This is a genomic window from Streptomyces sp. 4N124, from assembly GCF_052245395.1.
Taxonomy (GTDB): domain Bacteria; phylum Actinomycetota; class Actinomycetes; order Streptomycetales; family Streptomycetaceae; genus Streptomyces.
On the sequence record NZ_JBQQBS010000074.1, the window covers coordinates 1 to 43,405 of the forward strand.

The 43,405-nt window shown below is 70.0% G+C and carries 36 protein-coding genes; 14 read left to right on the forward strand and 22 right to left on the reverse strand.

The genetic code is table 11. From position 1 onward, the window contains the following. From ACTWQO_RS42800 to ACTWQO_RS42855, 12 genes are all read right to left on the reverse strand, one after another. Window positions 1-737: alpha/beta hydrolase (locus ACTWQO_RS42800; protein WP_443242788.1), on the reverse strand; the 737-nt coding region annotated here is incomplete at its 3' end. A gap of 209 nt (window positions 738-946) precedes the next feature. Beyond that, a complete protein-coding gene (locus tag ACTWQO_RS42805) occupies window positions 947-1,909 on the reverse strand; it encodes an alpha/beta hydrolase (protein WP_443242789.1) in 963 nt (320 codons plus the stop codon). 236 nt (window positions 1,910-2,145) lie between these two features. Then, on the reverse strand, window positions 2,146-3,363 hold the full coding sequence (gene kynU, locus ACTWQO_RS42810) for a kynureninase (RefSeq protein ID WP_443242790.1): 1,218 nt from the start codon (window positions 3,361-3,363) through the stop codon (window positions 2,146-2,148). After that, complete coding sequence (locus ACTWQO_RS42815; protein WP_443242791.1) at window positions 3,356-4,195, reverse strand: tryptophan 2,3-dioxygenase family protein; 840 nt, start codon at window positions 4,193-4,195, stop codon at window positions 3,356-3,358. Before ACTWQO_RS42815 ends, kynU begins: the two co-directional genes overlap by 8 nt. A gap of 147 nt (window positions 4,196-4,342) precedes the next feature. Further along, window positions 4,343-4,756: a DUF3151 domain-containing protein gene (locus tag ACTWQO_RS42820; protein ID WP_301982806.1), complete on the reverse strand. Its 414-nt coding sequence runs from the start codon at window positions 4,754-4,756 to the stop codon at window positions 4,343-4,345. Window positions 4,757-4,867: 111 nt separating this feature from the next. Continuing rightward, window positions 4,868-6,334, reverse strand: coding sequence for an MFS transporter (locus ACTWQO_RS42825; RefSeq protein WP_443242792.1), 1,467 nt, complete (start codon window positions 6,332-6,334; stop codon window positions 4,868-4,870). Window positions 6,335-6,398: 64 nt separating this feature from the next. Next, window positions 6,399-7,430, reverse strand: coding sequence for a class II fructose-bisphosphate aldolase (gene fbaA / locus ACTWQO_RS42830; protein WP_443242793.1), 1,032 nt, complete (start codon window positions 7,428-7,430; stop codon window positions 6,399-6,401). Between the two features lie 116 nt (window positions 7,431-7,546). Beyond that, a complete protein-coding gene (pyrE, locus tag ACTWQO_RS42835) occupies window positions 7,547-8,098 on the reverse strand; it encodes an orotate phosphoribosyltransferase (protein WP_443242794.1) in 552 nt (183 codons plus the stop codon). A 10-nt stretch (window positions 8,099-8,108) separates the two neighbouring features. Continuing rightward, window positions 8,109-8,909 (reverse strand): aldose epimerase family protein, encoded by an 801-nt coding sequence (locus tag ACTWQO_RS42840; RefSeq protein ID WP_443242795.1) that lies wholly within the window; start codon window positions 8,907-8,909, stop codon window positions 8,109-8,111. A gap of 148 nt (window positions 8,910-9,057) precedes the next feature. Beyond that, window positions 9,058-9,831, reverse strand: a complete 774-nt coding sequence (locus ACTWQO_RS42845; RefSeq protein WP_443242796.1) for an SRPBCC family protein — start codon at window positions 9,829-9,831, stop codon at window positions 9,058-9,060. Between the two features lie 86 nt (window positions 9,832-9,917). Then, a complete protein-coding gene (locus ACTWQO_RS42850) occupies window positions 9,918-11,555 on the reverse strand; it encodes a polyamine aminopropyltransferase (RefSeq protein WP_443242797.1) in 1,638 nt (545 codons plus the stop codon). Window positions 11,556-11,613: 58 nt separating this feature from the next. After that, window positions 11,614-12,204: a DUF2617 family protein gene (locus ACTWQO_RS42855; protein ID WP_443242798.1), complete on the reverse strand. Its 591-nt coding sequence runs from the start codon at window positions 12,202-12,204 to the stop codon at window positions 11,614-11,616. Between the two features lie 773 nt (window positions 12,205-12,977). Here ACTWQO_RS42855 and ACTWQO_RS42860 point away from each other — a divergent pair. After that, window positions 12,978-14,168 carry a pyridoxal phosphate-dependent aminotransferase gene (locus tag ACTWQO_RS42860; RefSeq protein ID WP_443242799.1) on the forward strand — a complete coding sequence of 397 codons (1,191 nt, stop codon included), beginning with the start codon at window positions 12,978-12,980 and terminating at the stop codon, window positions 14,166-14,168. Window positions 14,169-14,275: 107 nt separating this feature from the next. On the opposite strand, the gene ACTWQO_RS42865 is transcribed toward ACTWQO_RS42860, so the two are convergent. Next, complete coding sequence (locus ACTWQO_RS42865; RefSeq protein WP_210579884.1) at window positions 14,276-14,803, reverse strand: YbjN domain-containing protein; 528 nt, start codon at window positions 14,801-14,803, stop codon at window positions 14,276-14,278. Between the two features lie 137 nt (window positions 14,804-14,940). Between ACTWQO_RS42865 and ACTWQO_RS42870 the strand changes: the two genes are divergently transcribed. Beyond that, window positions 14,941-15,072, forward strand: coding sequence for a hypothetical protein (locus ACTWQO_RS42870; protein WP_443242800.1), 132 nt, complete (start codon window positions 14,941-14,943; stop codon window positions 15,070-15,072). 37 nt (window positions 15,073-15,109) lie between these two features. Here the strand turns inward: ACTWQO_RS42870 and clpB are convergent, their stop codons facing one another. Both clpB and ACTWQO_RS42880 read right to left on the reverse strand, forming a co-directional pair. Next, entirely contained in the window at window positions 15,110-17,707 is a 2,598-nt protein-coding gene (gene clpB / locus ACTWQO_RS42875; RefSeq protein WP_443242801.1) for an ATP-dependent chaperone ClpB, read from the reverse strand. 308 nt (window positions 17,708-18,015) lie between these two features. Then, entirely contained in the window at window positions 18,016-18,354 is a 339-nt protein-coding gene (locus ACTWQO_RS42880) for a hypothetical protein (RefSeq protein WP_443242802.1), read from the reverse strand. Window positions 18,355-18,620: 266 nt separating this feature from the next. On the opposite strand from ACTWQO_RS42880, the gene ACTWQO_RS42885 reads away from it, so the two are divergent. Both ACTWQO_RS42885 and ACTWQO_RS42890 read left to right on the forward strand, forming a co-directional pair. After that, on the forward strand, window positions 18,621-19,658 hold the full coding sequence (locus tag ACTWQO_RS42885) for a helix-turn-helix transcriptional regulator (RefSeq protein WP_443242803.1): 1,038 nt from the start codon (window positions 18,621-18,623) through the stop codon (window positions 19,656-19,658). After that, window positions 19,655-20,635: a helix-turn-helix transcriptional regulator gene (locus ACTWQO_RS42890; RefSeq protein WP_443242804.1), complete on the forward strand. Its 981-nt coding sequence runs from the start codon at window positions 19,655-19,657 to the stop codon at window positions 20,633-20,635. Before ACTWQO_RS42885 ends, ACTWQO_RS42890 begins: the two co-directional genes overlap by 4 nt. On the opposite strand, the gene ACTWQO_RS42895 is transcribed toward ACTWQO_RS42890, so the two are convergent. Further along, window positions 20,598-21,620 (reverse strand): LuxR C-terminal-related transcriptional regulator, encoded by a 1,023-nt coding sequence (locus ACTWQO_RS42895; protein ID WP_443242805.1) that lies wholly within the window; start codon window positions 21,618-21,620, stop codon window positions 20,598-20,600. The two genes, ACTWQO_RS42890 and ACTWQO_RS42895, sit on opposite strands and share 38 nt — an antisense overlap. A gap of 268 nt (window positions 21,621-21,888) precedes the next feature. Here ACTWQO_RS42895 and ACTWQO_RS42900 point away from each other — a divergent pair, with 268 nt between their 5' ends. Genes ACTWQO_RS42900 through ACTWQO_RS42910 form a run of 3 tightly spaced genes read left to right on the forward strand, consistent with a single transcriptional unit; the run spans window position 21,889 to window position 25,204 of the window. Continuing rightward, window positions 21,889-23,430 (forward strand): circularly permuted type 2 ATP-grasp protein, encoded by a 1,542-nt coding sequence (locus tag ACTWQO_RS42900; RefSeq protein WP_443242806.1) that lies wholly within the window; start codon window positions 21,889-21,891, stop codon window positions 23,428-23,430. Then, window positions 23,427-24,359, forward strand: coding sequence for an alpha-E domain-containing protein (locus ACTWQO_RS42905; protein WP_328439489.1), 933 nt, complete (start codon window positions 23,427-23,429; stop codon window positions 24,357-24,359). The genes ACTWQO_RS42900 and ACTWQO_RS42905 overlap by 4 nt, the downstream gene beginning before the upstream one ends. 2 nt (window positions 24,360-24,361) lie before the next feature. After that, on the forward strand, window positions 24,362-25,204 hold the full coding sequence (locus ACTWQO_RS42910; RefSeq protein ID WP_443242807.1) for a transglutaminase family protein: 843 nt from the start codon (window positions 24,362-24,364) through the stop codon (window positions 25,202-25,204). A 40-nt stretch (window positions 25,205-25,244) separates the two neighbouring features. Here the strand turns inward: ACTWQO_RS42910 and ACTWQO_RS42915 are convergent, their stop codons facing one another. After that, window positions 25,245-26,351 (reverse strand): sugar ABC transporter substrate-binding protein, encoded by a 1,107-nt coding sequence (locus tag ACTWQO_RS42915; RefSeq protein ID WP_443242808.1) that lies wholly within the window; start codon window positions 26,349-26,351, stop codon window positions 25,245-25,247. A 295-nt stretch (window positions 26,352-26,646) separates the two neighbouring features. On the opposite strand from ACTWQO_RS42915, the gene ACTWQO_RS42920 reads away from it, so the two are divergent. The 3 genes from ACTWQO_RS42920 to ACTWQO_RS42930 are packed head-to-tail and all read left to right on the forward strand — an operon-like array spanning window position 26,647 to window position 32,814. Then, the gene (locus ACTWQO_RS42920; RefSeq protein ID WP_443242809.1) at window positions 26,647-28,617 is read left to right on the forward strand and encodes a PA14 domain-containing protein; all 1,971 of its coding nucleotides are present in this window, start codon (window positions 26,647-26,649) and stop codon (window positions 28,615-28,617) included. Window positions 28,618-28,638: 21 nt separating this feature from the next. Next, window positions 28,639-30,360 carry a PA14 domain-containing protein gene (locus ACTWQO_RS42925; RefSeq protein WP_443242810.1) on the forward strand — a complete coding sequence of 574 codons (1,722 nt, stop codon included), beginning with the start codon at window positions 28,639-28,641 and terminating at the stop codon, window positions 30,358-30,360. 36 nt (window positions 30,361-30,396) lie between these two features. Beyond that, complete coding sequence (locus ACTWQO_RS42930; protein ID WP_443242811.1) at window positions 30,397-32,814, forward strand: PA14 domain-containing protein; 2,418 nt, start codon at window positions 30,397-30,399, stop codon at window positions 32,812-32,814. 80 nt (window positions 32,815-32,894) lie between these two features. Here ACTWQO_RS42930 and ACTWQO_RS42935 read toward each other — a convergent pair whose 3' ends face one another. The 5 genes from ACTWQO_RS42935 to ACTWQO_RS42955 all read right to left on the reverse strand — a co-directional run bounded on the left by ACTWQO_RS42935 (window position 32,895) and on the right by ACTWQO_RS42955 (window position 38,158). Continuing rightward, window positions 32,895-33,341: a heat shock protein transcriptional repressor HspR gene (locus tag ACTWQO_RS42935; protein WP_443242812.1), complete on the reverse strand. Its 447-nt coding sequence runs from the start codon at window positions 33,339-33,341 to the stop codon at window positions 32,895-32,897. Between the two features lie 5 nt (window positions 33,342-33,346). After that, window positions 33,347-34,519, reverse strand: coding sequence for a molecular chaperone DnaJ (dnaJ, locus tag ACTWQO_RS42940; RefSeq protein ID WP_443242813.1), 1,173 nt, complete (start codon window positions 34,517-34,519; stop codon window positions 33,347-33,349). 36 nt (window positions 34,520-34,555) lie between these two features. Further along, entirely contained in the window at window positions 34,556-35,200 is a 645-nt protein-coding gene (gene grpE, locus ACTWQO_RS42945; RefSeq protein WP_443242814.1) for a nucleotide exchange factor GrpE, read from the reverse strand. Then, entirely contained in the window at window positions 35,197-37,044 is a 1,848-nt protein-coding gene (gene dnaK / locus ACTWQO_RS42950) for a molecular chaperone DnaK (RefSeq protein ID WP_443242815.1), read from the reverse strand. The genes grpE and dnaK overlap by 4 nt, the downstream gene beginning before the upstream one ends. A gap of 94 nt (window positions 37,045-37,138) precedes the next feature. Continuing rightward, window positions 37,139-38,158, reverse strand: a complete 1,020-nt coding sequence (locus ACTWQO_RS42955; protein ID WP_443242816.1) for an MraY family glycosyltransferase — start codon at window positions 38,156-38,158, stop codon at window positions 37,139-37,141. Window positions 38,159-38,363: 205 nt separating this feature from the next. On the opposite strand from ACTWQO_RS42955, the gene ACTWQO_RS42960 reads away from it, so the two are divergent. From ACTWQO_RS42960 to ACTWQO_RS42975, 4 genes are all read left to right on the forward strand, one after another. Further along, window positions 38,364-40,646 (forward strand): (Fe-S)-binding protein, encoded by a 2,283-nt coding sequence (locus ACTWQO_RS42960; protein ID WP_443242817.1) that lies wholly within the window; start codon window positions 38,364-38,366, stop codon window positions 40,644-40,646. Between the two features lie 49 nt (window positions 40,647-40,695). Then, window positions 40,696-42,054, forward strand: a complete 1,359-nt coding sequence (locus ACTWQO_RS42965) for a HEAT repeat domain-containing protein (protein ID WP_443242818.1) — start codon at window positions 40,696-40,698, stop codon at window positions 42,052-42,054. Window positions 42,055-42,103: 49 nt separating this feature from the next. After that, window positions 42,104-42,388: a zinc-ribbon domain-containing protein gene (locus tag ACTWQO_RS42970; protein WP_443242819.1), complete on the forward strand. Its 285-nt coding sequence runs from the start codon at window positions 42,104-42,106 to the stop codon at window positions 42,386-42,388. A 97-nt stretch (window positions 42,389-42,485) separates the two neighbouring features. Further along, window positions 42,486-43,405, forward strand: a 920-nt coding sequence (locus ACTWQO_RS42975) for an FG-GAP repeat domain-containing protein (RefSeq protein ID WP_443242820.1), incomplete at its 3' end; no start/stop codon positions are given.

The following is a 43,405-nucleotide window of genomic DNA, read 5'->3' on the forward strand; positions in this document are numbered from 1 at the left end:
ATTTCATCGATGTCCGGTCCGGCGGCGTCCCGGCCGCAGACCACGGAGCCGTACGAGTGGCAGAGCAGGGAGACCTGTGCGTCGCTGCCGACGACGCCGCGCAGCTGCCGTATGAACTCCCGTAGTTCCGGGGCCGCCTCCTCGGCTCGGCCGGTTGTGGTGACCGTCGTGCTCACCGTGCCGGGCGTCTTGTAGCCGAGCCAGGCCACGACCGCCGTGCGGGGGCCGGTCGGGGCGTCCCGGGTGAGTTGGTGCCGTAGCGCGAGGGCCGTCGCGCGGAAGCGGTCGTAGGTGTCGAGGGAGGTGTCCGAGCCCGGGACCAGGACCGCTATGCGGTCGGCGTGGGCCAGGTCGCCGAAGACCTCCGTCGCCCGGCCCGCTCCACGGCCGTCGAAGGCGAGGAGGTGGCGGGAGGGGTTGGCGAGGGAGCGGTCGGCCGCGGCGCGACCGGTGTCCCCGTGGGCACCTGCCATCCGGGACGCCTCCATCGCGTTCGCCCGGTTGGCCTCGTACGCCTCGACCAGCGTGGCCGCGGTCACCGGAGCGACGGCCGCGGGCCGCGGCGCGGGGATCTCGGGTTGCGCGGCGGCGGAGAGGGGGAACACCACGGCGGCGGTGATGAGAGCGGCCAGCACGGTACGGCGCCATCTGAGGGCGAGGTGCCGCCGAGTGCGCAGCCGCCGGTCCCCCGGACCGCCACGACCGCTCTCCGTCGCCGCCCTCTCGTCCAGCCCCATGGTCGTCTCCCCTTCCAGTGCCGCCCGGCCATCGGGCCTGTCTGGATGGGAAGTTACGGATCAGCGGTTGTCGTCCGCGTCACGCCAGGGAGCTCACCTGCGACGTAGCTCTCAGGTATTACGGGTATGAAGGGGCCGCCGGCCACGCGTCGGCCACGCGACGAAGGACAGCGACACGCTCACTGCGCCGCTGCCCCGAAAGCCCGGCCTCACCAGGCCAGTTGCGCGATCTCCTCCGCCACCACCGCGCACGCGTCCGCCGCCGGGTCGATCAGGGGGAAGTGGCCGACGTCCTCCAGGAGCGTCAGGCCCACCACCTCGCCCGCCTTCGCCGCCGCGTCCGCGTCCGCGTAGGACTCGGCGACCGCCTGCGGGACGTCGATGTCGGTACGCCCCTGGACGAGGGTGGTGGCGATGCCGGTCGGGAGCAGGAGCGCCGGATCGGCGTACGGCTGGCGGGCCGCGAACTCATCCTCACCGCCCAGGAGTTGACGTACCGCGCCACCGCAGACGTCCAGCTTCTCGGCGACCGCGAAGTCGGCGATCGGGGCGAGGGCGACCACACCGCGCAGGGGCGCGGGGCGGGCCGTGTACCAGGGGGCGTCGGCCGGCAGGAGGTGACGGGCAGCCACCCACAGGGCCAGGTGACCGCCCGCGGAATGGCCCGTGACGACCATGCGGCGCGCGTCGGCCTGCGGCAGGATCTCCCGTACGAGCGCGGGGAGCGCGTCCACCGCGGCCGCCACGTCGTCGAAGGTGTCCGGCCAGCGGCCCGCGACGCGTACGTCCCTCTCCCCCGCGACCGGTACGCGCCTCTCCCCCGCGACCGAATCGCCCTGCACCCCCGCGCCCGGATGGGCGGCCCCCTCCGCGTCCCGCCCTCCGCGCCGGTACTCGACATTGGCCACGGCGAAGCCGCGACGGGCCAGGAAGTCCGCGAACGGGGTCATGTGACGGCGGTCGTACGGTGCCCGCCAGGCGCCGCCGTGCAGGACGACGATCAGCGGCGCGAGGGCGCCCGGAGTGGCCGGTTCGGGCGTGCGCGGGGCGTAGAAGTCGATCACCTGGTCGGGGTGGTCGCCGTAGGCCGCGGTGGCGTCGGGGTCGACGGGCGGGTGCGAGAAGGCCGACTCCTCTTCGGCGGCGGCTCGTGCTGCGACGTCGTCCGGCATGCTCCAACCTCTCAGCGACGGAACGGAATTTGGCGGACCAGGAGAGAATTCGGCCGTTGGCGGGGACGGTATCAGCCCGGTGACGTGCGCCGACACGGGGATGTCACGCTCGGTGAGGGTGAACGGTTCTGCAGCGCCGCCAAGCCCTCGGACCACAGCGTCCACGCCCCATGACGGCGCCCGCCGGACCCACCGACAACCGACCCGACCCGGCCCGCCCCGACCCGCCCGCCTCGTCACGCAGCCCCGGCCACCGTCTCCCCCAGCACCCGAGCCGCCCGCTCCACATCCCCGAACCCGACATACAGCGGCGTGAACCCGAACCGCAGCACGTCAGGCGCGCGGAAGTCGCCGACGACGCCCCACTCGACGAGCCGCTTCATGACATCCCCGGCGTCGTCACAACGCAGCGCCACCTGGCTGCCCCGCTCCGCATGCGCGCCCGGCGTCAGGGACTCGACCCTGCCCTCGGGGACGTACGACGTCACGCACTCCAGGAAGAAGTCCGTCAGAGCGAGGGACTTGGCGCGAACGGACTCGACCGAGACGCCTTCCCACACCTCCAGCGCCGCCTCCAGCGCCAGCATCGAGAGGATGTCCGGCGTCCCGACCCGCCCACGCAGCGCGCCCGCCGCCGGTTCGTACGCCGCCCGCATGCCGAAGGGCTCGGCATGGGAGTTCCAGCCGGGCAGCGGAGAGTCGAAACGGTCCTGCAGCTCCCGGCGCACATAGAAGTACGCCGGTGAACCAGGGCCTCCGTTCAGGTACTTGTACGTGCAGCCGACCGCCAGGTCCACCCCGTGCTCGTCGAGCCCGACCGGCAGGGCGCCCGCGCTGTGGCACAGGTCCCAGACGGAGACGGCGCCGGCCGCGTGGATCGCGGACGTCAGGGACGGCAGGTCGTGCAGTCGGCCCGTGCGGTAGTCGACGTGGTTCAGCAGCACCGCGGCCGTACGGTCACCCAGGACCGCCGGTACGTCCGCCGGCGCCACCGGCCGCAGCGCGCAGCCCGTCAGCCGGGCGGCGGACTCGGCGATATAGCCGTCCGTGGGGAACGTCGTGGCGTCGACGACGATCTCGTCCCGACGGCCACCCGCACCCGCCATCCGTACCGCCGCCACAAGTGCCTTGAAAACATTGACACTTGTCGAGTCGCCCACCACGATCTGCCCCGCCGCCGCCCCGACCAGCGGAGCGATCCGGTCGCCGATCCGCTCGGGCGCGGTCCACCAGCCGCTCTCCTCCCAGGAACGGATGCGCAGCTCACCCCACTGCCTGCGGACGACGTCCTCGACCCGGCCGGGGACATGCGCGGGCAGCGCGCCCAGCGAGTTGCCGTCCAGGTACACCACGTCGTCGAGCACGAACCGCGAACGCACTCCGGCCAGCTCGTCGGCGGCGTCCAGCTTCCCGGCCCTCACCACCTGCTCAGACCGCTCAGACCGCTCAGACATGAGACCTCGCCGTCCACAGCTCGGGAAACACGTTCTTCTGCGCGCGCTTCTCCAGCCAGGCGACCCCGGCGGAGCCGCCCGTCCCGGACTTGGCGCCCATCGCCCGGCGCGTGGCGACCAAGTGATCATTCCGCCAGCGCCACACCAGCTCGGCGACATCGGTCAACGCCTCGCCCAGCCGGGCCACTTCATCACCCGGATCGCCCGCGTAGACGGCGGTCCAGACGGCCTCCACCTCCGGCGACGGCTCATACCGCAGTGCTATGTCACGTTCCACAACGGACGACGGAATCGCGTGCCCGCGCCGCGCGAGGAACCGCAGGACCTCGTCGTACAGGCTCGGCTCGTGCAGTGCCTTCTCCAGCTCGGCGTGGACTCGGGGCGCGCCGCGGTGCGGGACCAGCATGGACGCGGACTTCTCGCCGAGCAGGAACTCCATACGGCGGTACATGGCCGACTGGAAGCCGGAGCCCTCGCCGAGAGCGCTTCGATACGAGTTGAACTGGGCCGGGGTGAGCTGTCCGAGCGGCTTCCAGGAGGCGTTCAGCGCCTCCAGTTCCCGTACCGAACGCTTCAGCGCGTCGATCGCCACGGGCACGCGGTCCTCGCGCAGGGCGTGCGCGGCGGTCTCCCACTCATGGACGATGACGGTGAACCACAGCTCCATCACCTGGGTCGTGACCAGGAAGACCATCTCTCCGGGATCGTCGGAGAGGGTGTGCTGGAGGTGGGTGAGCACGTCCGCCTTGACGTAGTCCTCGTACGGCGTCGTGCCTGCGAAGTCGAGATGCGGGGTCTCGGGCTCGTTCGTGTCGTGAGCCTCTTGGGACATCGCTGTCTCCTGTTGTAACTCCGGGTAGCGGTCCGCCCCTGCCGTTATCGACACGGGGGCCCCGGTCCCCACCCGAATCCTCACGGGTGTCCCCCGGAAAGTGCAAGGCCCGACTGGATCACAGCCGGACCCGCACTCGAGGTTCGCCTAGCCCAGCGTCTGGGCCGCCGTGGGCGAGGAGTCCTTCAGGAACTGCGAGCAGCGCTCGTACTCCTCCTGCTCGCCGATCGACCCGGCGGCGCGGGCGAGGGCGTGCAGGGCGCGCAGGAAGCCGCGGTTCGGCTCGTGCTCCCAGGGCACCGGGCCGTGCCCCTTCCAGCCGTTGCGGCGCAGGGAGTCCAGGCCGCGGTGGTAGCCCGTACGGGCATAGGCGTACGACTCCACGACGCTGCCCCGCTCGAACGCGTCGTCCGCGAGCTGGGCCCAGGCGAGGGAGGAGGTGGGGTACTGCGCGGCGACATCCGCGGGTGCCGTGCCGTTCGCGAGCAGCTCGCGCGGCTCGGGGTCATCGGGGAGGTGCGTCGGGGGTGGACCCCCGAGGAGGTTTTCGTGAATCGTCATGGGTTCCAGTCTGGGGCATGGCGCTCCGCTGGGGGGTGCCGCGCCGGGTTGTCTGTCGTCTGCGGCTGCGTCGTGGCTGGTCGCGCAGTTCCCCGCGCCCCTTACGGGGCGCTATGCGATCCGTTTCTTTACCGGCTCCCCCTCCAGCGGCGGCGCGGTGATCGCCCCATATGTACGGCATTCCGGGCGGCGGCAGTCCGGGGGTGGGCGGCGTACCGTCGTGAAGGCCAGGATCGAGCCCGCGATCAGGACGACGGCGCAGATGATCATCGCGCGGCCGAAGGCGTCGTCGAAGGCGCTCGGGGAGCGGTAGGCGTCCTCCCCCATTCCGGCGAGCAGGGGGAGTGCCGCGACCGCGATCAGGCCGGCCGCCCTCGCCGCCGCGTTGTTGATGCCGCTGGCCAGGCCTGCGCGGGAGGCGTCCACGGAGCCGAGGACGGTGGCTGTCAGGGGGGCGACCAGGGTGACCAGGCCGACGCCGAAGACAAGGACGCCGGGCAGGACGTCGGCGACGTAGGAGGCGTCCGGGCCGATGCGCAGCATCAGCAGCAGGCCGGCGGCGCACACCACGGGGCCGACGGTGAGGGGGATGCGGGGGCCGATGCGTTCGCCGAGTTCGCCGGAGCGGGCGGAGAGCAGCAGCATCAGGACGGTCGTCGGCAGCAGAGCCGTACCGGCGGCGAGGGCGGAGTAGCCGGCGACGACCTGGAGCTGGAGGACGGCCAGGAAGAAGAAGCCGCCGAGCGCCGCGTACACGCACACGGTGACCAGGTTGACCGCGGTGAACTGGCGGGAGGCGAAGATCCCGGGCGGCATCATCGGGTCGGGCCGCCGTTTCTCGACGTACACGAAGGCGATCCCGGCGGCGACGCCCGCGATCGCGGTGACGGTGACGGCGAGGGAACCGCTCCGGGCCTCGATCAGCGCGTACGTCACCAGGGCCAGGGACAGCGCGCCGAGCGTCGCGCCGAGGACGTCGAAGCGGCCGTGCTTGCGGCCGTCCCCGGACTCGGGGACGTGGCGCAGGGCGATGGGGACGCACAGCAGCGCCAGCGGGACGTTGAGCAGGAAGACCCAGCGCCAGCCGGGGCCGTCCACGAGCCAGCCGCCGAGGAAGGGGCCGATGGCCGCGCCGATGCCGCCGAAGCCGGACCACAGGCCCACCGCCCGGCCCCGGTCGTCGGGGTGGAAGGAGGCCTGGATGAGGGCGAGGGAGCCGGGTGTGAGGAGCGCGCCGCCGACGCCCTGGAGGGCCCGCGCGGCGATGAGGAAGCCGGCGTTCGGGGCGAGCCCGCACAGCAGTGAGGCCACGGCGAACCAGATGACGCCGATGACGAAGATCTTGCGGCGGCCGTACGTATCACCCAGGGAGCCGCCGAGGAGGATCAGCCCGGCGAGCGTGAGCATGTACGCGTTGACCGTCCACTGGAGGGCGGACATGTTCGCGTCGAGGTCTTCGCCGATCCGGGGGAGGGCGACGTTGACGACGGTCGAGTCCAGCAGGGCCATGCTGGAGCCGAGGACGGTGGTGAGCAGGATCCACTTGCCCTGCGGGGAGGCGATCCGGACGTCGGGCATGCCCACAGGTATACAGCGAGCCCGGCGCCGTAGCACCGGGCTCGCTGCAAACGTACGGTTACGGCTACTTGATCTTCGTGCCGGTGGAACGCAGGTTCCCGCAGGCCTCGAGGACGCGCTTGGCCATGCTCGCCTCGGCCAGCTTGCCCCAGGTGCGCGGGTCGTAGGTCTTCTTGGAGCCGACCTCGCCGTCGACCTTCAGGACGCCGTCGTAGTTCTTGAACATGTGGTCGGCGACGGGACGCGTGAAGGCGTACTGCGTGTCCGTGTCGATGTTCATCTTGACGACGCCGTTCTCCAGCGCGGTCGCGATCTCCTCGGCGGTGGAGCCGGAGCCGCCGTGGAAGACGAAGTCGAAGGGCTGAGCGCCGGCGGGCTGACCGTACTTCGCGGCGACGCCGTCGTGCAGCTCCTTCAGCAGCTCGGGGCGGAGCACGACGTTGCCCGGCTTGTACACACCGTGGACGTTGCCGAAGGAGGCGGCGAGCAGGTAGCGCCCCTTCTCACCGAGGCCGAGCGCCTCAGCCGTACGCATGGCGTCGTCGACCGTCGTGTACAGCGAGTCGTTGATCTCGTGCGAGACGCCGTCCTCCTCGCCACCGGTCGGGGTGATCTCCACCTCGAGGATGATCTTCGCGGCGCGGGCACGCTCAAGGAGCTCCTGCGCGATGGAGAGGTTGTCGGCGAGGGTCTCTGCGGAACCGTCCCACATGTGCGACTGGAACAGCGGGTTCTCACCGCGCGCGACGCGCTCCTCGGAGACGGCGAGCAGCGGACGTACGTACCCGTCGAGCTTGTCCTTCGGGCAGTGGTCGGTGTGCAGGGCGACGGTGATGTCGTACTTCTTGGCGACGATGTGCGCGAACTCGGCCAGGGCCACCGCACCGGTCACCATGTCCTTGCTGTGCTGACCGCCCAGGAACTCGGCGCCACCCGTCGAGATCTGGATGATGCCGTCGCTTTCCGCCTCCGCGAAACCGCGCAGCGCCGCGTGCAGGGTCTGGGACGAGGTCACGTTGATGGCCGGGTAGGCGAACTTGCCTGCCTTCGCCCGGTCGAGCATCTCGTTGTAGACCTCGGGGGTTGCGATGGGCATCTGTCCGCTCCTTGATTGTGCGGGTGGCGTTCTGCTGGCTTAGGGCCCTGACCTAGGGGGCGACGTCATCGTCGGCCCCATCTTTCCAGACAGGACCGGATGATCGGGACGCCCCGTCAGTCCAGTCCCAGCTCGTCCTTCGCGTACGCGTAGCGGTACGGCACCCCCGCGCCCTCCTGGATCTTCTCGGCGGCACCGGTCGCCCGGTCGACGATGGTGGCGACGGCGACGACCTCGGCACCGGCCTCCCGCACGGCCTCGACGGCGGTGAGCGGGGAGCCGCCGGTGGTGGAGGTGTCCTCGACGACGAGAACGCGGCGGCCGGCGATGTCCGGGCCCTCGACCCGCCGCTGCAGTCCGTGCGCCTTGGCGGCCTTGCGGACGACGAAGGCGTCCAGCTTCCGCCCGTGCGCGGCGGCGGCGTGCAGCATGGCCGCGGCGACCGGGTCGGCGCCCATGGTGAGGCCGCCGACCGCGTCGAAGTCGAGGTCGGAGGTGAGCTCGAGGAGGACCTGCCCGACCAGCGGGGCGGCTTCGCCGTCGAGGGTGATCCGGCGCAGGTCGACGTAGTAGTCGGCCTCGATACCCGAGGAGAGGGTCACCTTGCCGTGCACCACGGCCTTGTCCTTGATCTGCCGCAGCAGCGCGTCGCGTACGTCCGTCGTCATGTCTGCCAGCTTAGACAGCTCTCAGGCTGCGCCAGGTCCAGGTGGTCGAGGCCTCAAGCGGCTCCAGCGGGGTGACGAGGCGGGGCAGGCTGTTGAGCCCGTCCGGCGGCCCGGTCTGCGGCTCGACGCATACGGCCGCCTCCTGCTCGTCGTACACGACGACCCACTCCTCGCCGCTCCTGACGGTCAGCTCCAGCCGCTCCGGCCAGGTGAGGGTGACGTCGACGCCGTCGGGCATGCCGAAGCAGTCGTCCCAGGGGCCGGGCTTGGGGTCGATCCGGTTGCCGGTCGGCAGATGATCGTCGCCGCGCTCTTCCTGCCAGGTGGGGGCGAAATCGAGGACGACGCCCGCACTGTCACCGAGCTTCCGGTTGAACCACGGGTGCCAGCCGATCTGTGCCGGGAAGGACGACTCGTACGTCTCCACGGACATGGTGAGCGTGAGGGAGTCCTCGGCGAGGGCGACGACCTGGGTGACCCGGCCGGGGTAGGGCCAGGGGTCGACGAGGTCGTACGTGATGACGGCCTCGTTCGCCGTCCTGCGGGCGGTGCGCCAGGCGCCGTCGCGGGCGGTGCCGTGAATGGCGTGCGGCGGGGAGTTGAGCGGCATCTGCTGGACCGTGGCCCCGTCCCGGAACCGCCCGTCCCGCATCCGCCCGCACCACGGCACCATGGGGAAGCACCCGAACCGCTCCCCCTGCCGCAGCAGTTGATCCCCACCGACCCGCAACCCACCGACCCGCCCGCCGTTCCCCGGCTGCACGGTCACCTCCGCGTCACCCGCGGTCAGCGTGATGTCTTCACTACTCACGGCACGACCCTACTGGGCGGATCAAGGTATTAGCCCGTCCGGCGTTTGAGGACGAGGCCGTTCAGGCCGAAGCGGGGGTCTGGGGGCGGCAGCCCCCAGGGATGGGACGGGTAGGGGCGGCGGGGGCGAGAAAATCCACGCCCACCACTCAGCGCCGCTTACGCAACACCCTGCCGACCACGATCGCCGACGCCAGCACCAGCGCCGCCGCCGGAGCAGCCCACCGAAGCGTCGAATGCGGGGCCACCGTCTGAGGCGCGGGAACCGGCGCATACCGGCCACGCGGCGGAGCGTGATCCACCTCCTCCGCACTGCGCCCGATCATCGTGCGCCGGGCGTGAGCGGCTTCAGCGGGCGCCGGCTCCTCGGCCTCGGCCTCGGCAAGCGGATCGAGCCCCGGCGCAGGCACCTCCGCGTCGAACACGGAGGACTCCTCCGGCGTCTCGACGACGGCATCCGCAGCGTCCGCGACCTCCGCCCCCCTCGGCTCCTCAGCCCCCTCCTGCTCGGCCCCCAGGTTCTCCGCGAAACGGTTCAGCAGCCGACCCACCGCCGAGGTGACCGCATCCCCCGCCAGTTCCGCCACACGCCCATCCGCCGTGGCCGTGCCCTCGAACGTGAGCGTCGTACCGCCGTCCGTGTCACGGAGGCGGAGAGTAAGCGCGAGCTTGACCGAACCCGTGCCGCGAGCCTCGGTCGCGTCGCCCTCGATGGCGTACGAACCGTCGTCCTGCCCGGAGAGCCGGGCGGAGCCGCGGTAGGTGATGGTGTGGCCGCCGACGCGTACCTTCAGCCTGCCGGTGACGGGCTCGGCGCCGGCGTCCTGCTGGAGCCCGGGGACCGCCCGGGCGATCCGTGCGGGGTCGGCCAGCGCCTCCCTCAGCCGCTCGGCCGGAACCGGAACGAACACCTCATGCTCCATGTTGGCCGAGCGTACCCGCAGGTGCCGTGCGCATGCTCCCGTTGGCCACAACTCGCCCGGCGTATATGTGAACGCCGCCTGGTGGCTCAGTACCGCGGATGCACCAGCGTCGAAGCCTCCACCTCCCTCACCCGCATCCCCTCCAGCACCCTCGCCCCCGCCGTCAACTCCCCCTGCGTCAGCGTCCGGAGCGGCGGTGCCTGTGCGAGGGCCAGCGGCGGATTGCGCCCGGTCGTCGCCAGGACGAAGCCCCAGTCGTGCGGGCCGTGTGTGGTGCCGCCGGTCGAGCGGTCGGGGCCGGCGCGGAAGCCCGCGTCGTGGCCGGTGATGCCGTAGGGGGACGTCGACAGGGACGCGGCGCGCATCGTGGTGTCCACCGTCCAGAACGCCTTCGGGCGGGAGGAGACCGGGCCGGCGTGCACGACGAGGCGGCCGTCCCGCGCCAGCGCCCGCCGGGCCAGGCCGTAGAACTCCTGCGAGTACAGCTTGGTGCTCGCCGTGATCCCGGGGTCCGGCAGGTCGGAGATGACCACGTCGTACGCCGATCTGGGCGCCGACCGCAGCCAGGCGAAGGCGTCCGCCGTGGTCACGTGGACGCGGGGGTCGTCGAAGGCGTGATCGTTCAGCGTGGACAATCCGTGGTCCTCGCGCGCCAGGCGGACCACCCCCGCGTCGAGTTCGACGACGTCGACGCGGTGGACGTCCGGGTGGCGCAGCACTTCGCGGGCGGCCAGCCCGTCGCCGCCGCCGAGGATCACCACGCGCGCGTGCGGGCCGTTCATCGCGGGGTGGACCAGCGCTTCGTGGTAGCGGCGCTCGTCGTGGCCGCCGACGCGGAGCCGGCCGTCGAGGTAGAGTTCGAGCGGGCGTCCGTCGGTGCCGCCGGTAAGGACGACCTCCTGGACTTCGGTCTGCACGGCCACACGTACGTCCCTGCCGTACACGGCGTGCCGGGCCGCCCGCTCGAAGTCGTCGACGTGGACGGCGGCGGTGGCGAGGACGCCGAGGACGGTGAGGTTGGCCAGCACCAGCAACCACCGGCCGCGCAGGGTGAGATCGCTGCGGAACAGGCCCAGCACGAGCGCGCCGCCGACCACCGCGTTGACCGCGCCCGTGATCAGCGCGCCGGTCAACTGGCCCAGCTGCGGCAGGAGTACGAAGGGAAAGGCGAGGCCGCCGACGAGCGCGCCGACGTAGTCCGCCGCGAACAGGTCGGCGACCGCGCCGCCCGCGTCCTGGCGGCGGATGCGCTGGATCAGCTCCATCAGCAGCGGGACTTCGGCGCCGATCAGCAGGCCGATGGCGAGGGAGAAGGTGACGAGCAGGAGCCGGGGGCCGTGCGCCCACAGTCCGCCCCAGTCGCCGGTCCAGGCGAAGACGGCGTACAACGCCATCGCGCTGCAGCCGCCGACCAGCGCGAGCGTCGCCTCGATCGCGCCGAAGCCGGCCGCGGCGAGGCTGCGCAGCCGTTTCGCGGCGAGGGAGCCGATGCCCATCGCGAAGACCATCACGGACAGCACGACGGAGGCCTGGGTGACCGAGTCGCCGATCAAGTACGAGGCGAGGGCGACGAGTTCGAGTTCGTACACGAGTCCGCAGGCAGCGCAGACGAACACACCCGCGAGGACCAGGAACCGGCCGACACCGGGCCGGACGGGCAGCCGCGCGGGGCGGCCCCAGGGCGGCGGTGTGCCGGGTGGGGCGGGCGCGTGCGGTTCGATCACGTTGCGACGTTACGTCACGCCGCAGGCACGCTTCGTCACCCACACGTGTGGAGTCGGTTTACAGTCGGCGGAGACCGGTTTGGGCCGCGAACTCCCCCGCGCCCGGGCGGGAGGAGACCGGCGACGGGCTCGGCCGGCCGGCCGGCACCCGCACCCCGACCCGGGTCCGTGTCGCCACCAACTGCCCGTCCTGCGGGTACGCGTGCCAGGTCCGCCAGTGCACCTGCCCCTCGTGCCGCTGGGCCAGCAGCGCGGTGAAGGCGTGCGGGCTGCCGGGGAAGACTCCGACGAGGCCGTGCGGATGGTCGGAGACGAGGGCCAGCAACTCCTGGGCGCGGCCCGCGAAGGAGCCCGGGGAGAGGATCTCGACGCGGGCCGCGAACTCGTACTCCCAGTCGCCCACCCGCTTGGCGACGCCGAGCGGCAGCGGTGTGCTGCTGCCCGGGATGCATGCCACCGTCTCCGAGCAGACGCCCTGTTCCTCCTCCAGGAGCACCTGGTGGGACGCGCCGAGCAGTCTCAACTGGAGCTTGGTCCCGGTCAGTTCGAGGTCGAGGGTGGCCAGTGCGGGAAGCGGCTCACGCCCCAGGGCCCAGGCGAGGTCGGCCGCGCGCGTGTCGGTGTACGAGGTTTTCAGGGTCGTGAGCATGGGTCGGCTCCGCTAGCACGCAAAGAAAAAGGGAGGGGTGGGTCCGGCACTTCCCGGTCCACGCCGGGAGATCAGCCCGGTCAGCCCGGTCGGGAACAGGTGTCCGCGGGACGTCCGAGGGGCCGCTTTGGTGATGTAGAGGGAATCATGAACTGAGGCGCCTCCACAGCGTTTTTACCCAACTTCGTAGGGTTTCCATCCCTCAGTGGGCTCCACAGCTCAACTGTTCAACTACGGCGTGCGCCTCAGCGCATATGGCGTGCGCCGGAGCGCACGAGCGCCCGCCGGGAGCTGTCCCCGGCGGGCGCGATGCGGGCCCGGCAGCAAGCGCGGACCCCGTGGTCGGATGCGGTTCCCCCTTCAGGGAGCTCAGCTGCCCCGTGTCAGCTGCCTCCACCACCGCATCCGCCACCCCCGCCGCCGCCCCCGCACGACGATCCACCACCACAGGACGACCCGCCGCCGCACGACGAGCCGCCGCCACTGTCTCCCCCACCGGCCCACCAGCTGCCGCTACCGCTACCGGCGCTCCCGCTGTACCGCCCCGCGCGCCGGCGACGCGCCTGGCCGCCCCTGCGCGCATTGGCGATCAGGGCCGCGAAGAACAGGACGATGAAGACCGTCAGGATGATGCCGAAGGTCATGGCGCCACCCTCCTTCCGTTTACCCCGGAGCGGCCCCCCGTGGGCGCTCCGTTGGTTGCGTGACCTGGGCATGCCCGGCCGTCCCGACTGTCAAAGCAGAGTTGAGGAAGTCCAGAGCTTGGGCGCAGGATGGCCGGCATGACCTCCAGCGCACGCCCGCTCCTCAACCGCCGGCTCGCCGAGTTCGGGACGACGATCTTCGCCGAGATGTCCGCGCTCGCTCTGCGCACCGGATCGATCAACCTGGGCCAGGGATTTCCCGACACCGACGGGCCCGACGAAGTCCGGGAAGCAGCGGTGCGCGCCCTGCGCGACGGCCGCGGCAACCAGTACCCGCCGGGTCCCGGCATCCCCGAGCTGCGCGGCGCCGTCGCGGCACATCAGCAGCGGCGCTACGGGCTGTCGTACGACCCGGACCGTGAAGTCCTGGTGACGGCGGGCGCGACCGAGGCGATCGCCGCCTCGCTCCTGGCCCTGCTCGAACCCGGCGACGAGGTGATCGCCTTCGAGCCGTACTACGACTCCTATGCGGCCTGCATCGCGATGGCGGGCGGCACGCGCGTGCCGGTCACTCTCCGCCCGCACGACGGCAGCTTCCGCCTCGACCTGGACGAGCTGCGCGACGCGGTGACCGACCGCACCCGTCTCCTGCTGATCAACACCCCGCACAACCCGACCGGCACCGTCCTCACCCGCGAGGAGCTGACCGCGATCGCCGAGCTGGCCATCGAGCGGGATCTGCTGGTGGTCACGGACGAGGTGTACGAGCACCTGGTCTTCGACGACGCCGAGCATCTGCCGCTGGCCACGTTCCCCGGCATGCGCGAGCGGACCGTCACCATCGGCTCGGCCGGGAAGTCGTTCTCGTTCACCGGCTGGAAGGTCGGCTGGGTGACCTCGACGCCGGAGCTGGTCACGGCGGTGCGGTCGGCGAAGCAGTTCCTGACGTACGTCTCCTCCGGGCCGTTCCAGTACGCGGTCGCCGAGGCGCTGCAGCTCCCGGACACGTACTTCACGGCCTTTCGCGAGGACATGCTGATCAAGCGGGACCTGCTGGCGGCGGGGCTGGTGGAGAGCGGCTTCGAGGTGTTCAAGCCCGCCGGCACCTACTTCATCACCACCGACATCCGCCCCCTCGGAGAGAGTGACGGCTTCGCGTTCTGCCGCGCGCTGCCGGAGCGCGCCGGCGTCGTCGCCATCCCGAACGCCGTCTTCTACGACCACCGGGAGGCGGGCGCACCCTTCGTACGGTTCGCGTTCTGCAAGCAGACCAGCGTGCTGGAGGAGGCGGTGAAGCGGTTGAAGGCGCTGGCCGGCTGAGGCCGGCAGGGTTTTCCACAGGCTGTGGACGGCGAGAGCCCGGCCCCGGCACGCGGCCGCAGTGGCCCGTGCCCTGGCCGGGCTCCGCTGAAGACCAGGACTTGGACTTACTCGTCGTCCTCGGGCTTCTCCGCTTCGTTGACCTCCTGCTCGAGGCCGAGCTGCTCCACGAGCCACTTGTCGAACTCGATAGCGGCCCGCACCCAGCTGACCGTGGACGAGACGAAGTGCTCCAGGCTCACGCCCGTGCCGATCAGCATCTGGGCCTCGCCGATCAGGCGGACGGTGCCGTCGTCATGGGTGTGGCTGTACACCTTGGGCCACAGGGTCCGCCGGTTCCAGTCGTCGATGGACTCCAGCAGCTGCGGCTTCTCGTCGATCTGGTGGGGCCGGTCGTAGAACGTCCGCACCGAGAAGACCTGCTGGTCACCCTCGCCACGGAACATGAAGTACGTACGGAACTGCTCCCACGGTGCGACGAGGTCACCCTCCTCGTCCACGAGGTGCTTCAGCTCCATCTGGTCGAGGAGCTGCTTAACGAGGTCCTGATCCGGGACGACGGGGCCCGCCGGTCCTTGGGGCTGCGGCTCGGGCTGGCCCCCGAAGTTCGGAATCGAGGACGGGTCGATGGTCACCGTGAATTTCCCTTCGTACGGATTCCGCCATCCTCCCTCACCAAGGGACCCGGTTGGCAACCCCGACGGGAAGTGTCAGCCGTCAGCTGACAGGATCTGACCGGTAGGGGACGTCCGCTGTACGAAGGGTGGGGCTCATGGCGATGACACAGAGTGGCGACACGGTGGGACGCACCAGGTGGTGGGTGGTCGCCCTCATCCTGGGGCTGCCGGCGGCGCTCGTGGCCGGCGTCCTCACCCTGCTCGCGGTGTGGGTGGTGGCTGGGTGACACGGAGGGCTCCTTCCGGGAGCCCCCCGCGCCCCCCTCAGAGGGTCTTGCCGGTCGCCGGGCCGACGATCAGCCCGTCCCCGAACGAGTCCACCCGGACCGTGTCCCCGTCCTTGACCTCACCCGCGAGGATCTCCTTGGCGAGCCGGTCCCCGATCGCGGTCTGGACCAGCCGGCGCAGCGGGCGGGCGCCGTAGGCCGGGTCCATGCCCTCGTCCGCCAGCCAGGCCAGGGCCTCGTCGGTCACCTCAAGGGTGAGGCGGCGCTCGGCAAGGCGCTTGGTGAGGCGGTCGATCTGGAGCCTGGCGATGCGCTCCAGCTCGGGCTTGGTCAGGGCCGAGAAGACCACCAGGTCATCGAGACGGTTCAGGAACTCCGGCTTGAAGGAGGCGCGGACCACCTCCAGGACCTGCTCCTTCTTCTCCGCCTCGCTGGTGATCGGGTCGACCAGGAACTGGCTGCCCAGGTTCGAGGTGAGAACCAGGATCGTGTTGCGGAAGTCGACCGTCCGCCCCTGCCCGTCCGTGAGGCGTCCGTCGTCCAGCACCTGGAGCAGGATGTCGAAGACCTCGGGGTGCGCCTTCTCGACCTCGTCGAGCAGGATGACGCTGTACGGCCGCCGCCGCACCGCTTCGGTGAGCTGGCCGCCCTCCTCGTAGCCGACGTATCCGGGCGGCGCTCCGACGAGCCGGGCCACGCTGTGCTTCTCGCTGTACTCCGACATGTCGATCCGGACCATGGCCCGCTCGTCGTCAAAGAGGAAGTCGGCGAGCGCCTTGGCGAGTTCGGTCTTGCCGACACCGGTGGGGCCGAGGAAGAGGAAGGAGCCGGTGGGCCGATCGGGGTCGGCGACGCCGGCGCGGGTGCGCCGCACGGCGTCCGACACCGCCTGCACGGCCTCGCTCTGCCCGATGAGCCTGCGCCCCAACTCCTCCTCCATCCGCAGGAGTTTCTGCGTCTCGCCCTCCAGGAGGCGGCCTGCGGGGATGCCGGTCCAGGAGCCGACGACGTCGGCGATGTCGTCCGGGCCGACCTCCTCCTTCACCATGGTGTCCCTGCCGACCTCCTCCTCGGCTTCGGAGGCGGCCTCCAAGTCCCGTTCCACGGCGGGGATCTCGCCGTACAGCAGCTTGGACGCGGAGTCGAAGTCGCCGTCGCGCTGGGCCCGTTCGGCCTGTCCGCGCAGTTCGTCGAGCTTCTCCTTCAGCTCGCCGACCCGGTTGAGGGACTGCTTCTCCTTCTCCCAGCGGGCGGTCAGGCCGCGCAGTTCCTCCTCCTTGTCGGCGAGGTCGCGGCGCAGCTTCTCCAGGCGCTCGCGGGAGGCCGGGTCGGTCTCCTTGCCGATCGCCAGCTCCTCCATCTTCAGCCGGTCGACGACACGCTGGAGTTCGTCGATCTCGACAGGCGAGGAGTCGATCTCCATACGCAGCCGGGAGGCGGCCTCGTCGACCAGGTCGATGGCCTTGTCGGGCAGGAAGCGGGAGGTGATGTAGCGGTCGGACAGGCTGGCTGCCGCGACGAGCGCGCTGTCCGCGATGACGACCTTGTGGTGGGCCTCGTAGCGCCCCTTGAGCCCGCGCAGGATCGCGATGGTGTCCTCGACGGTCGGCTCGGCGACCAGCACCTGCTGGAAGCGCCGCTCCAGCGCCGCGTCCTTCTCGATGCGCTCGCGGTACTCGTCGAGGGTCGTGGCACCGACCATGCGCAGCTCACCGCGGGCGAGCATGGGCTTGAGCATGTTGCCCGCGTCCATGGCGGAGTCACCGCCGGCCCCGGCGCCCACGACGGTGTGCAGCTCGTCGATGAAGGTGATGATCTGCCCGTCCGAGTCCTTGATCTCGGCGAGCACGGTCTTCAGCCGCTCCTCGAACTCACCGCGGTACTTGGCCCCGGCGACCATGGCGCCCAGGTCCAGCGCGACGAGCCGCTTGTTCTTGAGCGACTCGGGCACATCGCCCTTCACGATCCGCTGGGCGAGCCCCTCGACGACGGCGGTCTTGCCGACGCCGGGCTCACCGATGAGGACGGGATTGTTCTTCGTACGGCGGGACAGCACCTGCACCACCCGCCGGATCTCCTGGTCCCGCCCGATGACCGGGTCGAGCTTGCCTTCCCGGGCCGCCGCGGTGAAGTCGGTGCCGAACTTCTCGAGCGCCTTGTACTGGCCCTCGGGGTCGGGTGTGGTCACCCGTCGCCCTCCCCTGCTCTTCTGGAACGCCTCCAGCAGCTTCTTCGCACTGGCGCCCTGCTGGGAGAGTACGTCGCCGGCCTGACCCCCCTTCGCGGCGATACCGATGAGGAGGTGCTCGGTGGACAGGTACTCGTCCCCCAGCTCCTTGGCCTTGGCCTGCGCGTCCGCGATCACGGCCAGCAGCTCACGGCTGGGCTGCGGCGGCGCGACGGTGGACCCGGTCACGCTGGGCAGCCCGGCGAGGATCTTCTCCGCGCCGGCCCGTACGGCGGCCTGGTCGGCGTCGACGGCGGCGAGCAGGTCGGTGATGTTCTCGTTCTCCTGGCCCGCGAGCAGCGCGAGCAGCAGATGAGCCGGGGTGAGATCGGGGTGTCCCTCTTGCACGGCCCGGTTACTGGCCGCGTTGATGGCGTCCCGGCTCCGGTTGGTCAGCTCGGCGTCCACGTATCCGTTCTCCTCCTAAGCGTCAGCCGTCCACACTGACGTGAGCAACGTACACAAAGTTGAGTCTATTCCACTCAAGTAGGTGTACGGGAGGTTCGGCGGCTATGTTCCGGCGTCATGGACCGTCATGGACATACGTTCCCGGGGCCTGGCCGACTCGGCCCGCAGAGAGTTTTCCAGCCACAGACCGGCTGTGTCGATGTCCCGAAATATCCCGCAAAACTGCAGCGGGGTCACAATGTTCCGGTCCAAGTGAAGACACTGCGGGGGGGAGCACCCTAGCGATCTGTTACGACGGGGGAATCGCGTCAGGCACTGCGGGGGGTGGCTGGGACGGCCTGTGGGGCGGCCGGGGCCTCGGGTTCGGCCAGCTGGTGGTCACGCTGGTCGAGGTTCACAAAGATCATTCCATATCGGATGGCACACCTCACCGGCTGCGGCGCCCCCCGAGGACGCCGCAGACACCGGTACGCCCGGACGTCCTCGTCCTCGTCCCGCGTGACGACGACCGGCTCACCGAAGACGGTCACCATCAGGGAGTCACCGCTGTGGGGGATGGCGGTGGCGAGGTCGATGAAGTGCCAGCCGGAGCGGTAGGCGGTCGCCATTTCACGGCGGAAAGAGCGGTCGTCGGGTGGGGTGGTCACGTCATTTCCCCTCGGTGTCAGGCGCGACGGGAACAGCAATCGCCGGCCAGGCACTGTCCGCCCTTACGTCACCCTTCTCACCGGAGAGGCCACTCAGCGCTCCGAAGGCCACAACGGCGGAGAAGGCGACGACAAGAAACGAGCGAAGCATTCTCTTACGCATAGTCGGCTTCGTCCTCACTTGAAGGTCCCTCTTCCCCCGTCGGGTAAGACGATGGCTCATTCAGGCACGTCATGGCCACACTATCGATGCATCATGTTCCTGCATGTTCAGGACCCTGGGGGGTGGAGATTTGGTGATGAATCGGACTAATGCGACGCATCCCCATACGGTGAGCGAGATGTGCGACGAAGGGGGGCGGCTCTACGCGAACGCGCTGCGCACGGGACGCATCGCCCGCGCCGATGTGGGGCCCGCCCCTTGTCTGATGGAGTTCGCTCTCCTCCAACCCGACCCTGACGATCCGGAGTGGCTGCGCCCCATACCCCCTGCGGTCGCCCTGGCCCAGCGGCTCAATCCCATCGAGCACGAGATCACGGAGCGCAGGCGCCTGTCGATCGAACTGTCCGATGCATTCGAGCCGTTCATGGCCCTCAGTGCCCAGGCGACCACGACCACCGACTCGATCACAGTGCTGGAGGGCGGGGAACGGATCAACGCGGCGCTCAACCTTGCCACGGCCCAGTGCACGTCCGAGATGCTCACGATCCAGCCGAGTGGCAACCGCCCGGAGCGCAGGCTCATGCAGGGACTGGAACGGGACCGGGAGCTGATCGAACGTGGTGTGAGGATTCGCACCCTCTATCAGCACACGGCACGCTACAGCCCGGAGAAGCTGGCCTATACGGCCCAACTGTCCAACGGCAAGGCGGAGTACCGCACGATCGACGAACTGGTCGAGCGGCTGATCATCTGCGATGAGGCAGTGGCCTTCATTCCCGCGCGCGACGACCAGCAGGTGGCGCTGGAGCTCCGGCACCCCGGCCTGGTCCGCTACCTGATCAAGCTCTTCGAGTTCCTGTGGGACCGCGCGGTACCGCTGAGCACGGGCGCCCCGTACGAAACCGCCTCCGACGGCATCACGGACATCCAGCACTCCATCGCCAAGCTCCTCGTCGAGGGGCACGTCGACGAGGCCATAGCGCGCCGCCTGGGCATGAACGTACGCACGTGCCGGGCCCATATAGCCAAGCTGGCCACCGCCCTCGGCAGCGGAAGCCGCGCCCAACTCGGCTTCCTCATAGCGCAGTCCGGGATCCTGAAGCAGGACCAATCGGCACCGGGAGGGGACGGCCACCCGTGACGGCGCACACGCACGCAGCGGAGGAGCTGTGCGACGCGGGCCTGAATCTGTACGCCCATGCCCTGCGCGAGGGGCGGGTGGGTGCCGAAGCCGTGGAGGGGGCTCCGTGCCTGGTCGACCTGGGGCTGCTGCAGCCGGACGCCGAGGATCTGCGGTGGCTGCAACCCGTCGCACCGGCCTTCGCTCTGCACCGGTTGCTGCGTACCGTCGAGGACCGCATCGCCGACGAGCGGCGACTCGAGGAGCGGCTGACCTCCGTGTTCCTGCCGCTGATGCGGATCGACGGCCGGCATACGGCAGCAGCGGACACACCGACGATCACAGTGCTCAACGGCACGGAGCAGATCAACCGCGCCATCACCCAGGCCATGGCCGACGCGCGCCAGGAAGCGCTTTGCGTCCAGCCTCACGCCGGCCTTCTCGGTGAGCGCGGGGAGTCGGCCCGGCTCGTGGCCCTGGCCCGCGACCAGGCGCTGTTGGACCGTGGCGGCCGGTCCCGGACCCTCTACCAGCACACCCTTCGCCATGTGCCCGCCATCGTCGGCTACCACGAGCTCCTGCATGGTGATGCCGAGGCCCGCTCCCTGGACGAGATCACCGACCGCCTCGTCATCCTCGACCGCACGGTGGCTTTCATCCCCGCCAATCCCGACGGCACCCTTGCCCTGGAGATCCGCCAGCCGGCGATCGTCTCCTACCTCGCCACCACCTTCGACCGCCTCTGGCGCCTTGCCACCCCCATGTACCCCGAATCGGTCCAGCGCCCCACCCTCAACGGCATCACCCCCCGTCAACGAGCCATCGCAAGCCTCCTCATCGAAGGCCACACCGACGCCGTCATCGCGGGGCGCCTCGGTATGAACATCCGCACCGCCCGCGTCCACATCGCCAAACTCGCCGCCACACTCGGCAGCGAGAGCCGGGCTCAACTCGGCTATCTCATCGGACAGTCGGGGATTCTTGACCGGGAACAGTGAGCGAGCGGGGCGGGCCGTCGAGCCCCACCTGCGCGATACGGACGCCCAGTTGGGTGCGGCTGGCCGCGCCCAGGGTCTCGGAGAGTCGGGCGATGTGGGCGCGGCAGGTGCGGACGCTGATCCCCAGCCGCTCGGCGATCACCGCGTCCTGATGGCCCTCAGCCAGCAGTGCGGCGATGGACTGCTCGCGGTGCGAGATGCCTTCGATGCCCGTGTCGGGCAGTGCGGCGGTCACGGGGATCGCCAGACGCCAGAGCCGTTCGAAGACCGTCACCAAGTACTGGACCAGCGCCGGATGACGCAGCTCCAGCGCCAGCGTGCGATCCGCGTTCGCCGGGATGAAGGCCACCGTGCGATCGAAGAGGATCAGCCGGTCGATGACCTCGTCCAGGGTCCTGGCCTCCACCGCGTCACCCATCAGCTCCAGGTAGTTGAGCAGGCCCTGGCCGTGCCGGGCGACGTGGGTGTACAGGTCCCTCATGCGTACGCCCCGGCCGCGCAGGGCCAGGGCGCGATGGAGGCCCTCCGTCAGTTCGTGTTCGGGGCGGATGCCGCCCGGCTGCACGGTCAGCACTTCCGACGTACACGCCTCGGTCGCCTCGTCCATGGCGGCCTGAATCCGGGACAGGCCGTCGAGCACACGGATCGACGTGCCTTCCGCCGACACCGACGCCAGCCGCGGCCCGAGTCCGGCGAACCGCTCCACGGCCGCCACAACCGACCCGACCCGCCGCTGGCTCGCGCTGACCTCGTCGTACACCCCGCGCAGCAGCCGGGTCATGACCTCCTGCGGTGAGGTGGGGACCAGCCAGTCCATGTCGTCGGGGTCCGGGTGCAGCAGGGCGAGTTCGAGCAGGCACGGCACCGGCTCCGCGTCCTGACGCCGCACGCGGCCCCGCCGTACGGCCCGGGAATACACGCGATCCCCGGCATCGCACAGTCGGTCAGCACCGTGTGGATGCTCGTCCGTCCCGTGCCCGGCCATCGCCCATCCCACCCCCGGTTCAGCCTCTTTGCAGCGCAACTATGAAGGGACCGGACCTGCTCCGCAACACGCCTCCTCCGCGCGTGGCGGTGATATTCGGCCTCTTTGCCCGGCTATCTCCGCGCCTCCCTCCGTTGAATTGCAACAAGGTGACGGTGGTGTGGCGTACGCCCGGGGCGGCTTGGGCGCAGGGAATCCCGAGCGCCGCGTGAGCTGCCGGAAATCGCTCAGTGATCGCCGTGTTACGTACCGCCCTTAACGTCCAGTCATGGCGGACATATTTGACGCATACGCGTTGGCCGATGCGTGGGACGAGATGTTTGTGCGGCCGGGTGAGGTCAGGACCGCCTATGAGCCGGTGCTGGCGGCTCTGCAGCCGATCGAGCCGAGTGAGCTGCGGTTCCGGGCGGACCAGATGGCCCGGGCGTTCACCGACCGTGGGGTGACCTACGCCTTCGCGGGCGAGGAACGGCCCTGGCCACTGGACCTCGTGCCGAGGATCCTCGACGCCCTGGAATGGGACCTGATCCAGCGCGGGGTGGCCCAGCGCGTGCGCGCCCTGGAGGCCTACCTCTCCGATGCCTACGGGCACTGCCGCGCCTTCGAGGACGGTGTGGTGCCCTGGCGGCTGCTGCTCAACTCCGCCCATTTCCACCGGGCGGCCCACGGGGTCGAACCACCCGGCGGGGTGCGCATCCATGTCGCCGGCATCGACCTCGTACGGGACGAGGCCGGGGACTTCCGGGTCCTTGAGGACAATGTGCGGGTCCCGAGCGGGGTGTCGTACGTCATCGAGAACCGCAGGGCGATGACCAGGATCTTCCCCTCGCTCTTCACGGAGCAGCATGTGCTGCCGGTGGACGGGTACGCGCAACGGCTGCTCGCCGCGCTGCGGGCCGCGGCGCCCGGCGGCACGGTCGACCCCCGGGTCGTCGTCCTCACCCCCGGTCCCAGCAACGCCGCCTACTTCGAGCACGCCCTGCTCGCCCGGCTGATGGGTGTGCAGCTGGTCGAGGGGCACGACCTGGTCTGCCGGAACAACCGGGTCTGGATGCGGACCACGCGTGGCGAGGTGCCCGTCCATGTCGTATACCGGCGGCTCGACGACGACTTCCTCGATCCGCTGCACTTCCGGCCCGATTCGGTGATCGGCTGCCCCGGCATCCTGAGCGCCGCCACGGCGGGCAACGTCACACTTGCGAACGCCGTGGGCAACGGCATCGCGGACGACAAGCTGCTGTACACGTACGTCCCTGATCTGATCCGCTACTACCTCTCCGAAGAACCGATTCTCCCCAATGTCGAGTCCTACCGGCCCGACGAGCCCGGCCAGTTGGAGGCCGTCCTCGACCAGATCGACCAGCTGGTCGTGAAGCCGGTCGACGGGGCCGGCGGGCAGGGCATCGTCATCGGGCCGAAGGCCGGCCCCGAGACCCTGGAGCGGACCCGGAAGGCCGTCGCCGCCGACCCCCGCGGCTGGATCGCCCAGCGGCCGGTCGCCCTGTCCACCTCCCCCACCCTCGCGGGCGAGCGGATGGCGCCGCGCCACATCGACCTCCGGCCCTTCGCCGTCAACGACGGCAACGACGTCTGGGTGCTCCCCGGCGGCCTCACCCGGGTCGCCCTCCAGGAGGGCAACCTGATCGTCAACTCCAGCCAGGGCGGCGGCTCCAAGGACACCTGGGTGCTGGCCGAGGGCCCCGCGGACGGGCCCGCCCCGGCGCCCGCCGCCGGCCTCCCGGACGTCGCACCCCGCCAGCTCGGACCCGACGGCTCCCCCACCGTCGTACAGGAAGGGGCGCAGCAGTGAACGACGTGATCCTGTCCCGGATAGCCGAGGCGCTGACCTGGACCGGCCGCTATGTCGAGCGGGCGGACGCCACCGGGCGCATTCTCGACGCGTATCTGCACCGCATGCTGGAGGACCCCTGGCGCGACGAGGACGCGGCCTGCCGGTCGCTGTACGCGATCCTCGGCGTCGACGCGGGCGACGAGCGCGTCGACATGCAGCAGGTCCTGGACCAGCTGGCGTTCGACGCCCACTCGACCTGCTCCATCGAGGGCGCGCTGGGCGCGGCCCGGCTGAACGCGCGCAGCGCGCGTGAGGCGGTGTCCTCCGAGATGTGGGAGTGCCTCAACGCGACCTGGCACGCGCTCGGCGAACAGCGGCGCGCGGCCCGCCGTACCGGCCCGTACGCCTATCTGGAGCTGGTCCGCAGCCGGGCCGCCCTTTTCTTCGGGCTCGCCGACTCCACGATGAGCCGGGACGACAGCTGGCGTTTCGTCGTGCTGGGCCGGAGCCTGGAGCGGGTGGACATGACCGTACGGTTGCTGTCCGTGCGCGTGCTGGACGCCGCCCATGCCCCGGACTGGACGACGCTGCTGAGCGCGAGCGGCGCGGACGAGGCGTACGCGCGCGTGCACACCGGTTTCGGCGACAGCCCGAGGGTCGCCGAGTTCCTGCTCCTGGACCGGGCCTTCCCGCGCTCGGCGCTGCACGCGCTGACGACCGCCGAGGAGTGCCTGACGGCGCTGGGCCGCCCCCGCCAGGACCCGGCGCGCCGCCCGATCGGGCGGATACGCACCCGCCTGGAGTATCTGGACTCCCATGCCCTGGAAGAGCAACTACCCCTGTTGCTGACCGACTTGCGGCAGTCCTGCATGGCCTCCGCCGAAGCGGTGGCGGAGCGGTTCTTCCCGTACCAGGGGCCCGTCGAGTGGGCCCAGGAAGGAGCGTGAGCATGACCCGCCGCCTCCGCATCAAGCACATCACCAAGGTCTCGTACGCCCAGCCGGCCGCCTCGTCCCACAACGAGGTCCGCATGACCCCGCTGACGCTGCCCGGCCAGACCACCCTGGACGCGCGGGTCAGCATCGCCCCGGCGACGGCGACCTGGTCGTACTGGGACTACTGGGGCACCCAGGTGACCGGCTTCGACCTCATGGACCCGCACGCCGACGTCACGATCACGGCGTCGAGCCTCGTCGAGACGGCCCCGACGGAGCCCCTGCCCGACGCCCCCGACTGGACCGAGATAGCGGCGCGCACAGCCAACTCCCGCCTCCTCGAATTCGCGAACGCAACCAGTCGTACGACGGTCCCGGCGGGGCTGGTGGAGCGGGCAAGGGAGGCTTCCGCCGGCCTGGACCCGCACCAGACGGCGATCGCGGTGTCCGGGCTGGTCGCCGACCGGGTCTCCTACATCCCCGGCGCCACCGGCGTGAACACCTCAGCCGCCGAGGCCTGGGAGCAGGGCGCCGGTGTCTGCCAGGACATCGCGCACGTCACCATCGCCCTCCTGCGCGCCATCGGCCTGCCCACCCGCTACGTCTCCGGCTACCTCCACCCCGAACGCGAGGCCGAACTGCACCGCCCGGTGGCCGGGCAGAGCCACGCCTGGATCGAGTACTGGGCGGGCGACTGGTCCGGCTACGACCCCACGAACCGCACCAGGGCCGACGAGTCCCACGTGGTCGTGGGCCGGGGCCGCGACTACGACGACGTGACCCCGCACAAGGGCATCTACCGGGGCGTGGCGGGCGGCCCGCCGGAGGTGACGGTGGAGTTCACCAGGGTGGGCTGAGCCGACGGGAGGGCCGGGTGTTCCGGCCCTCCTCCCGGGATCAACCCAGGTTGAGCTCCTCGCACGCGCTCTTGAGCTTGCTCGTGCAGATGTCCGACAGCGGGTAGATGTCGTCGGCGATGACCGTGTCCTTGATGTTCTTCTTCGTCAGGGCGACGACAGAGACGAGCTGAGCGGGAATGTCCTTGTTCGTCGGGCTGTCGACCTTGTCACGGGTGAGGGCGTCGAACTGGATGTCCTTGCCCTGGACCTTGGCGACAGCCATCTCCGCCGCGGCCTCGGCCTCCTGCGGGTACGACTTGTAGACGCTCATGTACTGCTCGCCGCTGATGATCCGCTGCACGGCCGCCAGCTCGGCGTCCTGGCCGGTGATCGGCGGCATGTCGGTGACGCCCGCGCCCTTCAGCGCGTCGATGATGCCGCCGGCCATGCCGTCGTTGGCGGAGTAGACACCGGCGATGTTGTCCACGCCGATCTTGTCGATGGCCTGCTTCATGTTGGCCTCGGCGTTCTCCGGCTTCCAGTCCTTGGTGTCGAAGGACTCCTCGATGTCCACCTTGCCGGTCAGCTCGTCGAGCGCGCCCGCCTTGAACTGCTTGGCGTTCGGGTCGGTGGGCGAGCCGTTCATCATGACGATCTTCTTCGAGGCGTCCTCGCCGTTGCCCAGCGCCTCCACGAGGGTGCGGCCCTGGACCTCGCCGACCAGCGAGTTGTCGAAGGAGATGTACGCGTCGATCGGGCCCTCGGCCAGCCGGTCGTAGGCGATGACCGGGATACCGGCGTCCTTGGCCTTCTTCACGCCGTCCGCGACGGCGTGCGAGTCGACCGCGTCCAGCAGGATCACATCGACCCCGTCGTCGATCATCTTCTGCAGCTGGGTCGCCTGCTTGTCGGCGCTCGCGTCGGCGTTGGCGTACTGGACCTTGCCCTGGTTCCGGGTGAGGGACTCGACCTTCTTCTTGATGATCGGGTAGTCGAAGCTGCCGTAACGGGAGTTCGCCGTCTCGGGCAGCAGCAGCCCCACGGTGATGTCGTTGCCCTTGGTCGGGCTCGCGTCACTGGCCTCGCCTGATGCGTTGAGCACGCCGCAGGAGGCGAGCGACAGGGTCATCGTGGACGCGGCCAGAGCTATGGCGGTACGACGCATGAAGGGGCTCACTTCTGGTGTCTTCCGGACGTGGGCGCAGCATTGCGACCCAGGTGACTGAAAAGCCAACGCGTCCGCGCCCGTCTGCGTCAAGCGGAACTACTTAACGAGATGGCAACATCACCCTCCGCTTCACCTGTGAAGGCCTGGGATATTCGCCTCCAAACCCCCTTTACGGACCCTCCATCCGGTGCGCCCCCAGCAGAGGTTGAGATCCGTACAACCAACTCCATTCCTCGCGAGTCGTGATCACGGCAGCTCTTTTCCGTCGTTCCGATCCCGACCCGAGGACCGAATGAACTCAGCCAGACGCACGACGGCGGCCACCGCGACCGCTGTCGTGCTCGCCACCGCCGGCGGCCTGCTCTCCACCGTCACCCCCGCCTCCGCCGCCGTCAGCTGCACCTCCCCCGTCTTCAAGCGCCAGTTCTTCGCGAACACCACCTTTTCGGGCACCCCGAAGAAGACGGACTGCGACACCACGATCGACCAGAACTGGTCCGGCGCCCCCGCCTCGGGTCTGCCGAGCAACAACTTCGGCGTCCGCTGGACGGTGACGAGGGACTTCGGCTCCGGAGGGCCCTTCGCCCTCACTGCCTCCGCACTGGACGGCATCCGCGTGTACGTCGACGGCGTCCGCAAGATCGACCTGTGGAGGAACGTGTCATCGACGGTGACTAAGACCGTCAACCTCACGATCCCCTCCGGCAAGCACAGCATCCGCGTCGACTACGTCAACTGGACCGGCAGCGCGAGCGTCAAGTTCAACTACACGCCCCGCACATCGGCGACCGTCGACAAGGTCAAGCCCCTCACCCCGACGGGGACTTCCCTCTCGTACGACCAGGCAACCGGCAAGGCCAAGCTCACCTGGGCCAAGAACAAGGAGATGGACCTCGCGGGCTACAAGGTCTACCGGCGCCTCAAGGGGACGTCCTTCGGCAGCGCTCCGCTGAAGACGACCACGTCGACGTCGTACACGGACTCGACGATCCCCAAGTCGGGCGAGCAGTACCTCTACGAGGTCCGCGCCTACGACAAGGCGGGCAACGTCTCCGCCGGCACACCCGACAAGGCCGTGACGACCGTCGACGCGACCCCGCCCGCGACGCCCTCGGGGATGACGGTCAGCAGGCTGGACGCCTCGGTGCGTATCGCGTGGCAGCCGGTGGCGGGGGAGGTCACGTACCGCGTCTACCGGTCGACCTCGCCCGAAGGTCCGTTCTCGGAGGTGTCCGACTGGATCCCGGGCACGTCGTTCGAGGACAAGCCGTCGTACGCCCTGTACAAGACCTGGTACTACCGGGTCACCGCGCGTGACACGGTCGGCAACGAGTCCGCGCCGACGGCGATCGGCACCACCGACGACATCGACCTGGACCCGCCCGCCCCGGTGAGCACCGTCCAGGCATCGGGCACCACCGCCGGGAACAACGTGTGGTGGCATGCGAGCACGGATGCCGACACAGTGAAGTACCAGGTGTGGACACGGCGGTTGACCGAGCCGGAGTTCACCGGGCCGGTGATCGTCACCGGCACGTCGTGGCTCGACGAGTCGGCGCCGGTCGGCAGCAGCGTCGAGTACAAGGTGTACCCCGTGGACGCGGCCGGCAACGTGGCCCTCAGCTCGGTGTCCGGCCGGGCCATCCGTCCCGCAGCGGCCTCGATCCCCGCGCCCTCGGCCGTCACCGCCAAGCCGCTCGACAGCGCGACCCGCGTGACCTGGAAGAACCCCGATGCCTTCGTGCAAGGCTTCCGCGTCTACCGGCGCACCGCACCCGACGGCGGCTGGACCCTGCTCAACGACACCCTGACCACGGCGCCCACGTTCGACGACACCACCGCTCCCAAGGGCTACGCGTCCTACTACGTCGCCGCCGTCAACGGGGAGGGCGACGACTCCCTCCCCTCGGCCCCGGCCACGGTGGACCGCCTCACCCCGGCGACCGCCACCGCGCCCCTGGCGCCCGGCCTAGCGCTCTCGGCGCCGTACACCGAGTGCACGGCGAACGACTGCGCGGCACACGGCGGCACCGGCCAGCCGTTCACCGTGACGATGTCCCGCCCCGCGGGCGACGACCGGCGCATCGGCGGCTACCGGTGGCACGTCATGGCCTTCGGTGACGAGTCGGGGTACCCGACCACCACGGACACCAGCTTCACCTGGACGCCGGCGACACACGGTCAGTACCGCGTCGAAGTGGCGACGGTGGATGTCTACGGGCGGGTCGGTCCCTCCAGCACGCTCATATTCAAGGTCAGTTGAGAGATCGGACCCGAGTACCGAATGAACCGAGTACGACGCACAACGGCGGTCACCGCGACCGCCGTCGTGCTCACCACCGCGAGCGGCCTCCTCGCCGCGACCGCGGCCCCGGCCACCGCGGCCGTGAGCTGTACTTCCCCCGTCTTCAAGCGGCAGTTCTTCGCGAACACCACCTTCTCCGGTACGCCGAAGAAGACCGACTGCGACCCGGCGATCGACCAGAGCTGGGGCACCGGCGCCCCCGCCTCGGGTCTGCCGAGCAACAACTTCGGCGTCCGCTGGACGGTGACGAGGGACTTCGGCTCCGGAGGGCCCTTCGCGCTCAACGCCTCCGCCCTGGACGGCATCCGCGTGTACGTCGACGGCGTCCGCAAGATCGACCTGTGGAAGAACACCTCCACGACCGTCTCCAAGACGGTCAACCTCACGATCCCGTCCGGCAAGCACAGCATCCGCGTCGACTACGTCAACTGGACCGGCAGCGCGAGCGTCAAGTTCGCCTACACGCCCCGCACTTCGGCGACCGTCGACAAGTTCAAGCCCCTCACCCCGACGGGGACTTCCGTCTCGTACGACCAGGCCACCGGCAAGGCCAAGCTCACCTGGGCGAAGAACAAGGAGATGGACCTCGCCGGATACCGGGTCTACCGCCGCCTCAAGGGCGCGTCGTTCGGCAGCACTCCGCTCAAGACGACCACTGCCACGACGTACACCGACACGACCCTCCCGGTGACCGGCGACACCTACTACTACGAGGTCCGTGCCTACGACAGGGCGGGCAACGAGTCGGCCGGTACGGCGGACAAGGCCGTCGTCACCGCCGACCGCACCGCCCCCGCCGTGCCCGCCGATGTGGAGGCCGACTCCGTGACGGACGGGCTCCGGCTCACGTGGACCGCGGTCACCGGAGCGGTGTCGTACCGCGTGTACCGGGCGCCGAGCGGGAGCACCTCGTATGTGAGGGTCGGGGACGCCAACGCTCCCTCGTACCTGGACACTTCGGCGGTCGAGGGCAGCTCCTACAGCTATCGGGTGACCGCCCTGGACACGGCGGGCAACGAGTCCGTCCGGTCCGCCGCCGTCGAGGCGACCCGCTATGACCGGACCCCGCCGCCCGCGGTGACCGGGCTGAAGGCCACACCGACCGCGTACGGCTTCACGCTGAGCTGGGACCCGAACCCGGCGCCCGACCTGGGACGGTACCTCGTCTACCGGGGTGAACTCGTGGGCGACGAGGAGGAGAAGGTCTGCTCCGTGCACGAGGTGGAGTGGCTGTTCGCCGACACCACGTCATACGAGTACGCGACCCTGCCGGACGGCGAGGAGGCGTGCTTCTTCGTGGACGCGTACGACGACAACTGGCTCTCCAGCTGGAAGTGGACCGGCGAGGCCAACATCGTGGTGGAGACGGAGCTCGACGTCACACCCAGCGTGGCGACGCCGGAGGGCTCCCCGCTGGAGCTGGAGGCGGTGGCACCGGAGGGCGACGGGGGCAACTCCCTGACCTGGACCGGGCTCGGCGAATCCGCCCCCGAGGCGGCCGGCGGCTACCGCGTCTACCGCTGGAACCCGGCCACGTCGGCCTACGAGAAGATCGCCGACCGCAACAGCGGCGACAGGTCCTTCATCGACACGGGCGCGAAGCGCGGCACCACGTCCTTCTACTGGGTGACCGCCGTCGCCGCCGACGGCACGGAGAGCGCACCCGCGGGCGACTACGCGATCACCACACCGGCCGCCTGAGCCACACACCTCCAACTCACAGGAAAACCCGAGCCCATGAGCCCAGCCAGACGCACGACGACCGTGGCCGCCGTCGTGCTCGCCACAGCAGGTGGCCTGCTCGCCGCCGCGACCCCCGCGTCCGCGGCCGTCAGCTGCACCTCCCCCGTCTTCAAGCGGCAGTTCTTTGCGAACACCACCTTTTCGGGCACCCCGAAGAAGACGGACTGCGACACCACGATCGACCAGAACTGGTCCGGCGCCCCCGCCTCGGGTCTGCCGAGCAACAACTTCGGCGTCCGCTGGACAGTGACCAGGGACTTCGGCTCCGGCGGTCCGTTCGCTCTCAACGCCTCCGCCCTGGACGGCATCCGCGTCTACGTCGACGGCGTCCGCAAGATCGACCTGTGGAAGAACACCTCCACGACCGTCTCCAAGACCGCCAACGTCACCATCCCGTCCGGCAAGCACTCGATCCGCGTCGACTACGTCAACTGGACCGGCAGCGCGAGCGTCAAGTTCAACTACACGCCCCGCACGTCCGCGACCATCGACAAGGTCAAGCCCCTCACCCCGACGGGGACTTCCCTCTCGTACGACCAGGCCACCGGCAGAGCCAAGCTCACCTGGGCCAAGAACAAGGAGATGGACCTCGCCGGATACCGCATCTACCGCCGCCTCAAGGGCGCGTCGTTCGGCAGCACTCCGCTCAAGACGACCACGTCGACGTCGTACACCGACACCGCCCTTCCGATGACCGGCGACACCTACTACTACGAGGTCCGCGCCTACGACAAGGCCGGCAACTCCTCGGCCGGCACCTCCGACCAGGCAGTCGTCACCGTGGACCGGACCCCGCCCGCCGCGCCGTTCGTCGAGTGGGACGCCTGCCCCGTCGACCAGCCCTACGCGGCGCCGCAGCTCGTCACCACCTCGGCGAACGCGGCCGACATCGCGTGGTACGAGATGCAGCGGCTCGACCCCGCCACCGGCACCTGGTCCACCGTCTACACCGGTGCCAAGGGCGCGATCTGCGACACCGGGTACCCGGCCGACGGCAGCAAGGTCACTTATCGGGGCCGAGCGCGCGACGCCGCCGGCAACTGGTCCGCCTACTCGGCCGCCACCACGTTCACCACGGCCGACCTGACGCCCCCGGCACCTGTGACCGACGTGCGCGTGACGTACCGGTCGGGCGTCCCGCATCTGTTGTGGTCCGCCGTCGACGGGGCCGCCTCCTACCAGGTCGTCCAGTACGACCCCGCGACCGGCGGCTGGAGCGACGCGCTGCCCGGCGGGGGCACCACCGCGCAGACCGACGTCGTGCCGCGCCAGCTGGCCGCGGTCTTCGACAGTTACCGGTACGCGGTGCGCTCGCTGGACGCGCAGGGCAACGCCGCCGCTCCGGTGGAGGTCACCCTGACGATGGCCGACCGGCCCGAGGCGATCCCCGCGTACGAGACCACCGCGAGCCGGTTCGAGGAGGGGGTGATGATCGAGTGGGAGAGCGTCGATCCGTGGACCTTCGACGGAGGCAAGTACCTCTCGTACGAGATCGTCCGCACCGACCCGGCGACCGGCGAGAGGACCACCGTGGACCTGTGCAAGCCGAACGAACTGTTCAACGACACGATGGAGCCCCCGTCGGTGTCCTGGTCGTGGGTCACCGGTGCGAACGTCCCCGCGTACGCCGGCAGCAAGCTGCTCCGCGGCACCTGTTGGGATGTCTCGGGCGCCTCCGAGACGACGTACGACTACCGGATCGTGACCGTCGACACCTACGGGCACGAGTCGCAGCCCGGCCCGGCCGCCACGGCGACCTTCCCGGACACACAGCGCCCGGCCCCGGTCGAGAACCTGACCGCGGAGGTGATTCCGCTCGGCGTCCGGCTGACCTGGACGCCTCCGGCCGACGACGACGTCACGGGCTACCGCGTGTGGCAGGGCGTCACCGACCCGGAGACCGGCGAGACGGCCTGGAAGGAGAACTGCTGGACCGGCGACTCCCTGGCCGCCACCGAGATCCTCTGCCCGACGGTCCCCGACGGAGCCGCCCACGTCTACAAGGTGGCCGCCACGGACGGCTCCGGCCTGATCGACTCGTACGCCGGCCCCGAGGCCTTCCACCCCGCCGAGGTCTCGGTCACCCTGCCCGACACCCGGCCGCCGGGCTGGACCGGCACCACCGTGTACGAGGACCAGTACCCGGAGCTCTACGTCCGCTGCGGCGAGACGATCTACGACCCGCCATGCAGTGACTTCACGGACTACCGCTGGGAGAAGTGGGACGCGGTCACCGGCACCTGGACCCTGTTCGCCACCGGCGAGGTCCACGACCCGAAGTTCCACCTGGACGAGACGGTGCACGAGGACCGGCTCGGGCTGTACTACTACCGGGCCGTGTACACCGACCCGGCGGGCAACGAGGAGATCCGGGAGCAGGAGGCCTACGGCATCTGGGACGACTGGCTCTGACGGGGACCGGCTCTGACCGCGCGTGAGCAACGCGAAGGGGCCCGGAGGTTCAGCCTCCGGGCCCCTTTCGCAGAGGTAGGTCAGTCCTGCTGCCGCTTCGGCCGCCACACCACCAGCGCGCTCGTCTGCTGTACCTCCTGGTACGGCACCAGATCGCGGCGGTACGACGCGTGCACCGCCGCCTCGCGCTGCTGCATCGCCGCCGCCGCGCCGTCCAGGGCCGCCTGGAGTTCCGCGACGCGGGACTGCAGGGCGGCGACCTGGTTCTCGAGTTCGATGATGCGCTTGATGCCGGCGAGGTTGATGCCCTCGTCCTGCGACAACTGCTGCACGGTGCGGAGCAGTTCGATGTCGCGGGCCGAGTAGCGGCGGCCCCGGCCGGCGGTGCGGTCCGGGGAGACCAGGCCCAGGCGGTCGTACTGACGCAGCGTCTGCGGGTGCAGGCCGGACAGCTGGGCCGCCACCGAGATGACGTAGACCGGGGTCTCCTCGGTCAGTTCATACGGGTTGCGTCGACGGCCGTCCATCTCCATCAAGCTCCCTTCGCGGCCTGGAACAGCTCCGCCCGCGGATCCTCACCCGCGGTCGCCTCGCGATACGCCTCAAGCGCGTCACGAGCCTTCCCCGTCAGGTCCTTCGGAACACTCACCTCGACGGTGACCAACAGGTCGCCGCGGGTGCCGTCCTTGCGGACCGCGCCCTTGCCCCGCGCCCGCATGGTGCGGCCGTTGGGCGTGCCCGGCGGCAGTTTCAGGGTGACGGGAGGGCCGCCCAGCGTCGGGACCCGGACCTCTCCACCCAGCGCCGCCTCGGTGAACGTCACCGGGACGGTGACGGTGAGGTTGTCGTCCCTGCGGCCGAACACCGGGTGGGCGTCGACATGGACGACCACGTACAAGTCGCCTGCCGGGCCGCCCCGTTCACCGGGTGCGCCCTTGCCGCGCAGGCGGATGCGCTGGCCGTCCGACACCCCGGCCGGAATACGGACCTGCATGGTGCGCGACGACTTGGCCCGGCCGCTGCCCTTGCAGACCTCGCAGGGGTTCTCCGCGATCAGGCCGCGGCCCTTGCAGTCCGGGCAGGGGTCGGTGAGCGAGAAGCCGCCGCCCGAACCCCGGGCCACCTGGCCGGTGCCCACGCAGGTCGGACAGACCCGCGGGTTGCCGTTCGCGTCGCCGGTGCCCGAGCAGGCCTTGCAGGGGGACTGCGAGGACATCCGCAGCGGGACCGTCGCGCCCTCGATCGCCTCGGTGAAGCTGAGGGTGACCTCGGACTCGATGTCCTGGCCGCGTCGCGGCTGGGTGCGCGTGGTGGCGCCGCCCCGGTTGAACAGGCCCCCGAAGACATCACCGATGCCGCCGCCGAAGCTTCCGGAACCCCCGCCCTGGGGGGCGCCTCCGAAGAGGTCGCCCAGGTCGAAGTTGAAGTTGCCGCCGCCCGCGCCCGGCCCCGGGCGGAATCCGCCGTTGCCGAAGAGGGTGCGTGCCTCGTCGTATTCCTTGCGCTTCTTGGGGTCGCCGAGTATGTCGTTCGCCTCGGAGATCTCCTTGAAGCGCTCCTCGGCCTTGGCGTTGCCCTTGTTGGCGTCCGGGTGGTACTCGCGGGCGAGCTTCCGGTACGCCTTCTTGATCTCGGCCTCGGTGGCGTCCTTGGGGACGCCGAGGACCTTGTAGTAGTCCTTCTCGATGAAGTCCTTGGTGCTCATCCTCGACGTCCCTCCTCTCTCGTCGTCAGTTCAACGTCAGCCCTCGTCCGGGCCACCGTTCTCCTTGTCGTCGCCGGCCTCGGCCTCTTCGGCCTTGATTGTCTGCGCGCCCGGCTGCGGCTCGGCGACCGCCACCCGCGCGGGGCGGATGGTGCGCTCGCCGATGCGATACCCCGGCTGGAGGATCGCGACGCAGGTCGTCTCGGTGACGTCCGGCGCGTAGGAGTGCATCAGCGCCTCGTGGATCGTCGGGTCGAAGGGCTCGCCCTCCTTGCCGAACTGCTGCAGTCCCATCTTCGCCGCGACGGTCTCCAGCGACTCCCCGACGGACTTGAATCCGCCGACGAACTCGCCGTGGTCCCGGGCGCGGCCGATGTCGTCGAGCACGGGCAGGAGCTCGGTCAGGAGGTTCGCGATGGCGATCTCCTTGACCGCGATCCGGTCGCGCTCGACCCGGCGGCGGTAGTTCGCGAACTCGGCCTGGAGCCGCTGGAGGTCCGCCGTGCGCTCACTGAGCGCCGTACGCGTCTGGTCCAGCTGGGCCAGCAGGCCCGCTTCTGCGTTCACGTCCCCGGCCGGGGCCGCTCCCTCTTCGGGAGCGGCCTGCGGCTCGGCGTCGTCGGGGGTCGCGCCGGAGGGGACGTCGGGCTTCTCGTCGAAGCCCGGGGTCTCCTCGGTCACGCCGCACCGTCCTTGCGCTCGTCGTCCACGATCTCGGCGTCCACGACGTCGTCGTCCGCCTTGGCGCCGCCGTCGGTGGCACCCTCCGGGCCGCCCGTGGCCTGCGCGGCCTGGGCGTCGGCGTACATGGCCTGGCCGAGCTTCTGGGAGACGGCCGCGACCTTCTCGGTGGCCGTGCGGATGACGGCGGTGTCCTCGCCCTTGAGGGCTACCTTCAGCTCCTCGACGGAGGCCTCGACCTCGGTCTTGATCTCACCGGGGACCTTGTCCTCGTTGTCCTTGAGGAACTTCTCCGTCTGGTAGACGAGCTGCTCGCCCTGGTTGCGGGACTCGGCGGCCTCGCGGCGGGCGTGGTCCTCCTCCGCGTACTTCTCGGCCTCCTGGCGCATCCGGTCGACCTCGTCCTTCGGCAGCGAGGAGCCGCCGGTGACGGTCATCTTCTGCTCCTTGCCGGTGCCGAGGTCCTTGGCCGTGACGTGCATGATGCCGTTGGCGTCGATGTCGAAGGCGACCTCGATCTGCGGGACACCGCGCGGGGCCGGCGGCAGGCCCGTGAGCTCGAACATCCCGAGCTTCTTGTTGTACGCCGCGATCTCGCGCTCGCCCTGGTAGACCTGGATCTGCACGGACGGCTGGTTGTCCTCGGCCGTCGTGAAGATCTCGGAGCGCTTCGTCGGGATCGTGGTGTTGCGCTCGATCAGCTTGGTCATGATGCCGCCCTTGGTCTCGATACCGAGGGACAGCGGGGTCACGTCGAGGAGCAGGACGTCCTTGACCTCACCCTTGAGGACACCGGCCTGCAGGGCGGCGCCGATGGCGACGACCTCGTCCGGGTTGACGCCCTTGTTGGCGTCCTTGCCGCCGGTCAGCTCGCGGACGAGCTCGGCAACGGCGGGCATACGGGTGGAGCCACCGACGAGGACGACGTGGTCGATCTCGTTGATGGAGACGCCGGCGTCCTTCATCACGTTGAAGAACGGGGTCTTGCAGCGCTCCAGCAGGTCGGCCGTCAGCTGCTGGAACTGGGCCCGGGTGAGCTTCTCGTCCAGGTGCAGCGGGCCCTCGGCGGAGGCGGTGATGTAGGGCAGGTTGATCGAGGTCTCGGTGGAGGAGGACAGCTCGATCTTGGCCTTCTCGGCGGCCTCGCGGAGGCGCTGGAGGGCCATCTTGTCCTTGCCCAGGTCCACGCCGTGACCGGAGGCGAACTGCTTGACCAGGTAGTCGACGATGCGCTGGTCCCAGTCGTCACCACCGAGGTGGTTGTCACCGTTGGTGGCCTTCACCTCGACGACGCCGTCGCCGATCTCCAGCAGGGACACGTCGAAGGTGCCGCCACCGAGGTCGAAGACGAGGATTGTCTGGTCGTCCTTGTCGAGGCCGTACGCGAGAGCGGCGGCCGTCGGCTCGTTGACGATACGAAGGACGTTGAGACCGGCGATCTCACCGGCTTCCTTGGTCGCCTGACGCTCGGAGTCGTTGAAGTACGCGGGGACGGTGATGACCGCGTCGGTCACCTTCTCGCCCAGGTAGGACTCGGCGTCGCGCTTCAGCTTCTGCAGGATGAACGCGGAGATCTGCTGCGGGTTGAAGGGCTTGTTGTCGAGCTCGATCTTCCAGTCCGTGCCCATGTGCCGCTTCACCGAGCGGATGGTCCGGTCTACGTTGGTGACCGCCTGGCGCTTGGCGACCTCGCCGACGAGCACCTCGCCGTTCTTGGCGAAGGCGACGACGGACGGCGTGGTCCTGGCGCCCTCGGCGTTGGTGATGACGGTGGGCTCACCGCCCTCCAGAACGCTGACGACGGAGTTAGTCGTGCCCAGGTCGATGCCGACCGCACGTGCCATGGTTGATTCCTCCAGCTGACTTGAGTGGAACGGACTCAAGTGTGCATGACGCCTTCCCTGCGGTCAACAGACCTGAGTCTGTGAGGCTCAACTCTTATCCGTTCCTTACACGCAACTGGCCCGTGACCTGCGGAGAAGCAGACCGGCGAGGTCCGTACACAGGCACCCCGAGCAGTCCCACCACGACCACCACGGCACCCCCGGCCACCCACACCACCGCGGATTCGCCCACCCATCCGACATGCACCAGCACGCCGACGGCCACCGCCGCGAACGCGCAGAGGGCAAGGATCACCACCGCCCCCTGCGGGGTGAGCCCGAGCCGCCGCAACCGGTGCGCGAGATGGTCGGGCCCGCGCCGCAGCAGGGGCCGCCCGGCGAAGCGGCGGGACAGCATCACGAGCACGACATCGGCGCCCGCGACGGCGGCGAGGGCGAACAGCACACCCGCGTCGGACAACGGATCGCCGCCGGCCCGTGTGAACACGGCCGTCGAGGCGAGCAGGAACCCGGTGAACAGCGACCCGCACGAACCGAGTGCCACGCGCGCGGGCGGCCAGTTGTGCATGAGGAACCCGGTCAGCGCGGCGGCCAGCACGCTCAGCAACACCGCCAGCCCGTCCATGACTTCGGCAGCGGCGACGGCCCCGGCCCCGAAGGCGGTCACCACCCCGACGGTCCCCGCCAGCGCGTCCGCGTGATCGAGCGCCCGGAACCCGACGGCCACGATGACGATCCAGCCGACGGCGAGCACGCCGACGAAGGGCCCGGTCTCGCCGTACGGCACCACGAAGGCCGCCGCGATCGCCGTACCGCCGACCAGGAACCGCAGCTTCACCCGCCGGAAGTCGGCGATCAGCCCGAGCCCGGCGACGACGGCGGCGGCCACGACCAGCCCGCCGACCCCGTCCCCCAGGGGCGCGTAGCGCGTCCAGTTCCCCGCACCGGCCACGGCACAGGTGGCGGCCACGACGGCCACCCCGCCGACCACGGGCACGGGCCGCTGCCACCGCCGGTCGAGCAGCCCGATCCGCTGGGCGGGCAGCCGGAACAGGGCGGCGAGGACGGCGGCGAGGAGAAAGGCGGCTGAGGCGGCGAGGATCCCGTAGATCACCCTCTTAAATTAGTCATGAATTGCCCTAATTATCATGAATAACACGGTCGACTCCTGAGGCAACCCTCAGCGACACAGATCACCGCACGCCCGGCTACAGTGCGGCGGAAGATAGGGGTAGTCTCGGGAACTGATTAAGTTACCGCTTAGTAATCTCTTGAGACCTCTCGACGAAGCCCCTCTCGCAGGCCCGAGGAGCCCCGAAATGCAACTCGCCGCGATCATCGTGTCGCTGGTTCTGATCGTGGTCGGCGTGGCCCTGTTCGCCCGCGCTGCCCTGCAGATCCTCAACTTCATGCGGCTCGGCCAGAGCGTGCCCGCGGGCACCCGCACCGACGAGCCTGTGCAGCGCGTCATCACCGTGGTCAGGGAGTTCCTCGGCCACACCCGGATGAACCGCTGGGGCGTCGTCGGCGTCGCGCACTGGTTCGTGGCCATCGGCTTCTACACGCTGCTGCTGACGATCGTGAACGCCGTCGGGCAGCTCTTCCAGGCCGACTGGGTGCTGCCGATCATCGGGAACTGGGCGCCGTACAACGTCTTCGTCGAGTTCATCGGCACCATGACGATCGTCGGCATCCTGGCGCTGATCGTCATCCGGCAGCTCAGCAAGCCGAACAAGCCGGGCCGCAAGTCCCGCTTCGCGGGCTCCAACACCGGCCAGGCGTACTTCGTCGAGACGGTCATCCTCGTCGTCGGCATCTGCATCTTCATGCTGCACGCCCTGGAGGGCGCCCAGCACCACGTCGAGGGCTACGAGGCGTCGTTCTTCATCTCGTACCCGGTGGTGTCGTGGCTGGAGGGCATGGACCTCTCCACGCTCCAGAACCTCACCTACTTCTTCGCCGGCCTGAAGGTCTCGACCTCCTTCATCTGGATGATCGTGGTCGCCCTGAAGACCGACATGGGCGTGGCCTGGCACCGCTTCCTGGCCTTCCCGAACATCTACTTCAAGCGCGACGCCAAGGGCGACACCGCGCTGGGCGAGCTGCTGCCGATGACGTCGGGCGGCAAGCCGATCGACTTCACCGACCCCGGTGAGGACGACGTCTTCGGTGTCTCCCAGGTCGAGCAGTTCTCCTGGAAGGGCCTGCTGGACTTCTCCACCTGCACCGAGTGCGGTCGCTGCCAGTCGCAGTGCCCGGCCTGGAACACGGGCAAGCCGCTCTCCCCCAAGCTGCTGATCATGTCGCTGCGGGACCACGCGCACGCCAAGGCGCCGTACCTGCTGGCCGGCGGCGGCAAGACGATGGAGGGCGAGGAGAAGGCGTCCGAGGAGCAGCTCGCCTCAGTGCCTGCTGCCGCTCTCGCCGAGGCCGAGCGCCCCCTCATCGGCACCGTCGAGGAGAACGGCGTCATCGACCCGGACGTCCTGTGGTCCTGCACCACCTGCGGCGCCTGTGTCGAGCAGTGCCCGGTGGACATCGAGCACATCGACCACATCGTCGACATGCGCCGCTACCAGGTGATGATCGAGTCCGCGTTCCCGTCCGAGGCGGGCACGATGCTCAAGAACCTGGAGAAGAAGGGCAACCCCTGGGGCCTGGCGAAGAAGCAGCGCCTGGAGTGGCTCAAGGAGGTCGACTTCGAGGTCCCGGTCGTCGGCAAGGACATCGAGGACCTGTCCGAGGTCGAGTACCTGTACTGGGTCGGCTGCGCGGGTGCGCTGGAAGACCGGGCGAAGAAGACCACCAAGGCCTTCGCGGAGCTGCTGCACATCGCGGGCGTCAAGTTCGCGATCATGGGCGGCGACGAGAAGTGCACCGGTGACTCCGCCCGCCGCCTGGGCAACGAGCCGCTGTTCCAGGAGCTCGGCATGGAGAACGTCATGGCGCTGAACATGGCGTTCGGCGAGGAGATGGACGACGACGGCAAGGTGACGGAGGAGTCCCGCAAGCCCAAGTCGGCCAAGAAGATCGTCGCCACCTGCCCGCACTGCCTGAACACGATCGGCAACGAGTACCCGCAGATCGGCGGCGACTACGAGGTCATCCACCACACCCAGCTGCTCCAGCACCTCGTCGACGCGGGCAAGCTGATCCCGGTGACCCCGGTCGAGGGCATCATCACCTACCACGACCCGTGCTACCTGGGCCGCCACAACAAGATCTACACGCCCCCGCGCGAGATCATCGCCAGCGTCCCCGGCATCCGCAACGAGGAGATGCACCGCCACAAGGAGCGCGGCTTCTGCTGCGGCGCCGGTGGTGCGCGGATGTGGATGGAGGAGCGGATCGGCAAGCGCATCAACAACGAGCGTGTCGACGAGGCGCTTTCGGTGAACCCGGACATCGTGTCGACGGCCTGCCCGTTCTGCCTCGTGATGCTCACGGACTCCGTGAACGGCAAGAAGAACGACGGCAAGGCGAAGGAGTCCATCCAGGTCGTCGACGTGGCCCAGCTCCTGCTGGACTCCGTGAAGACCCCGGTGGACCCGGAGGACACGGCCGACACGGAGAGCGCGCCGGAGCCGGAGCCGGTGAAGTAACAGCGGCAGTACGGGGTGGGGGGCGGCGGCCTTGCGTAGCTTGCTCCCCATGGGTGGGGAGAAGACCGGGAGCGGACGGCTCGTGGACGCGGTGCGGGCCAAGGACGCCGACGCCGTACGGGAGTTGCTGGCAGCGGGCCCGGACACCGTGGGCCCGGACGGGCTGCCCGTCCTGTGCGCCGCGGTGACCGCGTACGACGCCCCCGTCGCCGAGATGCTCGTCGAGGCCGGAGCGGACCCCGACCGGCCGCTCCCGGACGGGACGACCCCGCTGGAGCGGGCCGTCGTAGGCGGCTCACCTGCCGTTTTCTCGGCCGTCCTCGGCGCCGAGCCGCGGCTGCGCCTCCCCGAGGACGCCCGGGAGCGGCTGCTGGCCCTGGCCCGGCGCTGGTACGAGACCGGTGCGGCCGAGGAGCTGCGCAGGCTGACCGGCGCCCGCGGACCCGCCGAGACCGCCCGGGTCCTGGACGACGACCACGACTGGGTCTGGGAGGTCACCCTCGGCGGACGCACCGTACGAGCCGGGCACGGGTCCGTCCTGTCCACGCTGGAGTGGGCCTTCCGGATCCTGCCACCGGTCGACGAACTGATCGCCCGTGCGGTGAGGGAACAGGACGACGCGCACGTGGACTGGTGGGCGGTCCGATCCGTCCTCGCCCAGCGGCGCAGCTTCGAGACCTATTCGGCGGTGGTGGCTCACCGCCGCCACCCGTCCCCGCTGAACCGCCGTTTCGTCCTGGACCACCTGCGCGACAGGTCGTTCTTCCGGTACCACACCAACTCCGCCGCGTACTACGACAAGAAGGAGGGCACGTTCCTGGCCGACTGGGCCATGGCGGAGACGGACGGCGAGATGCTGGCGCGGGTGCTGGACGCTTACACCGAGTACGACCACCCCGACCAGCGGGCCATCGGACTGAGCCACGCCGGCCACCCCGACCCGCGGGTGCGCCGGGAGGTGCCCTGGTGCCTGATCGATGAGGACGTCGCGCTCACCGCGGAGGCCAGGGAAGCGCTGCGCACCCTGACCCTCGACCCTGACGCCCAGGTGCGCCTGAACGCCTGCGAGGCATGCGGGTACGACGAGGAGCTTTCCCCGGACGCCGTGCGGGCGCTGCTGCTCCTCGTCGAGGAGGCGGACCCGGACGTACGACGCCCGGCCGCGGCGCAGCTGGCCGGCTGCCGGGACCGTACGCCCGCCGTCGCCGACGCGCTGGCCGCGCTGCTCGACGACGGGGACCGGGAGATCCGTATGGAGGCGGCCTACGGTCTCGCCAAGCGCGACGACCCGCGCACGGCGGTCGCGCTCGACAGAGTGGGCTCCCTGCGCGACTTCTCCGAGCACGATCACCGGGCCGACGCGCTGTGGGGCTGGCGGTGGCGGCAGGAGCATCCCGCCGACTCCTGAGGCTCATCCTTCACACTGGGGGAAGCAACCGATCCGAAAGGGCCGCGGGATGATCATCTTTGGCACCAAGGGCTACGTCTACCAACTCGCGATACTCACCCTCCTGTGCGGCCACTGCGGCAACCCCGCCGCGCACACGCTGCGCAAGCGCGTCACCAAGTTCACGCTGTTCTTCGTGCCGCTGTTCCCGTTCTCGACGAAGTACGCGACGCAGTGCACGTTCTGCGGTGCGGAGCAGAAGATCACCAACGAGCAGGCGGAACAGCTGCAGGCGCAGGCGGTAAGCGGCGGTCAGTCGTACGGGCAGCCGCAGCAGCAGCCGTATCAGTCCTGAACACGTCGCACGTCTTAACGCGTCACGCCTCTTAACTCCCGGCCCGAACACGCGCATCATTACTGAGTCGTTGTCAAAGAGGCCGGTGAGGTGAGCGGTGCGCGTGCGAAGACGCACGATGTGTGTGGCGGCGGTGACCGTCGCCTGGCTTGTTCCTCTCGCCGCCTGCGGGCCGACCCAGCACACCGGCACCGCCGAGCACACCCCCGTGAAGGTCGCGAAGGGTGACGTCCCCGCTCAACTGCCCGTCCCCCGCGGCAAGGGCAGCGACGTCCCCGACGACTTCAACGGCGACGGCCACGGCGATCTCGTCCTCGACGACCTGGTGAAGAAGCAGAGTCACGCGGACGACGCCGGTATCGGCGTCGTCTACGGCTCGGCGCGCGGACTCGTGCCGGGCGCCCGGCAGTTGCTGAGCCCGGCGCGCAACGCGGCCCGCGTCAAGGGCCAGCTCCCCGCCCTCTTCGACGCGGAGGCGGCCTGCGACCTCGACGGGGACGGCTTCACCGACCTGGTGATCTCCACCGACCCGCCCTACGACGGCCAGGGACGCCCGCCGATCCCGCTCCAGCTCCTCTTCGGCTCCCCCGAGGGCCTCACCGGCAAGGCCGTCACCCTCACCGTCCCCGCCCGGGCCCGCGCCGGCAACGACTGGCCGGACCAGCCGGTGTGCGGCGACTTCGACGGTGACGGGGCCGAGGACCTGGTCGTCCACGCCTCCGACCGGCAACTCAGCTTTCTGCCGGGCCCGTTCACCCGCAAGGGCGCCCCGAGCGCCGCCACCACCCCGATCCCCGCGCCCGGCAACCTCCCCACCGGCCCCGCCGCCGACGTCGACCGCGACGGCTACGACGACCTGATCGTCCGTACGGCAGAAGGAACCGCCACCTCGGCACTCGTCCTCGGCGGCCCGACCGGCCCCAGCGGCACCGGACCCGCCCTCCCGGACGGCATCGACGTGGCCCTCGGCGACTTCGGCAAGGGCGACCGGCTCGATGCCGCGGTCGGCGCGATGGG

Coding starts and splice junctions, on each gene's coding strand:
- ACTWQO_RS42805 (WP_443242789.1), bottom strand. CDS start 1,909: ATGCCGGACGACGTCGCAGCACGAGCCGCCGCCGAAGAGGAGTCGGCC.
- kynU (WP_443242790.1), bottom strand. CDS start 3,363: ATGTCTGAGCGGTCTGAGCGGTCTGAGCAGGTGGTGAGGGCCGGGAAG.
- ACTWQO_RS42815 (WP_443242791.1), bottom strand. CDS start 4,195: ATGTCCCAAGAGGCTCACGACACGAACGAGCCCGAGACCCCGCATCTC.
- ACTWQO_RS42820 (WP_301982806.1), bottom strand. CDS start 4,756: ATGACGATTCACGAAAACCTCCTCGGGGGTCCACCCCCGACGCACCTC.
- ACTWQO_RS42825 (WP_443242792.1), bottom strand. CDS start 6,334: ATGCCCGACGTCCGGATCGCCTCCCCGCAGGGCAAGTGGATCCTGCTC.
- fbaA (WP_443242793.1), bottom strand. CDS start 7,430: ATGCCCATCGCAACCCCCGAGGTCTACAACGAGATGCTCGACCGGGCG.
- pyrE (WP_443242794.1), bottom strand. CDS start 8,098: ATGACGACGGACGTACGCGACGCGCTGCTGCGGCAGATCAAGGACAAG.
- ACTWQO_RS42845 (WP_443242796.1), bottom strand. CDS start 9,831: ATGGAGCATGAGGTGTTCGTTCCGGTTCCGGCCGAGCGGCTGAGGGAG.
- ACTWQO_RS42855 (WP_443242798.1), bottom strand. CDS start 12,204: ATGCTCACGACCCTGAAAACCTCGTACACCGACACGCGCGCGGCCGAC.
- ACTWQO_RS42860 (WP_443242799.1), top strand. CDS start 12,978: ATGGCCGGCATGACCTCCAGCGCACGCCCGCTCCTCAACCGCCGGCTC.
- ACTWQO_RS42870 (WP_443242800.1), top strand. CDS start 14,941: ATGGCGATGACACAGAGTGGCGACACGGTGGGACGCACCAGGTGGTGG.
- ACTWQO_RS42885 (WP_443242803.1), top strand. CDS start 18,621: ATGTTCAGGACCCTGGGGGGTGGAGATTTGGTGATGAATCGGACTAAT.
- ACTWQO_RS42895 (WP_443242805.1), bottom strand. CDS start 21,620: ATGGCCGGGCACGGGACGGACGAGCATCCACACGGTGCTGACCGACTG.
- ACTWQO_RS42900 (WP_443242806.1), top strand. CDS start 21,889: ATGGCGGACATATTTGACGCATACGCGTTGGCCGATGCGTGGGACGAG.
- ACTWQO_RS42910 (WP_443242807.1), top strand. CDS start 24,362: ATGACCCGCCGCCTCCGCATCAAGCACATCACCAAGGTCTCGTACGCC.
- ACTWQO_RS42915 (WP_443242808.1), bottom strand. CDS start 26,351: ATGCGTCGTACCGCCATAGCTCTGGCCGCGTCCACGATGACCCTGTCG.
- ACTWQO_RS42920 (WP_443242809.1), top strand. CDS start 26,647: ATGAACTCAGCCAGACGCACGACGGCGGCCACCGCGACCGCTGTCGTG.
- ACTWQO_RS42925 (WP_443242810.1), top strand. CDS start 28,639: ATGAACCGAGTACGACGCACAACGGCGGTCACCGCGACCGCCGTCGTG.
- ACTWQO_RS42930 (WP_443242811.1), top strand. CDS start 30,397: ATGAGCCCAGCCAGACGCACGACGACCGTGGCCGCCGTCGTGCTCGCC.
- ACTWQO_RS42935 (WP_443242812.1), bottom strand. CDS start 33,341: ATGGACGGCCGTCGACGCAACCCGTATGAACTGACCGAGGAGACCCCG.
- dnaJ (WP_443242813.1), bottom strand. CDS start 34,519: ATGAGCACCAAGGACTTCATCGAGAAGGACTACTACAAGGTCCTCGGC.
- dnaK (WP_443242815.1), bottom strand. CDS start 37,044: ATGGCACGTGCGGTCGGCATCGACCTGGGCACGACTAACTCCGTCGTC.
- ACTWQO_RS42960 (WP_443242817.1), top strand. CDS start 38,364: ATGCAACTCGCCGCGATCATCGTGTCGCTGGTTCTGATCGTGGTCGGC.
- ACTWQO_RS42965 (WP_443242818.1), top strand. CDS start 40,696: ATGGGTGGGGAGAAGACCGGGAGCGGACGGCTCGTGGACGCGGTGCGG.
- ACTWQO_RS42970 (WP_443242819.1), top strand. CDS start 42,104: ATGATCATCTTTGGCACCAAGGGCTACGTCTACCAACTCGCGATACTC.